Origin of the sequence: Streptomyces toxytricini (genome assembly GCF_014649915.1) — a bacterium.
In the GTDB taxonomy this organism is placed as follows: Bacteria; Actinomycetota; Actinomycetes; order Streptomycetales; family Streptomycetaceae; genus Streptomyces; species Streptomyces toxytricini.
This window is the reverse complement of sequence record NZ_BMTY01000020.1, coordinates 17063-73018: the sequence shown is the minus strand read 5'-3', so window position 1 is coordinate 73018 and position 55956 is coordinate 17063. Positions and strand designations below refer to the sequence as shown.

Annotated in this window: 51 protein-coding genes (1 of these 51 running past the window's edge); 14 read left to right on the top strand and 37 right to left on the bottom strand. The window is 74.3% G+C overall.

Annotation, left to right across the window (positions count from 1 at the left end; translation table 11 throughout):
* The 6 genes from cobT to IE170_RS24005 form a co-directional block, all read right to left on the bottom strand.
* On the bottom strand, nt 1-2668 hold the 5' portion of the coding sequence (cobT, locus tag IE170_RS24030; protein ID WP_189811532.1) for a nicotinate-nucleotide--dimethylbenzimidazole phosphoribosyltransferase. The gene continues 671 nt to the left of window position 1, outside the view; 2668 of the gene's 3339 nt are visible here — the first part of the coding sequence; it begins with the start codon at nt 2666-2668; the stop codon falls past the left edge of the window.
* A gap of 252 nt (nt 2669-2920) precedes the next feature.
* Complete coding sequence (cbiE, locus tag IE170_RS24025) at nt 2921-4123, bottom strand: precorrin-6y C5,15-methyltransferase (decarboxylating) subunit CbiE (RefSeq protein WP_189811531.1); 1203 nt, start codon at nt 4121-4123, stop codon at nt 2921-2923.
* Nucleotides 4124-4206: 83 nt separating this feature from the next.
* Nucleotides 4207-4881: a GNAT family N-acetyltransferase gene (locus IE170_RS24020; RefSeq protein ID WP_189811530.1), complete on the bottom strand. Its 675-nt coding sequence runs from the start codon at nt 4879-4881 to the stop codon at nt 4207-4209.
* A 220-nt stretch (nt 4882-5101) separates the two neighbouring features.
* The gene (locus IE170_RS24015; protein ID WP_189811529.1) at nt 5102-5962 is read right to left on the bottom strand and encodes a MetQ/NlpA family ABC transporter substrate-binding protein; all 861 of its coding nucleotides are present in this window, start codon (nt 5960-5962) and stop codon (nt 5102-5104) included.
* Nucleotides 5963-6092: 130 nt separating this feature from the next.
* Nucleotides 6093-6761, bottom strand: coding sequence for a methionine ABC transporter permease (locus tag IE170_RS24010; protein WP_189811528.1), 669 nt, complete (start codon nt 6759-6761; stop codon nt 6093-6095).
* Nucleotides 6758-7816 carry a methionine ABC transporter ATP-binding protein gene (locus IE170_RS24005; protein ID WP_189811527.1) on the bottom strand — a complete coding sequence of 353 codons (1059 nt, stop codon included), beginning with the start codon at nt 7814-7816 and terminating at the stop codon, nt 6758-6760. The genes IE170_RS24010 and IE170_RS24005 overlap by 4 nt, the downstream gene beginning before the upstream one ends.
* 494 nt (nt 7817-8310) lie before the next feature.
* Here IE170_RS24005 and IE170_RS24000 point away from each other — a divergent pair, with 494 nt between their 5' ends.
* Nucleotides 8311-8679, top strand: a complete 369-nt coding sequence (locus IE170_RS24000; protein WP_189811526.1) for a hypothetical protein — start codon at nt 8311-8313, stop codon at nt 8677-8679.
* Entirely contained in the window at nt 8672-9130 is a 459-nt protein-coding gene (locus IE170_RS23995; RefSeq protein WP_373299047.1) for a hypothetical protein, read from the top strand. Before IE170_RS24000 ends, IE170_RS23995 begins: the two co-directional genes overlap by 8 nt.
* Nucleotides 9131-9133: 3 nt before the next feature.
* Here the strand turns inward: IE170_RS23995 and IE170_RS23990 are convergent, their stop codons facing one another.
* The 3 genes from IE170_RS23990 to IE170_RS23985 all read right to left on the bottom strand — a co-directional run bounded on the left by IE170_RS23990 (nt 9134) and on the right by IE170_RS23985 (nt 11492).
* Nucleotides 9134-9646: a GNAT family N-acetyltransferase gene (locus tag IE170_RS23990; RefSeq protein WP_125543844.1), complete on the bottom strand. Its 513-nt coding sequence runs from the start codon at nt 9644-9646 to the stop codon at nt 9134-9136.
* A gap of 38 nt (nt 9647-9684) precedes the next feature.
* Entirely contained in the window at nt 9685-10200 is a 516-nt protein-coding gene (locus IE170_RS32855; RefSeq protein WP_223856896.1) for an RNA polymerase sigma factor, read from the bottom strand.
* A gap of 110 nt (nt 10201-10310) precedes the next feature.
* Nucleotides 10311-11492: a glycerophosphodiester phosphodiesterase gene (locus tag IE170_RS23985; protein WP_189811525.1), complete on the bottom strand. Its 1182-nt coding sequence runs from the start codon at nt 11490-11492 to the stop codon at nt 10311-10313.
* 302 nt (nt 11493-11794) lie between these two features.
* Between IE170_RS23985 and IE170_RS23980 the strand changes: the two genes are divergently transcribed.
* A complete protein-coding gene (locus tag IE170_RS23980; RefSeq protein ID WP_223856904.1) occupies nt 11795-12424 on the top strand; it encodes a lysophospholipid acyltransferase family protein in 630 nt (209 codons plus the stop codon).
* Between the two features lie 20 nt (nt 12425-12444).
* Here the strand turns inward: IE170_RS23980 and IE170_RS23975 are convergent, their stop codons facing one another.
* From IE170_RS23975 to IE170_RS23965, 3 genes are all read right to left on the bottom strand, one after another.
* Nucleotides 12445-13923 carry a membrane-associated oxidoreductase gene (locus IE170_RS23975; RefSeq protein WP_189811523.1) on the bottom strand — a complete coding sequence of 493 codons (1479 nt, stop codon included), beginning with the start codon at nt 13921-13923 and terminating at the stop codon, nt 12445-12447.
* A 68-nt stretch (nt 13924-13991) separates the two neighbouring features.
* Complete coding sequence (locus IE170_RS23970) at nt 13992-15554, bottom strand: MFS transporter (protein WP_189811522.1); 1563 nt, start codon at nt 15552-15554, stop codon at nt 13992-13994.
* 3 nt (nt 15555-15557) lie between these two features.
* A complete protein-coding gene (locus IE170_RS23965; RefSeq protein WP_189811521.1) occupies nt 15558-16103 on the bottom strand; it encodes a TetR/AcrR family transcriptional regulator in 546 nt (181 codons plus the stop codon).
* An 82-nt stretch (nt 16104-16185) separates the two neighbouring features.
* On the opposite strand from IE170_RS23965, the gene IE170_RS23960 reads away from it, so the two are divergent.
* Nucleotides 16186-16701 (top strand): HAD domain-containing protein, encoded by a 516-nt coding sequence (locus IE170_RS23960; RefSeq protein WP_189811520.1) that lies wholly within the window; start codon nt 16186-16188, stop codon nt 16699-16701.
* A gap of 101 nt (nt 16702-16802) precedes the next feature.
* A complete protein-coding gene (locus tag IE170_RS23955; RefSeq protein ID WP_189811519.1) occupies nt 16803-17990 on the top strand; it encodes a hypothetical protein in 1188 nt (395 codons plus the stop codon).
* Between the two features lie 171 nt (nt 17991-18161).
* On the opposite strand, the gene argH is transcribed toward IE170_RS23955, so the two are convergent.
* Both argH and IE170_RS23945 read right to left on the bottom strand, forming a co-directional pair.
* Nucleotides 18162-19592 (bottom strand): argininosuccinate lyase, encoded by a 1431-nt coding sequence (argH, locus tag IE170_RS23950; RefSeq protein WP_125543851.1) that lies wholly within the window; start codon nt 19590-19592, stop codon nt 18162-18164.
* Nucleotides 19593-19747: 155 nt separating this feature from the next.
* Nucleotides 19748-20941 carry an argininosuccinate synthase gene (locus IE170_RS23945; protein WP_114056822.1) on the bottom strand — a complete coding sequence of 398 codons (1194 nt, stop codon included), beginning with the start codon at nt 20939-20941 and terminating at the stop codon, nt 19748-19750.
* Nucleotides 20942-21150: 209 nt separating this feature from the next.
* Between IE170_RS23945 and IE170_RS23940 the strand changes: the two genes are divergently transcribed.
* The 4 genes from IE170_RS23940 to IE170_RS23930 all read left to right on the top strand — a co-directional run bounded on the left by IE170_RS23940 (nt 21151) and on the right by IE170_RS23930 (nt 25440).
* Nucleotides 21151-22656 (top strand): HEAT repeat domain-containing protein, encoded by a 1506-nt coding sequence (locus IE170_RS23940; RefSeq protein WP_189811518.1) that lies wholly within the window; start codon nt 21151-21153, stop codon nt 22654-22656.
* A 554-nt stretch (nt 22657-23210) separates the two neighbouring features.
* Nucleotides 23211-23588 carry a maleylpyruvate isomerase N-terminal domain-containing protein gene (locus tag IE170_RS32850; protein ID WP_229885119.1) on the top strand — a complete coding sequence of 126 codons (378 nt, stop codon included), beginning with the start codon at nt 23211-23213 and terminating at the stop codon, nt 23586-23588.
* Nucleotides 23509-23826 carry a hypothetical protein gene (locus IE170_RS32845; RefSeq protein WP_223857218.1) on the top strand — a complete coding sequence of 106 codons (318 nt, stop codon included), beginning with the start codon at nt 23509-23511 and terminating at the stop codon, nt 23824-23826. Before IE170_RS32850 ends, IE170_RS32845 begins: the two co-directional genes overlap by 80 nt.
* A 903-nt stretch (nt 23827-24729) precedes the next feature.
* On the top strand, nt 24730-25440 hold the full coding sequence (locus IE170_RS23930) for a L,D-transpeptidase family protein (RefSeq protein ID WP_189811606.1): 711 nt from the start codon (nt 24730-24732) through the stop codon (nt 25438-25440).
* An 81-nt stretch (nt 25441-25521) separates the two neighbouring features.
* Here the strand turns inward: IE170_RS23930 and IE170_RS23925 are convergent, their stop codons facing one another.
* The 5 genes from IE170_RS23925 to argC form a co-directional block, all read right to left on the bottom strand.
* Entirely contained in the window at nt 25522-26085 is a 564-nt protein-coding gene (locus tag IE170_RS23925) for an arginine repressor (RefSeq protein WP_189811517.1), read from the bottom strand.
* Nucleotides 26086-26092: 7 nt separating this feature from the next.
* Complete coding sequence (locus IE170_RS23920) at nt 26093-27298, bottom strand: acetylornithine transaminase (RefSeq protein ID WP_189811516.1); 1206 nt, start codon at nt 27296-27298, stop codon at nt 26093-26095.
* Nucleotides 27295-28248: an acetylglutamate kinase gene (gene argB / locus IE170_RS23915; protein WP_189811515.1), complete on the bottom strand. Its 954-nt coding sequence runs from the start codon at nt 28246-28248 to the stop codon at nt 27295-27297. The genes IE170_RS23920 and argB overlap by 4 nt, the downstream gene beginning before the upstream one ends.
* Nucleotides 28245-29402, bottom strand: coding sequence for a bifunctional glutamate N-acetyltransferase/amino-acid acetyltransferase ArgJ (gene argJ / locus IE170_RS23910; RefSeq protein WP_189811514.1), 1158 nt, complete (start codon nt 29400-29402; stop codon nt 28245-28247). Before argJ ends, argB begins: the two co-directional genes overlap by 4 nt.
* An 82-nt stretch (nt 29403-29484) precedes the next feature.
* Complete coding sequence (gene argC, locus IE170_RS23905) at nt 29485-30513, bottom strand: N-acetyl-gamma-glutamyl-phosphate reductase (protein ID WP_189811513.1); 1029 nt, start codon at nt 30511-30513, stop codon at nt 29485-29487.
* Between the two features lie 204 nt (nt 30514-30717).
* Between argC and IE170_RS23900 the strand changes: the two genes are divergently transcribed.
* Nucleotides 30718-32088: an SMI1/KNR4 family protein gene (locus IE170_RS23900; RefSeq protein WP_189811512.1), complete on the top strand. Its 1371-nt coding sequence runs from the start codon at nt 30718-30720 to the stop codon at nt 32086-32088.
* A 35-nt stretch (nt 32089-32123) separates the two neighbouring features.
* Here the strand turns inward: IE170_RS23900 and IE170_RS23895 are convergent, their stop codons facing one another.
* The 5 genes from IE170_RS23895 to IE170_RS23875 all read right to left on the bottom strand — a co-directional run bounded on the left by IE170_RS23895 (nt 32124) and on the right by IE170_RS23875 (nt 38085).
* Nucleotides 32124-32900, bottom strand: a complete 777-nt coding sequence (locus IE170_RS23895) for a hypothetical protein (RefSeq protein ID WP_229885117.1) — start codon at nt 32898-32900, stop codon at nt 32124-32126.
* A gap of 112 nt (nt 32901-33012) precedes the next feature.
* Entirely contained in the window at nt 33013-34383 is a 1371-nt protein-coding gene (locus IE170_RS23890) for a pyridoxal phosphate-dependent decarboxylase family protein (protein WP_189811510.1), read from the bottom strand.
* A gap of 837 nt (nt 34384-35220) precedes the next feature.
* Entirely contained in the window at nt 35221-35970 is a 750-nt protein-coding gene (locus tag IE170_RS23885; protein WP_189811509.1) for an N-acetyltransferase, read from the bottom strand.
* Nucleotides 35971-36026: 56 nt separating this feature from the next.
* A complete protein-coding gene (locus IE170_RS23880; RefSeq protein ID WP_189811508.1) occupies nt 36027-36602 on the bottom strand; it encodes a histidine phosphatase family protein in 576 nt (191 codons plus the stop codon).
* Nucleotides 36603-36633: 31 nt separating this feature from the next.
* Nucleotides 36634-38085, bottom strand: a complete 1452-nt coding sequence (locus IE170_RS23875) for an aminotransferase-like domain-containing protein (RefSeq protein WP_189811507.1) — start codon at nt 38083-38085, stop codon at nt 36634-36636.
* Here IE170_RS23875 and IE170_RS23870 point away from each other — a divergent pair.
* The gene (locus tag IE170_RS23870; protein ID WP_189811506.1) at nt 38084-39049 is read left to right on the top strand and encodes a DMT family transporter; all 966 of its coding nucleotides are present in this window, start codon (nt 38084-38086) and stop codon (nt 39047-39049) included. The two genes, IE170_RS23875 and IE170_RS23870, sit on opposite strands and share 2 nt — an antisense overlap.
* 51 nt (nt 39050-39100) lie before the next feature.
* Nucleotides 39101-39298 (top strand): DUF1918 domain-containing protein, encoded by a 198-nt coding sequence (locus tag IE170_RS23865; protein WP_114056839.1) that lies wholly within the window; start codon nt 39101-39103, stop codon nt 39296-39298.
* Nucleotides 39299-39308: 10 nt separating this feature from the next.
* Here the strand turns inward: IE170_RS23865 and IE170_RS23860 are convergent, their stop codons facing one another.
* A complete protein-coding gene (locus tag IE170_RS23860; protein ID WP_189811505.1) occupies nt 39309-40622 on the bottom strand; it encodes a glycoside hydrolase family 10-like protein in 1314 nt (437 codons plus the stop codon).
* Nucleotides 40623-40774: 152 nt separating this feature from the next.
* On the opposite strand from IE170_RS23860, the gene IE170_RS23855 reads away from it, so the two are divergent.
* On the top strand, nt 40775-41665 hold the full coding sequence (locus IE170_RS23855) for a 3-hydroxybutyryl-CoA dehydrogenase (protein WP_189811504.1): 891 nt from the start codon (nt 40775-40777) through the stop codon (nt 41663-41665).
* A gap of 82 nt (nt 41666-41747) precedes the next feature.
* Here the strand turns inward: IE170_RS23855 and IE170_RS23850 are convergent, their stop codons facing one another.
* The 9 genes from IE170_RS23850 to infC form a co-directional block, all read right to left on the bottom strand.
* Nucleotides 41748-43088, bottom strand: a complete 1341-nt coding sequence (locus tag IE170_RS23850; RefSeq protein ID WP_189811503.1) for an NsdA family TPR-like regulatory protein — start codon at nt 43086-43088, stop codon at nt 41748-41750.
* 357 nt (nt 43089-43445) lie between these two features.
* Nucleotides 43446-44537, bottom strand: coding sequence for a PP2C family protein-serine/threonine phosphatase (locus IE170_RS23845; protein WP_189811502.1), 1092 nt, complete (start codon nt 44535-44537; stop codon nt 43446-43448).
* A gap of 173 nt (nt 44538-44710) precedes the next feature.
* A complete protein-coding gene (pheT, locus tag IE170_RS23840; protein ID WP_189811501.1) occupies nt 44711-47239 on the bottom strand; it encodes a phenylalanine--tRNA ligase subunit beta in 2529 nt (842 codons plus the stop codon).
* The gene (pheS, locus tag IE170_RS23835) at nt 47239-48369 is read right to left on the bottom strand and encodes a phenylalanine--tRNA ligase subunit alpha (protein ID WP_189811500.1); all 1131 of its coding nucleotides are present in this window, start codon (nt 48367-48369) and stop codon (nt 47239-47241) included. The genes pheT and pheS overlap by 1 nt, the downstream gene beginning before the upstream one ends.
* 145 nt (nt 48370-48514) lie before the next feature.
* On the bottom strand, nt 48515-49732 hold the full coding sequence (locus IE170_RS23830) for a sensor histidine kinase (protein ID WP_189811499.1): 1218 nt from the start codon (nt 49730-49732) through the stop codon (nt 48515-48517).
* Between the two features lie 56 nt (nt 49733-49788).
* On the bottom strand, nt 49789-50652 hold the full coding sequence (locus IE170_RS23825) for a TrmH family RNA methyltransferase (RefSeq protein ID WP_189811498.1): 864 nt from the start codon (nt 50650-50652) through the stop codon (nt 49789-49791).
* A gap of 137 nt (nt 50653-50789) precedes the next feature.
* A complete protein-coding gene (rplT, locus tag IE170_RS23820) occupies nt 50790-51182 on the bottom strand; it encodes a 50S ribosomal protein L20 (RefSeq protein ID WP_114056848.1) in 393 nt (130 codons plus the stop codon).
* Nucleotides 51183-51284: 102 nt separating this feature from the next.
* Nucleotides 51285-51479, bottom strand: coding sequence for a 50S ribosomal protein L35 (gene rpmI, locus IE170_RS23815; protein ID WP_114056849.1), 195 nt, complete (start codon nt 51477-51479; stop codon nt 51285-51287).
* Between the two features lie 110 nt (nt 51480-51589).
* Entirely contained in the window at nt 51590-52303 is a 714-nt protein-coding gene (infC, locus tag IE170_RS23810; protein ID WP_189811497.1) for a translation initiation factor IF-3, read from the bottom strand.
* A 352-nt stretch (nt 52304-52655) separates the two neighbouring features.
* Between infC and IE170_RS23805 the strand changes: the two genes are divergently transcribed.
* Nucleotides 52656-53033 (top strand): DUF1844 domain-containing protein, encoded by a 378-nt coding sequence (locus IE170_RS23805; RefSeq protein ID WP_189811496.1) that lies wholly within the window; start codon nt 52656-52658, stop codon nt 53031-53033.
* Nucleotides 53034-53186: 153 nt separating this feature from the next.
* On the opposite strand, the gene IE170_RS23800 is transcribed toward IE170_RS23805, so the two are convergent.
* From IE170_RS23800 to IE170_RS23790, 3 genes are read right to left on the bottom strand one after another with little or no spacing between them, the layout of a single operon-like run.
* The gene (locus IE170_RS23800) at nt 53187-53927 is read right to left on the bottom strand and encodes an SseB family protein (protein ID WP_189811495.1); all 741 of its coding nucleotides are present in this window, start codon (nt 53925-53927) and stop codon (nt 53187-53189) included.
* A gap of 2 nt (nt 53928-53929) precedes the next feature.
* Nucleotides 53930-55147 (bottom strand): type VII secretion-associated serine protease mycosin, encoded by a 1218-nt coding sequence (gene mycP, locus IE170_RS23795; protein ID WP_189811494.1) that lies wholly within the window; start codon nt 55145-55147, stop codon nt 53930-53932.
* Nucleotides 55144-55806 carry a hypothetical protein gene (locus IE170_RS23790; RefSeq protein WP_229885115.1) on the bottom strand — a complete coding sequence of 221 codons (663 nt, stop codon included), beginning with the start codon at nt 55804-55806 and terminating at the stop codon, nt 55144-55146. Before IE170_RS23790 ends, mycP begins: the two co-directional genes overlap by 4 nt.
* Nucleotides 55807-55956 lie beyond the last annotated feature (150 nt).

The following is a 55956-nucleotide window of genomic DNA, read 5'->3' as shown; positions in this document are numbered from 1 at the left end:
GCAGCAGGCCGGGGGTGGCCGGGAGGTCGCCGGCGACTCCCACGTCGATGACGCAGACCTCGGCGCCGACCTGGTTGGCGAAGGCGTTGCAGACGGCGCCGCCGCCGAGGAAGTTCGCCACCATCTGGGTGGTGACCTCCTGCGGCCAGGGGGTGACGCCCTGGGCGTGCACGCCGTGGTCGCCGGCGAAGATCGCGACCGCAGCGGGCTCGGGGATCGGCGGCGGGCAGACCCGGGACAGCCCGGCGAGCTGCGCGGAGATGATCTCCAGCATGCCGAGGGCGCCGGCGGGCTTGGTCATGCGCTTCTGCCGCTCCCAGGCCTCGCCGAGCGCCTTCGCGTCGAGCGGGCGGATGCTGGCGACGGTCTCGGAGAGCAGGTCGTGCGGCGCCTCGCCGGGCAGGGCGCGGCGGCCGTACGTCTCCTCGTGGACGACCCAGGCGAGCGGCCGGCGCTGCGACCAGCCGGCCTGCGCGAGCTCGGGCTCCTCGGGGAACTCGTCGACGTATCCGACGCACAGGTAGGCGACGACTTCGAGGTGTTCGGGCAGGCCGAGCTCGCGGACCATCTCGCGCTCGTCGAAGAAGCTGACCCAGCCGACGCCGAGGCCTTCGGCGCGCGCGGCGAGCCAGAGGTTCTCCACCGCGAGGGCGGAGGAGTACGGGGCCATCTGCGGCTGGGTGTGCCGGCCGAGGGTGTGGCGGCCGCCGCGGGTGGGGTCGGCGGTGACGACGATGTTGACGGGGGTGTCGAGGATGGCCTCGATCTTCAGTTCCTTGAACTGCTTGGCCCGGCCCTTGGGCAGGGACTTGGCGTAGGCCTCGCGCTGGCGCTGGGCGAGCTCGTGCATCGTGCGGCGGGTTTCGGCCGAGCGGATGACGACGAAGTCCCAGGGCTGGGAGTGGCCGACGCTGGGCGCGTGGTGCGCGGCCTCCAGGACGCGCAGCAGCACCTCGTGCGGGATGGGGTCGGTGCGGAAGCCGTTGCGGATGTCGCGGCGCTCGCGCATGACGCGCAGGACGGCCTCGCGCTCGGCGTCGGCGTAGCCGGGGGCGGGCTCGCCGGCGGGGGCGGCGGGCTCCCGCGGCGCGGCGGCTTCGGCGGGTGCCGGGTCGGCGGCTTCGGGGGCGGCGGGGGCCTCGGCCGGGGCTTCGGCCTGAGCGGCGGGCTCGGCGGCCGGGAAGGGCTCGGCGGCGGGCTGCTCCGGCGCCGCCGGGACCGGCTGGACGAGGGCTTCGGCGGGCTGCTCGGCGGCCTGGGACGCGTCGGGCGCCTGCTCGGCGGGGACCTGCGGGGCGGGCGGCTGCTCGGCGGCGGGGGCGGCGCCCTCGGCGGCCACCGCCTCCGGCTCGGCCGGGACGTCGGCCCGGACGGCCTCGGCCGGCTGCTCGGGGGCGGCGGCCTCGGCGGGTACGGCCTGCTCGGCGGGCGCGGCCTGCTCGGCGGGTACGGCCTCGGCGGGAGCCGCGGCGGCCTCCGGGGCCACCGGAACCGCCTGCGGGGCGGCCACCGGCTCGGCGGGAGCCTCGGCCACCGGTGCCTCCCCGGCGGGAGCCTCGACGGGCGCTTCGGCGGCGGGAGCCTCTGAGGCCTCCGGCTGAGCCACGGCCTCGGGCTGCGGGGCCTCCGGGGCGCCCGGAACGGCCTCGGGCGCGGGAACGGCCTCAGGGGCGGCCACGGCTTCGGGAGCCACGGCCTCCAGGGCACCCTCAGGCGCGGGGGCACCCTCAGGCGCGGCCGCGGTCTCCGGTGCAGGAACGCCCTCCGCCGCGGCGACGGGCTCGGCGACGGGTTCGGCGACGGCCTCGGGAGCCGCCTCGGTGGCCTCCGCCGCGGGGACGGACTGTACCTGCTGGTCGGGGTGCGGCTGTGCCTGCTCCGGCGCGGGCTGCGGCTGCTGCGGCTCCGCGGCGGGGAACGCCTGCACGGCGGCGGGCTGCGCGGCGGGCACCGGCTCGGCGCCCCAGGGCGCGCCGGCCTGCGGCGGGACCTCGCCGAGCTGCGGGGCCGCCTGCGCGGGGGCGTCCTGCCGCGGCACGTCCAGGTATTCGGGGCCGGTGGTCGGCGGGCCCGCCTGGCGCACGGGCATGGGCGGGACGGCGCCGCCCAGGGGCGCGGTCGGGGCGGGGGGCACGGGGGCGGCGGGGCCGCGGTCGGCGAGGGAGCGGACGACTCCGGTGGCCTCGGGCACGGCGGGGCCCATGTGCAGCGGCCGGACGGGCGGCGCGACGGGCGCTGCCTGCGCGGCGGCGTGCGGCGGCACCATCCCGCCGAGGTCCAGGGAGCCGGAGTCGCGGCCCCCGGCTTCGTGCACGCCGGCGCCGTACGAGGCGTCGGCGGGGTCGGGGAAGGCGGCCGGCGCGGGGTGGGCGGGCTCGGCGTAGGCGGCGTGCGGGTCGGCGTAGTCGGCGTACGGGGCGTCGCCGTAGGAGGTCTCGACGGGGTAGGCCGGCGCCGGCGGGACCACCTGCGGGTCGCTCCACGAGCCGTGGCCGTGGCCGCTCGGCATCAGCAGGAGTTCCTCGTCCTCGGCCTCGGCGGGGTTGTCCACGAGGTCCTGGAAGGCGTAGGCGCCCGGCTGCGGGACCTGAGCCGGAATGCCCTGCTGGTCCACCATGCCCGCGTTGTCCGGGAGTCCCTCGCCCGGTACCTGGCCGGTGTCGGTCATGCGTACCCCTCGCCCATCGTGTTGCCTCTTCGATCGCCCGGCGCCCACAAGACCAACGAGCGGGGTTGCCGTGCGACGCGTCGTCCGCGTACGCACCCTGCGACAACCAGTAAGCATTGTCGCGCCCGTTCGCCGCCGCGGCGGCCGAAACCGCCGCGGTCTGCTGTGGACTGCGCCACGTCGCGCGTCTTGTTGTGCCGCCGTCCCTGGGCGTACCAGGGCAGTACGACGATCGGCCAGCCTACCCCGGCCTCAGGCCCGGTGGTTCACCGGGCGCCGGGCTGCCAGGAGGAACACGACGGTACGGTCCTGTTCGTTCCAGGTGAGGGGGTCGAGCCCGACGGACTGCAGGAGGGCGCATTCGACGGCGTATCCGCCCTCGGCGAGGGCGCGGCCGATCGCCTCCGCCTCGTCGCGGGTGGAGGCGTGGCTGACGATCCGTTCGGGGCGGCGTTCGGCGACTGCCGCGACGACGTCGGCGCCGCCTCCGCCGACGCGGACGACGTCGGGTTCGGGGAGGTCCTCCAGGACGTGCGGGGCGCGACCGGCGAGGACCTGGAGCTGGACTCCGCGCGCGCGGGCGGCGGCGGCCGTGCGCTCGCAGGCCTGCGGGTCGGCGTCGACGGCGATGACGGCGGCCCCGAAGGCGGCGGCTTCGACGGCGAAGGCCCCGGAGCCGGCGCCGATGTCCCAGACGAGGTCGCCGGTGCGGGGGCCGAGCCGGGCCAGCTGGGCGGCGCGCAGGGTGGCCGACTCGCCTTCGCCGGTGCCGTCCTCCGGGCGGGCCCAGCCCCGTCCGGAGGTGCGGGCGGGGTTGTGTCCGAGGATCCAGGCGGGGTCGGCGGAGACGGTCTGGCCGCCGATGACGATGACGACGTTGGGGTTGCGCCAGGCGTGGTCGGCGGCCTTGTCGGAGGTGACGACGGTGACCTGTTCGCGGTCGGTGCCGAGTTCCTCGCAGATGACGAAGGTGCGGTGCACGGGCCCCAGCAGCAGGGCGAGTTCGGCGGGACCGGCTCCGGGCGAGGTGAGGACGGCGACCTTGCCGTGGGCGCGGCAGACGTTGACGGCGCGGCGCAGGGTGCGGGGGTGGGCGACGACGACCTGGGCGTCGTCCCAGGGCATGCCGGCGCGGGCGAAGGCGGCGGCGACGGAGGAGACGGCGGGGACCACCTCGACCTCCAGTCCGTGCTCGGGGGCGCGCAGGGTGCGGACGACGCCGAAGAAGCCGGGGTCGCCGTCGGCGAACACGACGGCACTGCCGCGGTGTCCGGCGATGCGGCGTGCGGCGAGGCCGAGGCTGCCGAGGCGGATGCGTTCGGCGGTGGGCGGCACCTCGGGGAGGGCGAGGTGGTGGGCGGCGCCGGCGACGAGGGTGGCGGCGGAGAGCGCGGAGCGGGCGGCCGCGGTCAGGGGGGAGCCGTCCCAGCCGATCACCGTGACCCGGTCGGCCATCGTCGTCTGTCTCCTGGGGTGGTGGGGGGTGGAGGGGTGGTCGTGGGCCGGGCGTGCCGTGGAGGGCCCGGCCGGGCGGGGCGTCAGTTCCAGTCGGCGCCGACGCGCAGGCCGCCGGTTTCGGCGGGGCGGGCGAGGGCGCTGCCGTAGCCGTCGGGGGCGCCGTATGCGTCGGTGTCTTCGAGGTCCTCGGGGAGGAGGCTCCAGACGATGAGGTCGGTGCGGGCGTGGCTCCAGCTGCCGTCGGCGTTCTGGATGCGGGCTATCCAGGCGTTGCGCAGAACGCCTTCGCTGATGCAGCCGATCTTCTGTGCGACCTGCTGGGAGGCGGTGTTGTCGGCGGCGGTGCGCATTTCGAGGCGTTCGAAGCCCTGGCCGCGGAAGAGCCACTGGGCGACGGCGAGGACGGACTCGCCGGCGTAGCCCTCGCCTCGGGCCCAGGGGGCGGTGATGTAGGCGGCCTCGGTGCTGCGGGTGCGCCAGTCGGTGTTCTTCAGGTGGACGGTGCCGACGAGGCGCTGGGTGAGGAACTCGGCGACGGCGAAGACGATGCCGCGGCCGCTGGTGCGTTCGGCGTGGGCGTGGCGGGTGGCCCAGCCGTGGGCGTCGGCGTGGGTGTAGGGGTGGGGTGCGGGGGTCCAGGCGGTGACGTGCTCGTCGTTCATCATCTCGGCGAGCGCGGTGACGTCCTCCACGTCGAAGGGGCGCAGCACCAGCCGGTCCGTGCTGATGGTGACGTCCGGGAAGGTGGTAGTCATGCGCAGCTCCATGCCTGAGAGGTGGGGCGACCGTGGTGCGGGACCGGGTGGGCGGGGGCGCCGTCGTGCGGGCCGTCCAGCCACAGCATGCAGCATCGAACGGCCTGTGTGCATGGCCGCCCCTGCCCGCTCGCGGGCAGGACGCGGCCCCGCACGCCCGGTGGGGTGTGCGGGGCCGTGTGCCCGGGGCGGCCGCGCCGGTGCGGGGCGCGGCGCGGGGTCAGGAGGCGGGGGTGCCGAAGGCCGGGGTGACGGAGCCCTGGTACTTCTCCTCGATGAACTTGCGGACCTCGTCGGAGTTGAGGAGCTTGGCGAGCTTCTCGACGCGCGGGTCCTTCTCGTTGCCGGCCTTGACCGCGAGGAAGTTGGCGTACGGGTTGCCCTCGGACTTCTCCAGGACGAGGGCGTCCTTGGCCGGGGAGAGCTTCGCCTCCAGGGCGTAGTTGCCGTTGATGACGGCGGCGTCGACGTCGCCGAGGGCGCGCGGGACGGTGGCGGCCTCCAGCTCCTTGAACTCCAGGCCCTTCTTGTCGGTGATGTCGGACAGCTTGGCGCTGGTGCCGACGCCTTCCTTGAGGGTGATCAGGTTGTTCGCGGCGAGCAGCTGGAGGGCTCGGCCCTCGTTGGTGGTGTCGTTGGGCACGGCGACGGTGTGGCCGGGCCCCAGGTCCGTGATCGCCTTGACCTTCTTGGAGTACAGGCCGAGGGGCTCCAGGTGCACGTTGACGACGGGCACGATGTGGGTGCCGTTCTTCTTGTTGAAGTCGTCGAGGTACGGCTTGTGCTGGAAGTAGTTGGCTCCGACCTGGCCCTGCTCGGTGGCGGTGTTGGGCAGGACGTAGTCGGTGAACTCCTTGACCTCCAGCTTGAGGCCCTCCTTGGCGGCGAGCTTGTCCTTGACGAAGTTCAGGACGTCGGCGTGCGGGCTCGGGGAGGCCGCGACGACGAGGGGCTTGCTCTCGTCCGCGGCGCCGCCGGACGCGGCGGAGGAGGGGTCCGAGGCGCTGCCGCAGGCGGTGAGGCCGAGGGCGAGGGCGGCGGTCGCAGCGGCGAGGACGGTGGGCTTGGTGTTCTTACGCACGAAGAGTGCCTTTCATTGCGGTGCAAGTGCGCGGGTCGTGCGCGGGTCTTGCAGGTGGTGGCCCAAGCACGACGAGTGCGGGCTCTTGGGGGGTGGGTGGTTCGGGGGCCGCCGGGTGGGCGGGGCCGGGTCAGGCGGTGCGGCCGCGGCGGGCGAGGAGGCGTACGGCGCCGTCGCCGATGAGCTGGATCACGGTGACGAGGGCGATGAGGATGGCGACGGTGGCGAGCATGAAGCCGGTCTCGAAGCGCTGGAAGCCGTAGGTGACGGCCTTGGAGCCGAGGCCTTCGCCGCCGACGGCGCCCGCCATCGCGGAGTAGCCGACGAGGGTGATCAGGGTGGTGGTGACGGCGGCGACGAGCGAGGGCAGGGCCTGGGGCAGGAGCACCTTGCCGACGATGGTCGGGACTCCCCCGCCCATGGACTCGACGGCTTCGACGAGCCCGTGGTCCACCTCTCGGACGGCGGTCTCGACGAGGCGGGCGAAGAAGGGGATGGCGCCGATGGCCAGGGGGACGATCATGGCGGTGGGGCCGATGAAGGTGCCGACGACGGCGGTGGTGACCGGGATGAGGGCGATCAGCAGGATGATGAACGGCAGCGAGCGGCCGATGTTCACGACCACGCCGAGGGCCTTGTTGAGCGGCCGGTTCTGCAGGAGGCCGCCCTTGTCGGTCAGGACGAGGAGGATGCCGACGGGCAGGCCGCCCAGCACGGTGACGAGGGTGGACCACAGCACCATGTAGAGGGTGTCGTACGTGCCCTGGGTGAGCAGGGGCTGCATCTCGGACCAGGTCACTTGGCACCTTCCTTGACGAGTTCGGCGATCTCGGTGTCGAGGTCGGGGCCGGCGGCGTCGACGGGCTCGACCTGGAGGCCCTGTTCGCGGAGGAAGCCGACGGGCACGACGTTGTCCTCGTAGCGGCCGGGCAGCTCGATGCGCATGCGGCCGACCTGGCGTCCGCCGACGGTGTCCATGGCGGCGCCGAGGATCGAGATGTCGATGTTGTAGGTCCGGGACAGCTGGGAGATGACCGGCCGGGTGGCGGCGTCGCCGTGGAAGGTGACGTCGACGACCGTGCGGTCGGGGCCTCCGGCGGCGCCGGTGAGGGGGAACAGCTCTTCGGCGAGCTCGGAGCCGGGGGTGGCGAGGAGCTCGGCGACGGTGCCGGACTCGACGATCCGGCCCCGCTTCATGAGGGCGGCGGAGTCGCAGACGGTCTTGACGACGTCCATCTCGTGCGTGATGAGCAGGACGGTCAGGCCGAGGCGCTGGTTGAGGTCGCGCAGCAGCTGGAGGATGGAGCGGGTGGTCTCGGGGTCCAGGGCGCTGGTGGCCTCGTCGGAGAGGAGGACCTTGGGGTCGCCGGCGAGGGCGCGGGCGATGCCGACGCGCTGCTTCTGGCCGCCGGAGAGCTGGCCCGGGTAGGCCTTGGCCTTGTCGGCGAGGCCGACGAGGTCGAGGAGTTCGAGGGCCTTGCGGGAGCGCTCGCGGGCGGGGGTGCCCAGGATCTCCAGGGGGAGCTCGACATTGGCTTGGACGGTCCGCGAGGAGAGCAGGTTGAAGTGCTGGAAGACCATGCCGATGCGGCTGCGGGCCTCGCGGAGCTCCTTGCCGGCGCGGCGGCCCCGGCCGGCGAGGGCGGTGAGGTCGACGCCGTCGACGGTCACGGTGCCGGAGGTGGGACGCTCCAGCAGGTTGACGCAGCGGATGAGGGAGGACTTGCCGGCGCCGCTCTGGCCGATGACGCCGAAGACCTCGCCTTCGCGGACGTGGAGGTCGACGCCGTCCAGGGCGGTGACCTCGCGGCCACGGGACTGGTAGACCTTCGTGAGGCCCGATGTGGTGATCACAGGATTTCCGTCGCTGTCGAGTGCGCGGCGCAGCGGTGTGTGCTGGGCGCCGTGCACGGGGCAAACATCTGGGGCGCGATACGGGTCAAACCGGATTGATACGGCGGTTTCCACGTAGGCGCGGGGCAGGAGCGGTCCGGTCCGTTCTGCGGGGCAGGGACGGGGCGGACGGGCTCGGCCGGTCTCGCTTCGGGGCGCGGGACGGGTGGAGAGGGGCCCTCAGAAAGCGCACATTCGACACATACAACGAGCACCGGGCGTCATCGTCGCCTCGGTCGCAAGGGTGCGGCTGCTCGTCGTGGTCATGGGCCCCAGTAAACCAGACATATCCCTTGACCGATCAATTATGTCCGAATAGCGGACGATCATGAGTCGGATACCGGACACAATCGGTCTTCCCCCGGCCACCCGTTACCGGGGTCCGGGGGGCATTTCGCCGCTGCCCGCACAGGGGCGGGCGCAGCCGCTCCCCCGGCCCGTAATACGCTCGCTGCATGCTCGACGCCCTGACGGTCGCCATCGGCGCGGCCGCCCTCGCACTCGCCGCCTGGTGCGGTTTCGCCGCCCTGCGGAACCAGCCGACCAAGGACTGGCACTTCATCGGCATGGGCGTGGTGACCCTGCTGGTCCTCGCCCAGCTGGTGGTCGGCATCGTGATGCTGGCCCGCGGCCAGCGGCCCGACGAGGGCTCGGTGATCTTCCTGGCGTACCTGGTGGGGGCGTTCGCCGCGGTCCCGGCCGCCGGGCTGCTCTCGCTGAGCGAGCGCACCAAGTGGGGATCGGTGACGGTGGCCGCCGGCGCGGTGGTCCTCGCGGTCCTGGAAGTACGGCTCTACGACATCTGGGGGACCCCCGGTGCCTGACACGGACCACACCCCGGCAGCGGCAGGGAGCGCCGGCGCCGCCCCGGACGCCCCGGCGGCCCCCGGCGGGCGGCGGCTCGTCTCCGGCCCGGGGCTGCTGCTCGTCTGGCTGTACGGCGTGATCACGGTCGGCGCGGTCTCGCGCTCCGTCTACCAGATCTCGACCGAATTCGACCGGGCGCCGCTGCCGTACACGCTGACCGGCGCGGCCGCCCTCGTGTACTGCTTCATCACGTATTCACTGGTGCGCGGCGGCGAGCGGGCCCGCAGGGCGGCGCGGCTGTGCTGCGCCGCCGAACTGGCCGGCGTCCTCGTCGTCGGCACCTGGACCCTGCTGCGCCCGGAGGCCTTCCCGGACGCCACCGTGTGGTCGCAGTTCGGGATGGGCTACCTGTTCATCCCGGTGATCCTGCCGATCACCGGGATGCTCTGGCTGCGCGTCAGGCGCTGACCTTCAGGCGCTGACCGCGAAGTCGGCGGCGCCCGCCGCCCGCTCCTTCTCCAGGACCACCAGGCGCACGCCGTCGGAGGCGGTGCGCCCGCCGACCTGCACGTAGCCCGCCTTGCGGTACAGCCGCAGGTTCGACTCGCTCTTGTGGCCGGTGTGCAGGCGGAAGCGGGTGGGGGCGGACTCGCGGCCGCCGAGCGCCTCCTCGACGGCGCGCAGCAGGCGGGCGCCGAGGCCGTGGCCCTGGAGGCGGGGGTGTACGCACAGCTTGGCGATGCTGCCGGCGCCGTCCTCGTCGATGCGGCCGCGCACGGTGCCCACCACTTCCTCGCCGAGCCGCGCGACGAGCACCGTGTCGGAGGCGAGCTCCGCCTTCAGGGAGTCCAGCGTCTGGGTGAGCGGCTGGATGCGGTAGTTGCCGTACAGCTCGGCCTCGCGCTGGAACGCCAGGTACTGGAGTTTGAGGATCTGCTCGGTGTCCTCGGCAACCGCCGCCGAAATGGTCACGCTCATGCCCATGTGCGCACGCCTCCTGCTCACCTGGTGGCCCGTTGGTTCTACCGCTCCCTTCCCCGAAGGCCAGGAGCCCCAACCTCTGACGCGAGCATTCTGCGCAGACATCCCAGGCAACGGGAACGGACGGGCCCCAAACTTCCTTGTGAGATACCCAACTCTCCTGCGATTTCACGGTAAGTCAGGTCTCTGGGCGACAGAAGTGCCCGCATCAGCTCGGGGCAGCGCCCGGGCAGTCGGGCGACCGCCGAACGGAGGGCCCGGTGCTCCTCCCCGTGCAGGGCGGCTTCCTCGGGCGCGGCGCCCGCGTTCCCGGGGCGGCTCCCGTACGGGACCTCCCGGCGGGCGCGGCGCCGGGCGCGGCGGGCCTCGGCCCGTACGGCCCGGCGCAGCCAGCGGGCGGGCTCGGCGGGGGCGGGGCCGGCCTCCAGCAGCCTGACCCAGACGGCCTGTTCCAGGTCGGCGGCCTCCATACCGGCACCGGCGGCCTCCGCGGCCGCCTCGGCGGAGAGCAGCGGGCCGAGTCGGTCGAGTACCCCGGGGTCCTTCAGCAGGTCCATGCCGGGCGGGACGCGCGGGCGGGGCCCCGCGGTTTCCCGTCCCGGCACGACCCACCCGAAGGCGGTGCTCCGCTTCCTGGTTGACGTGCGTCGGGCGGCGGCCGGGGCCCTCAGGGGCGGCCGCGGCCGGGCCGGAAGTCCTCGGCGGCGAGGAGCCCCGTGTCCGGCTGGTCGGTGAAGATGCCGTCGATGCCCTGTGCGAAGTAGGCCCGGAGCGCGCCGAAGGCGTCCCCGTAGGCGGCCGGGTCGGTGCCCCTGCGGAACTCGGCCGGCAGGAAGGCGTTCTCGTTGCGTGCGGTGTAGGGGTGCAGGACCAGCCGCCGGGCGTGGGCGTCGCGGACGAGGCTGGTGGGGGTGCCCAGCCGGCCGTCCGCGGTGCGGGGGATGACGAGGTCGAGGGTGGGGCCGATTCCCTGGGCGAACGAGGCGATCCACTTCAGGCCCTCGGGCGTGACGAGGTCCGCGACGGTGCGCCGGTCGCCGGCCAGGACGAAGTCCCAGGGGCGGCTGCGGGCGTCGGAGAGCAGCACGACCCGCGGCGCGTCGACCAGCCGGGCGAGCCGCTGGATGCTGGACGGCTCGAAGGACTGGAGGAAGACGGGGGCGTCGCGCCCGTCGCGGCCGTGGCGGCGCAGCAGCCGGGCGAGGGGCTCCTCCAGTCCGAGGCCCAGGGAGCGGAAGTGGCTGGGGTGCTTGGTCTCGACGTGCAGCCAGACCGGGCGCCCGCGCCGCCTGCCCTCGCGGTCGGCCCAGCTCAGCACCTCTTCGAAGGTGGGGACGTCCCAGCGCCCGTCGTAGAGGGTGTTGCGCTGGCGCACGGCGGGGATGCGCTCCTTGGCGCGCAGGGTCTTCAGTTCGGCGAGGGTGAAGTCCTCGGTGAACCAGCCGGTCACGGCGGTCCCGTCGATGGTCTTGGTGGTGCGGCGGGAGGCGAACTCCGGGTGGTCGGCGACGTCGGTGGTGCCGCCGATCTCGTTCTCGTGCCGGCACACCAGGTGCCCGTCGCGGGTCGGCACGAGGTCCTGCTCGACGACGTCGGCGCCGAGGTCGAGGGCGAGCGCGTACGAGCCGAGGGTGTGCTCGGGCCGGTGTCCGGAGGCGCCCCGGTGGCCGATGACCAGCGGCACGGGCAGCCCGCGGTACCCGCCGCGCCGGTCCCCGCCGGCCCGCCGCTCCTGCCCGGGCTCCGCGGCGGCCGCGGAGCCCGCGCCGAGTCCGGCCGTGCCGGCGGCGCCCGCCGCGAGGACGGCCGCCCCGAGGACCGTGCGCCGTGCTGCCCCACCCTGCGTCATGAATGGCACTCCCTGCTGGTCGGGGGCCGCGGCGGGACCGGTGCGCCGGCGCCCGCGGCGGCCCGGATCGGCGAGCCGATGGTAGGCACCGGCGGGTGGCCCGGAGGGGGTCGCCGGCCGAACTTGGCGCAAACGCGCGTCAACAATGCGTTTCGAACCGGTGAACCCGATGTGCGATCAGACCTGACCCGCGAGTATCGTCCTCACCTGCACGGCCTCCGCGCCGTGCACAGCCGCTTTTGGATGCCGGAGGGCTCACGTTGTTCCGTACCGCGCTCATCAAGGCCACCGTCGGACCGGTCATGCGCATGATGTTCCGCACCCGCGTGGAGGGCATCGAGAACATCCCCGGATCCGGGCCGGTGATCCTGGCGGGCAACCACCTCACGTTCATCGACTCGATGATCCTGCCGCTGGTCTGCGACCGGACCGTCCACTTCATCGGCAAGGACGAGTACGTGACGGGCAAGGGCCTCAAGGGCCGCGCCATGGCCTGGTTCTTCACCGGCTCCGGCATGATCCCCGTCGACCGGGACGGCGCCAACGGCGGCGTCGCCGCGCTGATGACGGGCCGCCGCATCCTGGAGGAGGGCAAGATCTTCGGGATCTACCCCGAGGGCACCCGCTCCCCCGACGGCCGCCTCTACCGCGGCCGCACCGGCATCGCCCGGCTCACCCTGATGACCGGTGCCCCCGTCGTCCCGTTCGCGGTGATCGGCACGGACAAGCTCCAGCCCGGCGGCAAGGGCATGCCCCGCCCCGGCCGCGTCACCGTCCGCTTCGGCGAGCCGATGGAGTTCTCCCGCTACGACGGCATGGACCGCGACCGCTACGTGCTGCGCGCCGTCACCGACTCCGTGATGGCCGAGGTCATGCGGCTGTCGGGCCAGGAATACGTGGACATGTACGCCACCAAGGCGAAGGCCGCCTGACCCGGGCCCGCGCCGCACGCCTACTGCCGGCGCAGCGACCGGCTGATGCCCGCCGCGGTCGTCGTGGCGAGGACCCAGCCGGTCACGATCAGCAGGTACGACAGCCACTGCGCCCAGCCGCGCGGTGCGAAGGCCTGCTCCTGCCCGAAACCGATGATCGGCAGCATCAGGTCGAGGGTGTAGAAGACGGGGTTGAACTCGGGTGCCTCGTCCGGCTTGAGCGGCGGCGGGGGCCGCATCCCGTACGCGACCGAGCCGGTCAGCAGCAGTGCCAGCAGCCAGAGCGCCGCGCGCAGCGGCCGGAACCCGTAGCCGACGGTGGTGTCCTGGAGGAGCCCCCACAGCCGGGCGTGCCGGGGCAGGGTGCGGCGGTGGCGGCGGAGCTTGGCGAGCTGCACGGTCCGCGCGGCGGCCTCGTCGCCGGTGGTGAGGTAGGCGGCGGCGAGCTGCTCGTACGCGTACGGGAGGTAGCCGGACTCCTCGCGTTCCAGTGCGGGCAGCCGCTCCTCGGCGGGCAGGTGCGGGGCGAGGGTCCGGTAGGTCAGGCCGTCGATGCGGATGCGGTCGGGCCAGGCGTTCGGCGGGACGTGTAACAGGTCGAAGCTGGAGCGCCGCAGGTTGACCGACCCCTGGAGGGTGGGGCACTCCCGCAGCCACAGCTCCCCGGCCGTGCAGCTGGAGGCGCGCAGGGCGACCCCGCCCGGGTTGGCGAAGGCGGCGTAGGCGAGGTTCAGCTGGCCCGGTATGCGGGAGCCGGTGAGGTTGACGCGGCCGCGCGCCTGCATGCGCATGGCCCGCAGGTCGGTGCCGACGGTCAGGGTCTCGGCGTGCAGGGCGGTGCCGCCGGGGGCGAGGAGGCGGGCGCCGTCGAGGTTGACCTGGCCGCCGACGGTGGCGCCGTTGATCCGCGTCTGGCCGTGGACGGTCAGACCCGCCGCGATCACGTCGGTGCCGATGTGGGCGTGGTTGAACTGCAGCGGCGGCTCCTCCCCCTCCCGGCCTGCGGTGTCCGGGTCGCCGATGACCGCCTTCTGGAGGAAGAAGCCGCCGCCTATCCGGGCCCCGGCGAGCCGGACGGGGCCGGTGATCCGGCAGCAGGCGAGGCGGAGGGCGAGGTCGACGGTGAGGGTCGAGGCGGTCAGGCCCGGCAGCACCGAGTCGGTGAGCGACAGCGCCCGCAGCCGGGCCCCGTACAGGACCGGCTTGCGCTCGAAGAGGCAGGCGCGCAGCCGGATCGCGTGGTCGATGTCCGCGTACTTGAGGACGAGCTTGCCGGTGATGCGGGCTCCGCGGACGTTCAGGCCGGCGACCTGCCCGTCCGCGGTGGGCCCGGTGAGGAGGAGCGCGGCCAGCGCCTCGGCGCGCAGGGTGCGCTCGGGCCCCCAGGACGACCCGTCGGCCGGGTCCTCGCCGGGGTCCTCCCGGAAGTCGACGCCTTCGCCGCGGGGGAAGGCGTCCCAGACGCGGCGCTCCGCGGGGGTCAGCTCGATGATCTCCACCGGCGGGATGGTGTCCCGACGGCCGACGGACTGTCAACCGCCTGCCGGGGGAGGCGCCTTGAAGGCGGTCAGGGGTGCGCCGGGGCGCCGTCCTGGAGCTTCTGCCCCTTGAGCAGGAACCACGCGGCGACCGCGGTGGCCAGCAGGACGAGCGCGCTGACCCCGGAGGCGAGCCGCAGGCCCTCCACGAAGGTGTCCTGGGCGGCGGTGACCAGGGTGTGCGCGGTCTGCGGGTCCAGCGAGGACGCGGCTTCGACGGCGCCGCCGAGCGAGTCGTGCGCCGCCTCCGCGACGGCCGGTGGGACCTGCGCCGGGGCGGTGAAGCCCTGGTAGACGCCGGTGACGATGGAGCCGAGGAGGGCGATGCCGAGGGCCGCGCCCAGCTCGTACGCGGTCTCGGAGACGGCCGAGGCGGCGCCGGCCTGCTCCTTGGGGACGCTGGAGAGGATCACGTCGGCGGTGACGGTGAAGGAGAAGCCCGCACCGATGCCGACGACGAGCAGGGACGCGCCGAGCAGCGGGTAGCCGCTGGTCCGCTCGACCATGGTGAGCGCGGCGAGTGCCAGGCCGATGGCGCCGAGTCCGCCCGCGACGACGGCCCGGACCGAGAAGCGGCGGGCCCAGGCGCCGGCCAGGAGGCCGGTGGCGACGGCGCCGATGGCGGCGGGCAGTTCGGCCAGGCCGGCCTCCAGGGGCTCGCGGCCCTGGACCAGCTGGAGGAACTGGGAGAGGAAGAACAGCAGCCCGGAGAGGCCGAACACGGTCAGCAGGTCGGCGACGACGGCGCCGGAGAAGCCGCGGTCCTTGAAGAGCCGCACGTCGAGGAGCGGCGCGTCGAGGGTGAACTGGCGCCGGACGAAGGCGTACAGGGCGGCCGCACCGCCGAGCGCGGCCGCGGCGACCTCGGGGGTCGGGCCGTGCGTGGCGGCTTCCTTGACGGCGTAGACGACGCCGATGACGCCGACGAGGGACAGGGCGACGCTGAGGAGGTCCCAGGGGCCGGCGACCGGGTTCTTCGACTCGGGCAGCAGCTTCACGCCGACGACGACCAGGACGGCCATGACGGGCAGGTTGATGAGGAAGACCGAGCCCCAGTAGAAGTGTTGGAGCAGCGCCCCGCCGACGACGGGCCCGACGGCCGCTCCCGCGGAGGCGGTGGCGCCCCAGATGCCGATGGCGAGGCTGCGCTCGCGCGGGTCGGTGAAGATGTTGCGGATCAGTGCCAGTGTGGACGGCATGAGGGTCGCGCCGGCGACACCGAGGAGGGCCCGGGCGACGATCATCATCTCGGGGCTGGTGGCGCAGGCGGTGAGCACGGAGACGGCGCCGAACGCGGTGGCGCCGGTCAGGAGCAGCTTCTTGCGCCCGATCCGGTCGCCGAGGGAGCCCATGGAGACGAGCAGGCCGGCGATGACGAAGGAGTAGATGTCGCCGATCCACAGCAGCTGCGTGCCGGACGGCTTCAGGTCTTCCGAGAGGGACGGGGTGGCGAGGCCGAGGACGGTGGCGTCGACGGCGACGAGGAGGACGGCGAGGACCAGGACGGCGAGCGCGAGCCAGCGCCCGCGGCTGCCGCCGCCACTGGTGCCCTCCGCCCCGCCCAGGGGCTTCAGCTGCTCGGTGCGGGTCATGTCCTATCGCTTTCGTTGTGCTCCGCCGAGCAACAGCTCGGTGATCATGTGGTGGAAGTCCTTGGCGGCGACCCTGCCGTCCATGACGGCCCAGGCGCAGGTGCCGATGAGGCCGTAGAGCGCCTCGGTGAGCCAGGCGGGGCTGAGGTCGATGCGGATGTCGCCCTCGGCCTGGCCGCGCCGGAAGAGGGCGCTGACGCGGGCGTCGAGCCGGGCCCAGCCCTCGTTGACCTGGTCGCCCTCGAAGAGCTGGTTCTCGGTGACGAGGAAGGCCAGCAGCTGCGCGTTCGCCTCGCTCTCGGCGACGAGCCGGCGCAGCGCCTGGACGGCGGTGTCCTCGCCGAGCCGGGCCCGGTCCAGGGCCTGCTCGAACTCGCGGATGCCGAGGTCCTCCAGCGCCCGTACCAGGGCGTCGCGGCCTGCGAAGTGCCGGTGGAGGGTCGCCCGGCCGATGCCTGCGGCGCGGGCGACCTCGTCCATCGTGGCGGTCGACTTGCGGGAGAGCAGGGCTGCGGCGGCGCGGAGCACCTGGTCACGATCCATGGCCATGAGACAACGGTACACCAAATGAGACGTCGATGTCTCATTTTAATGTGATGCCCTCGCCGACCCCGACCGGAAGACTGCCGAAATGACGAAGAAACCACTGCTCCTGATCGACGTGGACGGGCCCCTGAACCCGTACGCCGCCCAGGCCGAGCGCCGCCCCGCGGGCTACACCACCCATCGGATGCGCCCGAGCGGCTGGACCGGGGCCGACAGCGGGAAGCCGCTGCGCGTGTGGCTGAACCCGTCCCACGGAGCGGAGCTCCTCGCGCTGGCGGACGCGTACGAGCTGGTGTGGGCGACCACCTGGAAGGACGAGGCGAACGACTGGATAGGCCCGCACCTCGGGCTGCCGCGGCTGCCGTACGTCGACTGGCCGCAGATGCACGGGCGGGCGCCGGCCGGGACGTTCTGGAAGACGCAGTACGTCCTGGAGTACGCGCGGGGTCGGGAGTTCGCCTGGGTCGACGACGACATCACCGACGCGGACCGCGAGTACGCCGACCGCCACCACCTGCAGCGGGCGCTGCTGATGCGGATCGACGAGCGGATCGGGCTGCTCCGGGCGGACTTCGACGCGCTGGCGCAGTGGGCGGCGTGAGGGCGCGCCGGATTTTGATCACGGGTGCGCGGCGCACCTAGCATGCCCATGCCACCCCCGCCGCTTCCCTCCACGTCCCGCCACGCCGACGAAAGCGACCCATGCGCATCCAGCGGATCCTCGCCACGACCGCCGCCCTCACCTGCCTGACCGCCCTCGCCGGGTGCAAGGAGGGCGGCGACCGGAGCTCGCCGCCGGCCGGCGCCTCCGCCGCCTCCCCCGCCGGCACCGCCGCCGCTGAGGGCACCCTCGCCGCGGCGCAGGCCCAGCTGCGGAAGTTCGCCTCCTGCGAGGACCTCGCCACCAAGCCCGACGACCCGCGGCTCCCGGCCCGCGACTTCCCCAAGGCCGGCCAGTGGTCGGTCGAGGAGGTCGGCGTCTGCAGCGACACCTCCGAGACGGGCGCGATCGTGATCGCCGTCCCCAAGGACATGAAGGCCTTCCAGGAGGGCTACAAGAAGTACGTCCTGGACAGGATGGCCGCAGGCGACGGCGCGTACGGGCTGTTCGACCAGGTCCTGGTCGGCAAGGGCTTCGTCGCCTTCCCGACCCGCACGCCGACGTCCGTGAAGCTCGTCCGCTCCGACCTGCGCGTCCTCGTCTGCAACCCGGGCGGGCGTGTGCCCGAGGGGTACAAGCGGGAGAAGCCCCTCGTCGAGGGCTGCTCCCTCACCGACTTCGTCTCCTCCGAGGACGGCTCGGGCAGCCCGAACTTCGAGATCCCGCAGAACCCGGACAACGGCGGCGAGGCCAAGCCCGGCCAGCCGAAGAACGGCAGCCTCGGCCTCCCCCGCGCCGGCAGCCTCGCCGAGCTGCGCAAGCTCGTCGGCAACAGCCTCGCCTGCGAGAAGAACTACTCGACCGACCCCGAGACCGTGGCCGTCTCCTCGATCGACTACGCGCCGGTGGTCACGGGCAACGCGCTCGACTGGGGGGTGACGGGCCGCGCCCTGTGCGGGCAGCCGGCCGGCGAGCGCCGCGCCCACGACCTGAGCTGGCTGAGCACCGTCGGGGACATGAAGAAGCTCCAGGCGAAGGCCAAGGCCGCCCAGCAGGCCGACCTGAAGGACGACGGCCGGCTCAAGGCCACCACGAGCCTGCTTCTCGTCGGCGAGAACGTCGCGGTCGAGACGAACAGCCCCTCGTCCCGGTTCGGCCTGTACCAGTTGCAGTTCCTCTACCTGAACTGCAAGCCCGGATTCACCGCGCCGGCCGGGTACCGGCTGGAGAAGGCCCAGGTCGACGGCTGCGTCCTGACCAACTACGAGCCGGACCACCCGGTCGGCTGACCCGCACGCGAACGCGGCGGAGGGGCGGCCGGGGCACAGGGCTCCGGCCGCCCCTCCGGGCGTGCCGCGGCGTGCGGACCGGCATGCCCCGCGCCCGGGGGCGTACGGGGGTGCCGGGCCGCAGGGCCGCGGGGTCTCGGGGGCGGCGGCGGTGGCAGCCGCCGCGAGCGGCTACTGCTTGTGCTGCGCCCAGGCGTGCTGGATGACCAGGTCCGCCTTCAGCTCGGTCAGCTGGAGCGCCACCGCGGACGGGGCCGTGCCGCCGCGGCCGTTGCGGGAGGCCAGCGCGCCGGGCACGTTCAGGACGGTCCGCACCTCCGGGGTGAGGTGCTCGGAGATCTTCGCGAACTGCTCGTCGGTGAGCCCGTCGAGCTCGATGCCGAGCGCCTCGCACTCCTTGACGCACTCGCCCGCCACTTCGTGCGCCACCCGGAACGGCACGCCCTGCTTCACCAGCCACTCGGCGATGTCCGTGGCGAGGGAGAACCCGGCCGGGGCCAGCTCCTCCATGCGCTCCCGGTTCACGGTGAGCGTGGCCATCATCCCGGTGAAGGCGGGCAGCAGCACCTCCAGCGTGTCGCAGGAGTCGAAGACGGGCTCCTTGTCCTCCTGCAGGTCGCGGTTGTACGCGAGCGGCAGCGCCTTGAGGGTGGCGAGCAGGCCCGTCAGGTTGCCGATGAGCCGGCCGGACTTGCCGCGCGCCAGCTCCGCGATGTCCGGGTTCTTCTTCTGCGGCATGATCGACGAGCCGGTGGAGAAGGCGTCGTGCAGGGTCACGAAGGAGAACTCCTTCGTGTTCCAGATGATGACCTCCTCCGCGATCCTCGACAGGTTGACGCCGATCATCGCCGTGATGAACGCGAACTCGGCGACGAAGTCCCGGGAGGCCGTCCCGTCGATCGAGTTCCCGACCGAGCCCCGCTCGAATCCGAGGTCGGCGGCGACCGCCTCCGGGTCCAGGCCGAGGGACGACCCGGCCAGCGCGCCCGAGCCGTACGGGGAGACCGCGGTCCGCGTGTCCCACTGGCGCAGCCGCTCGGCGTCCCGGGACAGGGACTGCACGTGCGCGAGGACGTGGTGGGCGAAGAGCACCGGCTGCGCGTGCTGGAGGTGGGTCCTGCCCGGCATGGCCACGTCCGGGTGCGCCTCGGCCAGGCCGATCAGCGCGTCCTGGAGGTCGGCGATCAGCCCGCCGATGATCCGGGCGTGGTCGCGCAGGTACATCCGGAAGAGCGTGGCCACCTGGTCGTTGCGGGACCGGCCGGCGCGCAGCTTGCCGCCGAGCTCCGGGCCGAGCCGCTCCAGCAGGCCCCGCTCCAGGGCGGTGTGGACGTCCTCGTCGGCGATGGTCCCGGTGAAGGAGCCGTCGGCGACGTCCGCCTCCAGCCGGTCCAGGCCCTCCAGCATGCGGTCGAGCTCGTCCGCGGTGAGCAGGCCGGCCTTGGCGAGGACGCGGGCGTGGGCGCGGGAGCCGGCGATGTCGTACGGGGCGAGGCGCCAGTCGAAGTGGACGGACGCGGACAGCTTGGCGAGGGCCTCGGCGGGGCCGTCGGCGAACCGGCCGCCCCAGAGCCGGACGTCGCCACCGTTGTTGCTGCTCACTGCTGCTGCTCCTCAAGGCTGCTGCGACTGCTGCGATTGCTGCGGCTGCTGCATCTGCTGCGGCTGCTGCGTGTTGGTGTGCGACGGCCTCCCCGCCGCGGAGTACGGGGAGGCCGTCCGGGTGCTGCGTGGCGCGCTTGGCGCCGGGCCTCGCCTCAGGCGAGGTCGCGCTTCGCGGCGATCTTCGCGGAGAGGGCGAAGATGTCGATGAAGCCCTGCGCCTTGGACTGGTCGAAGGTGTCGCCGGTGTCGTAGGTGGCGAGGTTGAAGTCGTAGAGGGACTCCTCGGACTTCCGGCCGGTGACGACGGCCCGGCCGCCGTGCAGGGTCATCCGGATGTCGCCGGTGACGTGCTGGTTGGCCTCGTTGATGAAGCCGTCCAGGGCCCGCTTGAGCGGGGAGAACCACAGGCCGTCGTAGACGAGCTCGCCCCAGCGCTGCTCGACCTGCCGCTTGTAGCGGGCCAGCTCGCGCTCGACGGTGACGTTCTCCAGCTCCTGGTGGGCGGTGATCAGCGCGATGGCGCCCGGAGCCTCGTACACCTCACGGGACTTGATGCCCACGAGGCGGTCCTCGACCATGTCGATCCGGCCGATGCCCTGGGCGCCGGCACGCTCGTTGAGCTGCTGGATGGCCTGGAGGACGGTGACGGGCCTGCCGTCGATGGCGACCGGGACGCCCTCCTTGAAGGAGATGACGACCTCGTCGGGCTCCCGCGGGGTGGCCGGGTTAGAGGTGTACTCGTAGATGTCCTCGATCGGCGCGTTCCAGATGTCCTCCAGGAAGCCCGTCTCGACGGCCCGCCCGAAGACGTTCTGGTCGATGGAGTACGGGGACTTCTTGGTGGTGGCGATCGGCAGGTTCTTCGCCTCGCAGAAGGCGATGGCCTTGTCCCGGGTCATCGCGTAGTCCCGGACCGGGGCGATGCACTTGAGGTCGGGGCCGAGGGCCTGGATGCCGGCCTCGAAGCGGACCTGGTCGTTGCCCTTGCCGGTGCAGCCGTGGGCGACGATGCCGGCGCCGTGCTTCTTCGCGGCCGCGACCAGGTGCTTGACGATGGTGGGGCGGGAGAGCGCCGAGACCAGCGGGTAGCGGTCCATGTAGAGGGCGTTCGCCTTGATGGCCGGGAGGCAGTACTCGTCGGCGAACTCGTCCTTGGCATCCGCGACCTCGGCCTCGACGGCACCGCAGGCGAGCGCGCGCTTGCGGATGACGTCCAGGTCCTCGCCGCCCTGGCCGACGTCCACGGCGACGGCGATGACCTCGGCGCCCGTCTCCTCGGCGATCCAACCGATGGCGACGGAGGTGTCCAGGCCGCCCGAGTAGGCGAGTACGACGCGCTCGGTCACGGGTTTCTCCTTACGGTGCATTCAACGACAGGCATAACTATGCACTACTCCGTATGTTTCGTCAATCAGGGTGGGTGTCGGGGCCGTGACCTGGGGTTTCGTGGGGATATTCGGGTGGGGGACGTGCGGGGGCGGGGGTAGGGTCGGCGTTCCGCGGCCGGGGCGGAAGGCTGCGGAGGGCTCGTCGACACAGCGGAGGGGACGGACACGTGGACGCACGGAGCCGGGAGGCCGGGAAGGGGCGCGCAGCCGCCCGCGCACTGCTGCGGGGCACGCCCCCCTCCACCGGTGGGCTGCTGCAGTCGGCCGGGCCCGACACCTGGATCGCCTTCGACGAGGAGATCCGCCGCCACGGCCCCCTCCCCGAAGCCGCCTCGGCCACCTTCCGGGCACGCCTCTCCGCCCGCCTGGGCCTCCTCCGGCCGGAAACCCCCGTCGAGGTGCTCCTGTGCCACCCCGACGGCAGGGTCCGCGAAGCCGCCCTCGGCACGCCGCAGCCCCCGCCGGAGCTGGTGGTGATCCGCTGCGCCGACTGGGCCGCCGCCGTACGGGAACCGGCCCGCCGCCTGCTCGCCGGGACCCTCGCCGACGCCCCCGCCGCCACCCTGCTCGCCCTCACCCCGCTCGTCCTGCGTCTCGCCGGACGCGAGCAGGGCGCCTGGGCACTCGCCCTCTTCGAAGCCGCCCTCCGCACCGACCCCCCGCTGCCTGCCGCCACGGCCCCGCGGGACCCTGCCACCGAGCCCGCTCCGCCCGCCGACCACCCGAGCACGGTGCTCGCCCGCCTGAGCGGCAGCGCCGACCTGCCCACGCGGCGCTACGCGACCCGCCTCACCCTCGGCACCCCGCTCCTGCGCGACCGGCTGACCGTACGGGACCTCGCCCGCCTCGCCGCCGCAGAACGCGACCCGGCGAACGCGGCCGTGTGGACGGACGCGACCCTGGCGGCGCTGGCCGAGGCTCGGCCGGACAGCAGCGGCGACGATGCGGGCGGGCGGGACGGGGCGGCGGAGGGGGCGGCGGAGAGGGACGGGGCGGCCGCGCGGGACGAGGCCGTGGACCTTCTCATCGGCAGCCCGCTGCCGTCGGTCCGGGCCGCCGGCATCACCGCCCTGCGCCGGGCCGGCCGCACCGCTGAGGGCGTGTCCCACCTGGCCGACCCCTCCCCGCTCGTACGGGCCTGCGCGCGCTGGCTCACCGCCCGGGACGGCGGCGACCCGCACGAGCACTACCGCCGCCTGGCCGCCGACCCGTCCGGGTGCTCCGCGCACGCAGTGGCCGGCCTCGCCGAAGGCGGTCGCACCGAGGACGTCCCGCTCCTGCGGAGCCTCGTCGACCACCCCTCCGGTGCCGTGCGTGCCGCCGCGGTGGCCGGTCTCCGCCGCCTGGGCGCCGACCCCGACCGCACCGCGCTGCTCGCCCTCCTGGACGACCCCTCGCCCGCCGTGGCCCGCGAAGCCACCCGCAGCCTCCGCACGGTGGCGGAGGACCTGGACACCGGGCACCTGCTGTCCCGCTGCACGCCGAAACAGCCGCTCCACACCCGCCGCGCGGCATTCCGGCTGCTCCAGGTCCAGGGCGGCACGGCCGCAAGGCAGGCGGCGGAATCCCTGTCGTCCGACTGGAACCCGGCCCTACGCCGCGCGGCCCTCGCTGCGTCCCGCTTCTACGCGTCGGCAGAACGCACCGGGCGGCGGGGGTGGTTGCGGGGGTAGGGGGTGGGCAATGCGGGGGGGGTGCGGCGGTGTCGGGGGTTGGTCGGGGTCGGGGGTTGACCGGCATCAGGGCCGTGGCTGGTGGTGGGCCGCCAGTCCAGTGTCAGCGCGGGCCGGGGCGGGCCGTCAAGGGCGCTCCCTTCGGTCGCGTCGCTTCGCGATGGCCCTTCGGGCCACCCTTGACCGCCCACCCCGTCCCGCACCGACAGAAGACTGTCGCCCCACCCCCAGCAGCAACAACGCCCAGGGGAACCCATACCGGGAGGGCCCCCGCCGCCCAGCGCCGACCCAGGCTCCGCCCCGCCCCTTTCGTCCCGGCAGCATCAGGTAGCTCATCAACCACCCCGCGGCGCCGCGGATCGCTACACGCCTCCGTGGACCAAGCGGCCGCCGCCCCGCCGTTGCTTGCGGAGGCGCCTCAGATCGCTACACGGTTCCGGCAGGTAGGCGGCTCCAGCTCGTTCGAGCACCCGTCAGCGAGCGCGCCGGGCAAGTGACTTGACCGGCCGGTAAACGGGGTGCGATCGGCAGAGGTGGGGTGATAGCGAGGCGATGTGACAGAAAGTCGCCGCCGTCGGCCGCCATCTGGTCGGGCGGGCCCTGCCGGGGCTCCGCCGGCGAAGGATGCCGCGGAAGCGCCGCGCGAGCTGGGGGCGCTGCTGGCCTGGTTCGAGGAGTCGAACAACCTGCTGCTGCGTACGCTGCGCGAGGCCGGCCCGGACCGCGAGTGCTGGACGTGGTGGAGCGCCGGCGTGTCGCCGGCGAATGCCCGGGGCGTTGCCCGGCGAAGGGTGCACGAGGTGCCGGTGCACACCTACGACGCCCAGCTCGCAGCTCGGCTCCGTAAAGCCGATGCCGGTGGACCTCGCGATCGACGGCGTGGCCGAGTTCCTCGACACCTGCAACTCCACCCCGGCGGCCTGGGCCCATGAGGCCGCCACCATCCACTACCACGCAACCGAGGGCCGCTCCTGGCTCCTCACACTGGACGGCACCGGCGCCTGGCCCGCGCCCCTCCCGCACGACGCCCCGCCCCCTTCGGCTTCGGCCACGGGCACCGCCGAGCAACTGCTCCTCTTCGTCTGGGGCCGCCGCACGCTGGGAGACCTGAAGATCGAGGGCGACCAGCAGGTATTCGAGCGGCTGATCGCCTGGGAACCCGAGGAGTAGAAGCCCTCAATTCGCCTCGTGGCATGGCAGCGGTTGGTGCGTGCCCGGGGCGTACTTCATGCGCCAAAACGATGTCCAGGACGTCGTTTACCCGCACCAGGTCCCCTCGCCGCCCCAACAGATCGCTTCATCCACACCACCAACCCCCACCCGTCCCAGCTGTGTCGCACTCGCCGACGCACGGACGCACGTAGCGATCCGAGGCGCCCTCCCAGCCCCGAACAGGTCGCAGCCGCCCACCCGGCCCAGCCCCGCAGCGATCTCACGCGCCTCCGCAACCACCAGCGGACCGCAGCCGCCCACCTGCCGGAAGCGTGAACCGATCGGACGCGCCTCCGCAACCACCAGCGGCCCGCAGCCGCTTAGTCCACGGGGGCGTGTAGCGATCTGAGGCGCCTGGGGGGCTCGTGAAGCGCTTGATGCTGCCGGGAGGGAAACGGGCGGGGCGGAGCCGGGGTCGGCGCTAGGCGGCGGGAGCCCGTAGGGACTGGGTCCCCCTGGGCGTTGTTCCGGCTGGGGGTGGGGCGACAGTCTTCTGTCGGTGCGGGACGGGGTGGGCGGTCAAGGGTGGCCCGAAGGGCCATCGCGAAGCGACGCGACCGAAGGGAGCGCCCTTGACGGCCCGCCCCGGCCCGCGCTGACACTGGACTGACGGCCCACCACCAGCCACCACCCCGACCCCGACCAACCCCCGACACCGCCACAACCACCACCCCCGCCGCCTCGCGCCACCGCCACAACCACCACCCCCGCCGCCTCGCGCCACCGCCTGACACCGCCACACGCCCCAACCCCCCGCACCTCCCACCCCCGCCCCACCCCGCATCCGGGTGACCTCCCACGCCGCCCGCGCCGCCTGCGCCACCCGCACCCCCTCCCCCACGTACCGTCTGTCCCGTGCTGCTGCGTATCGCCCTCGTCACCGGCTCGCTGATCGTCACCGGCCTGCTCGCGCACGGCTCCCCCGCGCATCCGTGGCCCCTGCCGCCGCCGCTGCCCGCGCGGCTCGCCGACACCGGGGGCGGCAGTCAGCTGATCACCGCGGTGGCGCCTGCGCCCGGGTCCACCACCGGGCGGGTGGCGTGGTGGGACCGGTGGGGTGGGCGCTGGTACGAGCGGGGCAGTGCCGAGGCGCGGTTCGGCGCGAATGGCCTGACGGAGGGCGCGACCCGCACCCAGGGCACGAACACCACGCCGACGGGCCTGTACGAACTGCCGTACGCGTTCGGGATCCGCCGGGCCCCGGCGGGCACGGAGCTCGCGTACCGGCCGGTCACGGATGCGTCGTGGTGGTGCCAGGACAACGCGTCGGGCAGTTACAACCGCTGGGTGGAGCCGCTGCCCGCGGACTGCGCCCCGGGCGAGGCGGAGCACCTGGTCGCGTACGGGCAGCAGTACGCGCATGCGTTGGTGATCGGCTTCAACTACAAGAAGCCGGTGCGCGGGCGCGGCGCGGGCATCTTCCTGCACGTGAACGGCAAGGGTGCGACGGCCGGTTGCGTGTCCGTGCCGGAGGGCGCGATGCGGGCGATCCTGCGCTGGGCGGACCCGGCGCGCGACCCCCACATCGCGATCGGTACGGAATTGGGGGAGTTGGCGGTCACCCGCTACTGACCGGCCCGCCCCACCGGTCCCGAAGACCCGCCCGGGAATCAGGCGGGCCGAGTCCCGCCCGGGTATCGGGCGGGCGGCCCCTCACCCCTCCTTCTGCGCCAGCCTCAGCATGTGGTCGGCCAGCGCCTGCCCTCCGGCCGGGTCGCGGCTGATGAGCATGAGGGTGTCGTCGCCGGCGATGGTGCCGAGGACGGCGTGGAGTTCGGCCTGGTCGATCGCCGAGGCGAGGAACTGGGCCGCGCCGGGCGGGGTGCGCAGGACGACGAGGTTCGCGGAGGCCTCCGCGGAGATCAGCAGTTCGCCGGAGAGGCGGCGCATGCGCTCCTCCTTGGCGGACTCGCCGAGCGGGGCCTGAGGGGTGCGGAAGCCGCCCTCGCTGGGGACCGCGTAGATCAGCTCGCCGCCGGTGTTGCGGATCTTCACGGCGCCGAGTTCGTCGAGGTCGCGGGAGAGCGTCGCCTGGGTGACGCTCAGCCCGTCGTCCGCGAGCAGTTTGGCCAGTTGGCTCTGCGACCGGACCGGCTGCCGGTTGAGGATGTCCACGATCCGGCGGTGGCGGGCGGTGCGGGTCTGCGGGACGGCCGGGCCTCCCGCGGGTTCCGGCCGGGGGGACGCCCACTGCTCGTTGTCCTGCGCCTGGCTCATCGTCGTCTCATTCCCCGGTTCGTCCGTCCCCGTTGGCTGCGTCGAGGATGCCGGGCAGGGCCCGGACGAACGCGTCCGCCTCGTCCTCGGTGAGCACGTACGGCGGCATGAGCCGTACGACGTCGGGGGCGGGCGCGTTGACCAGGAAGCCGGCGTCCTGGGCCGCCTGCTGCACCTGCGGTGCGTACGGCCCGGTCAGCACGATACCCAGGAGGAGGCCCTCGCCACGGACGTGGGAGACCAGCGGGTGGCCGGCGGCTTCGATTCCGGAGCGGAGCTGTTCGCCGCGGGCCTTGACCCGGTCGAGGAGGCCGTCGGCGGCGATGGTGTCGAGGACGGCGAGTCCGGCGGCGCAGGCGACGGGGTTCCCGCCGAAGGTGGTGCCGTGGTGGCCGGGTCGCAGGAGGTCGGCGGCGGGGCCGAAGGCGGCGACGGCGCCGATGGGGAGGCCCCCGCCGAGGCCCTTCGCGAGTGTGACGAGATCGGGGTCGACGCCTTCGTGGGCCTGGTGGGCGAACCAGTGGCCGCAGCGGCCGGTGCCGGTCTGGACCTCGTCGAGGACGAGGAGGGTGCCGGTGGCGCGCGTGATGTCGCGGGCGGCCTTGAGGTAGCCGGCGGGCGGGACGACGACGCCGTTCTCGCCCTGGATGGGTTCGATGACGACGAGGGCCGTCTCCTCGGTGACGGCCGCGCGCAGGGCCTCGGTGTCGCCGTACGGGACGTGGGTGACGTCGCCGGGCAGGGGCCGGAAGGGGTCTTGCTTCTTGGGCTGGCCGGTCAGGGCGAGGGCGCCCATGGTGCGGCCGTGGAAGCCGCCGTCGGTGGCGACCATGCGGGTCCGCCCGGTCAGCCGGCCGATCTTGAAGGCGGCTTCGATGGCTTCGGCGCCGGAGTTGCAGAAGAAAATCCGGCCTGGGCGGCCGAAGAGCTGGAGGAGCCGTTCGCCGAGGGCGATGACGGGCTCGGAGGCGTACAGGTTGGAGACGTGCCCGAGGGTGGAGATCTGGCGGGTGACGGCGCCGACGACGGCGGGGTGGGCGTGGCCGAGGGCGTTGACTGCGATGCCGCCGACGAAGTCGGTGTACTGCCTGCCGTCGGCGTCCCAGACCTGCGCTCCGGCGCCGCGGACGAGGGCGACGGCGGGGGTGCCGTAGTTGTCGGTGAGCGAGGCCTGCCAGCGGGCCGCGTACTCCTGGTTGCTGCTTGCGGTCACTGCTGCTCCCCTCCCTGTGCGTGTGCTGCCCGGTCGTCGGGCACGACCATGGTGCCGATGCCCTCGTCGGTGAAGATCTCCAGCAGGATCGAGTGCGGGACCCGTCCGTCGATGACGCGTGCGGTGCCGACGCCGCCGCGGACGGCGTGCAGGCAGCCCTCCATCTTGGGGACCATGCCGCTGGACAGCTCGGGCAGGAGCTTCTCCAGCTCGCCGACGGTGAGCCGGCTGATGACCTCGTCGCTGTTCGGCCAGTCGGCGTACAGCCCTTCGACGTCGGTGAGGACCATCAGCGTCTCCGCGCCGAGGGCGGCGGCGAGGGCCGCGGCCGCGGTGTCGGCGTTGACGTTGTAGACGTGTCCGTCGTCGGCGCTGCGCGCGATGGAGGAGATGACGGGGATCCGGCCGTCGGCGAGGAGGGCCTCGATGGCACCGGTGTCGATGGCGGTGATCTCGCCGACGCGCCCGATGTCGACGGTTTCGCCGTCGATCCGCGGGGTGTGCTTGGTCGCGGTGATGGTGTGGGCGTCCTCGCCGGTCAGGCCGACGGCGAGCGGGCCGTGCTGGTTGAGCAGGCCGACGAGTTCGCGCTGGACCTGCCCGGCGAGGACCATGCGGACGACGTCCATGGCCTCGGGGGTGGTGACGCGCAGGCCGGCCTTGAACTCGCTGACGAGGCCCTGCTTGTCGAGCTGGGCGTTGATCTGGGGGCCGCCGCCGTGCACGACGACGGGCTTCAGGCCGGCGTGGCGCAGGAAGACGACGTCCTGGGCGAAGGCCGCCTTGAGGTCGTCGTCGACCATGGCGTTGCCGCCGAACTTGATGACGACGACCTTGCCGTTGTGGCGGGTGAGCCAGGGCAGGGCCTCGATGAGGATCTGCGCCTTGGGCAGGGCGGTGTGCTTGCGGGCGGTGGTGCCGGGCCGGCCGGCCTTGTCGCTGTCGGTCATGACGAGTAGGCGCTGTTCTCGTGGACGTAGTCGGCGGTGAGGTCGTTGGTCCAGATGACGGCGGAGGCATTGCCGGTGGCGAGGTCGGCGGTGATGCGGACTTCGCGGTCCTTCATGGAGACGAGGTCGCGGTCCTCCCCGACGGAGCCGTTCTTGCAGACCCAGACGCCGTTGATGGCGACGTTCAGCCGGTCCGGGTCGAACGCGGCGGAGGTGGTGCCGATGGCGGAGAGCACCCGGCCCCAGTTGGGGTCCTCGCCGTGGATGGCGCACTTGAGGAGGTTGTTGCGGGCGATGGACCGGCCGACCTCGACGGCGTCGTCCTCGTCGGCCGCGCCGACGACCTCGATGCGGATGTCCTTGGAGGCGCCTTCGGCGTCGCCGATGAGCTGACGGGCGAGGTCGTCGCAGACGGTGCGGACGGCTTCGGCGAAGGACTCGTAGGCGGGCGTCTCGCCGGAGGCGCCGGAGGCGAGCAGCAGCACGGTGTCGTTGGTGGACATGCAGCCGTCGGAGTCGACGCGGTCGAAGGTGGTGCGGGTGGCGGCGCGCAGCGCCCGGTCGAGGGTGGCGCTGTCGAGGTCGGCGTCGGTGGTGAGGACGACGAGCATGGTGGCGAGGCCGGGGGCGAGCATGCCGGCGCCCTTGGCCATGCCGCCGACGGTCCAGCCGTCCTGGGTGACGGAGGCGGTCTTGTGGACGGTGTCGGTGGTCTTGATGGCGACGGCGGCGGCCTCGCCGCCGTCGGTGGAGAGCGCGGCGACGGCGGTGTCGATGCCCGGCAGGAGCTTGTCCATGGGGAGGAGGACGCCGATGAGGCCGGTGGAGGCGACGGCGACCTCGCCGGCGTTGTGCTCGCCGCCGAGGGCCTCGGCGGCCTTCTCGGCGGTGGCGTGGGTGTCCTGGAAGCCCTTGGGGCCGGTGCAGGCGTTCGCGCCGCCGGAGTTGAGGACGACGGCGCTGACTGCGCCGCCGCGCAGGACCTGCTCGGTCCACTGCACGGGGGCTGCCTTGACGCGGTTGGAGGTGAAGACGCCGGCCGCGGCCAGTCGGGGCCCGTTGTTGACCACGAGGGCCAGGTCCGGGTTTCCGTTGTCCTTGATTCCCGCGGCGATGCCCGCCGCGGTGAATCCCTGTGCTGCCGTGACGCTCACTGCGTCGTCTCCTTCTGTTCGTCGTCCGCGCGCGGCGGGCCGGCGCGGTCTTCGGGGCGTACGGGGTCAGGGGCCCGGTGGCTTACGGGGCGATCCCGGTGAGGGGCAGGCCCAGCGTCTCGGGGAGGCCGAGGGCGATGTTCATGCTCTGGACGGCGGCGCCGGCGGTGCCCTTGGTGAGGTTGTCGACGGCGCTGATCGCGACGATCCGCCCGGCGGCGGAGTCGAGGGCGATCTGCACCTGGACGGTGTTCGAGCCGAGGACGGAGGCGGTCGCGGGCCACTGTCCCCCGGGGAGCAGCTGAACGAACGGCTCGTCGGCGTACGCCTTCTCGTAGGCGGCGCGCAGCGTCTCGGCGGTGGTCCCGGGGAGGGCCTTGGCGGAGCAGGTGGCGAGGATGCCGCGGGACATGGGGGCGAGGACGGGCGTGAACGAGACGGAGACGCGCTGCCCGGCGACGGGGCTGAGGTTCTGCACCATCTCGGGGGTGTGGCGGTGGACGCCGCCGACGCCGTAGGGGCTGGCGGAGCCCATGACCTCGGAGCCGAGCAGGTGCGTCTTGAGGGCCTTGCCGGCGCCGGAGGTGCCGGTGGCGGCGACGATGACGGCCTCGGGCTCGGCGAGCTGGGCGGCGTAGGCGGGGAAGAGCGCGAGGGAGACGGCGGTGGGGAAGCACCCGGGGACCGCGACGCGCTTGGACCCCTCCAGCGCGGCGCGGCCGCCGGGCAGCTCGGGCAGCCCGTAGGGCCAGGTGCCGGCGTGGGGGGCGCCGTAGAAGGCGTCCCAGTCGGCGGAGTCCTTCAGCCGGTGGTCGGCGCCCATGTCGACGACGAGGACGTCGGGCCCGAGCTCGGCGGCCACGGCGGCGGACTGCCCGTGGGGCAGCGCGAGGAAGACGACGTCGTGCCCGGCGAGCACCTCGGCCGTGGTGGCCTCCAGGGTCCGCCCGGCGAGCGGCCCGAGGTGCGGCTGGAGGCCGCCGAAGGCCTGGCCGGCGTTGGAGTTCCCGGTGAGGGCGCCGATCTCGACCGCGGGGTGCGCGAGGAGCAGCCGCAGGAGCTCACCGCCCGCATACCCGCTCGCCCCGGCCACTGCTGCACGTACCACCATCGGAACCTCCTCCTCGATGGCATGACTATACGTACCTATGCACTTTTATGCAAAGCCCTGGGCAAAGCCGACCCGTGCGTGGTTGACATGACCCGGCGGGCTCCGGGGAGCACAGACCTGAGATCGCAGCGGCAGTGCTACACCCCTCTCGGGACAGAAGGCACCCGTGAGGGCGCTGTCATTGGCGCCGTCTACGGTCTGCTCATGGATGATCAGACCCCCTTGTCGCCGCTGCGCGACTTCGCGGTCTGGGAGCCCGCGCTGCGGCTCCTGCTGGGCGCCGACACGGACAGGCGTGCCGGCCGTCCCGCCCGGGTGGAGGGCCGCGTCGGCCCTCATGGGTGGAGATCGGCCCTGCCGGAGGGCCTGTCGCCGTCGGAGCCGGGCATCGTGGACCTGTGGAGGGCGTTCAACCGTGGCGGACTCGGGGAGACGCTGTTCTCCGCGGAGGTCCGTCCCGACGGCCCTACCACGCTGGATCTGGCGTGGACCAGCCTCGTCATGCCCCGCGGGTACCCGAACGTGGCGGTGCTCACCCTGGTCGACGGAGTCCTTCCCGAGCCGTGGCGCCGCCTGCCCGATTCGGTGCCCGGGTCGGTGCCGGCCTCCTCGGCGGACCTGGAGTTGCTGGAGCGGACCCTTCGCGAGCGGTTGCCCGACGCCGTTGGCGCGACGGAGGAGGAGATCGCCGCCGCCGAGGCACGCCTGGGCGTCACGCTGTCCGACGAGCTCAAGGTGCTCTACCGGGTCACTCGGGCCCGATGGGACTGGGAGGACTTCCACGACGATTACGAGGAAGCGGACCGTGTGAACGCGGCGGTCGGCTGCGAGCTCGGCTCCTTGGAGGAGCTGTACAGCGTCGACGCGGCGGCCCGTCACTCCAGCTGGACCTACGGGGCGACCGACGCTGTCCACACCCCGCCCGGCGCTGCGGTGCAGGGCCTGGCCGGCTCACCCGGCTGGATCGTCTTCGGAAGCAACGGAGGGGACGAGCTGGCCGTCGACCTGACGCCCGGACCGGGCGGCCATGCCGGGCAGGTCATCCTGGTCAGCCATGAGGCGAACCTCGGCGCCGACCTCATCGCAGACTCCCTCACCGACTTCGTCCTGGACCGGACCAGGGAAGAACGCTGCCGCCAGGGCCAGTTCCCGGCCGTGGCCAGGGTCCGCACCGGTAGCCTCCCGAGCATCGAAGCCGCAGCCCACCCCGACCTGGAAGTCCTGTCCGTCGGCAGGTCCGACGGTGCGCCGTTCAGCCTCGCCCCCCTCACCGGGCTGCCGCGCCTGCGCACCCTCACCGCCTTCCCCGGCACGCTCTCCGACCCGCTGGAGATCACCGGGCTTACCGGCTTGGAGTACCTGGCGCTCGGCGCGCAGGAATGGCGCGTCCTCCTGGACGCCGGAGCCGTCCCCCGCACCCTTTCGGCCGCGGCCATCAAGGTCCGCCAGGACGAGGACCACCTCTCCGTCGCGGCCCTCGCCGACGAGATCCTGGCGCTCTGGGACCGGAGCCGGACCATCCGGACACTCATCGAAGGAAACCTCGGACCTGCCGGAAGCCGAGCCACGCGGTAGGCCGGACGGGCCGGCCACACCACCCCGGCGATGGGTCAGGAACGGGCCGCCCGGGTGGAGCGCGGTTGGGCGCGCAGTGCGCGGAGCCGAGCCTGGTGGTCTGATCCGGAGAGGCTCTCGCCAAGCGCCAGCAGGGAAAGGAGCCGCACAGTCCGGCCGGCCGCGGCGGCGGCCTCCAGTTTGTGGTGGCCGTCGAGGAGGAAGTGGGTCAGGCCCCAGTGCTCGGAGGGGTCGTCTCCGAAGGCGATGGCCGGCTGGCACACGTCCAGCGTGGAGATCGCCACTGCCGTGGGGGCCGTTCCCTGCTCCATGAGCGCGAGGTATTCCTCGACGCGCTCTCTCTCGTTCCACGCCGGCGGGACCATGGGCACAACGAACTCGTAGAGATGGGCGTTCGCGTCCACCGCGGTCTCGAAGGTCCGGTAGTACGGGGTGTGCGGGTACTCGGGGAGGCCCCAGAACTGGTTGACCCCCCACGTCGCGACCTGTTCGCCGCTGAAGTAGTCACCGTCCTTCCCCGGGATGACCAGCCGGGGCTGGACGCTGAGGAGCAGCGGAAGGTACTCGTCCTTCGGCAGCAGCGCACCGAACGCGTCGATCACACCGGCGTCGTCCGGATCTTCCAGTGTGACGGTGAGCTGCTCCTGCATGCTCTCCAGGGCCAACTTCTCTCTCGCGCCTTCCAGTCGGCGGAACAGGAGCGGGCACGTTCCGCAGTAGAAGCTGAGCTCGAAGGCCGGCTCGTCGTCGACGAAGAGCAAGCGGCGTCGCGGCCCGCCGCCGAGTTCCTGCAGTTCCGTGTCGAAGTGCAACCGTGCGTCTGAGGAGGGAACGCCGAGAGTGCGGGGGTCGGCCGTTTTGATGATCACGTCCGACCGTACGGGACGACGCGGACCGGCTCCACCGAGTACTGGACGGTGGAGGTCAGGGGGCCGCGGCGGCGCGGCGGATGGCGGCCAGCGTGTGGGTGACGTCCTCCGGGGTCGTCGACCAGTTGCTCACCGAGATGCGCATCACGCGGCGGCCGCGCCAGGTGGAGCCGCTGATCCAGGCCGTGCCCTCGTCCATGAGGCGGGCGAGGACGCGGTCGGTGCGGGCGTCGCTGCCGAAGGCGGCGCAGACCTGGGTGAAGACGACGTCGTTCAGGACGGTCGCGCCGTCGATCGCGGCGATGCCCTCGGCGAACGTACGGGCATGCCGGCACAGCCGGTCGACGAGGTCGGCGACGCCGGTCCGGCCGAGGGAGCGCAGGGCGGCCCACACGGTGAACGCGCGGCCGCGCCGGGAGAGTTCCGGGACCTTGTCGACGGGATCGCCCTGCTTGTCGTCCTGGATGAGGTACGCACCGTGCAGGCCCATGGCGGTGCGCAAGGCGGACGGGTCGCGGACGACGGCGAGGCCGCAGTCGTAGGGGACGTTCAGGGTTTTGTGCGCGTCGGTCGCCCAGGAGTCCGCTGCGGCACAGCCGGCCGTCAGGTGGACGAGGGACGGGGAAGCCGCGGCCCACAGGCCGAACGCGCCGTCGACGTGCACCCAGGCGCCGGCCCGGTGCGCGGCGCGGATCGCCGCCTCGAACGGGTCGAACGCGCCGGTGTGGATGTCGCCGGCCTGGAGGACCACGACGGTCGGGTCCGGCCCGGCGGCGTCCAGGGCGTGGCGCAGCGCCTCGGGCCGGATGCGGCCCTGGTCGTCGGCCTCGACGAGGGCGGGCGTGCCGAGGCCGAGGTAGCGCAGGGCGAGGTCGACGGCCATGTGGCGGTCCTCGCCGGCGAGGACGTGCACCGGGGGGCCGCCGGCGAGGCCGTCCCGGGCCGGGTTGCGGCCGGCCCGGGCGAGGACGGCGTCGCGGGCGGCGGCGAGGCAGGTGAAGTTCGCCATGGTGGCGCCGGTGGTGAAGCCCACGGCGCTGCCTGCGGGCAGGCCCAGCAGGTCGAGGAGCCAGGCGGTGGCGATGTCCTCGGCGGCCGTGTGAGCGGGCGAGACGGTGCGCATCACGCAGTTCTGGTCCCAGGCGCTGACGAGCCAGTCGGCGGCGAGCGCGGCCGGTTCGGTGCCGCCGACGACGAACCCGAAGAAGCGGCCGCCGGGGAAGGCGGTCAGGCCGGGTTCGCAGGCGTCAGCGAGGAGGTCTACGACGTCGGCGGGCGGGGTGGGGCCGTCGGGCAGGTCGGGGCCGAGCGCGCGCACCACGTCGTCGACCGTGGCGCGGGCGGGCACCCGGCGGTCGGGCAGGCTCGCGAGCCAGCGGACGGCATGCTCGTGGGCCCGCCGGAGCGCGGCCTCGCGCGCGTCCATACCTCGGACTATGGGACGGCGGCCCCGGACGCGCAAGCGGCGCCGCCCGTGCGCGAGCCGCGCACCTCCGGATCCGGGGCCGCGCAGCCCGGCGTGCACGCCGCGTCCGCCCGGCGCGCAGTCCCCGGAGACCGCACCGCGGGCGCCTGGCGCTCGGGCCGCGGAAACCGGACCGCGGGCGCCTGACACCGGGCCGCCGCGGAGGCCGGGCGCACGGGCCGCGGAGACCGGACCGCCGACGCCCGGGAGGCTCCACGTGCGAGCCCGGGAGCCCCCGGCCAACGGGGTGCGGCCGCCCGGCGCGAGGGCCGCGGGGGCTGGGTGCGGACGCCCGGGAGGCTCATGCGGGCCCTGAAGGCCACCGGCCCACGGGCCGCGGGCGCCCGGCGGCCTGGGGTCCGAGGCCGGCTCGCAGGCCCGGCAGCCCCGCGAGCACTGGGCGAGGGCGGGCTTGCAGGTTCTTGACGCTCGGCGTGCAAGCCGCGCGTGCCCGGGGACCGGACCGCGGCCGCAGGGGCACTCGGCTCGGGGCTGCGCCTCCCGAGGTGGCGCGCGGGCGGCCGGCGCCCGGCACCCCGGACCGGGGAGGCCCGGCGCTCGGGCCGCGGACATCCGGCACCGCCGCCGCGCGCGCTTGGCGAGCCCGCGCTCGAAGGCTTCGGAAGCTCGGCGCACAGACCGCGCAACCCCCGGCGACCGGACCGCGGCCCCAAGGGCACTCGGCCCGGGGCTGCGCCTCCCAGGTGGCGCGCGCTACCGGCGCCCCGCGGACGGGCCGCGGAGACCCGACACCCCCACGGCCGGGGGGCGCCGAAGGGACGCCCCGCGGGTGGCGTGTCAGGTCAGGGCGTGGCGGACCCATACGTTCGGCTCGACCAGGACCGCGTAGCCCTCCTGCGGGTGGCAGTGGACGGGGGCCAGGGCGCCGGGGACGTGGATCGGGCCGGGGGTGTCGAAGGGGAGGCCCGTCCACTCGCGCCAGTCCGCGGTCGGCGCGCTGATCGTCTGCGAGAGCGGTGCCACGGAGTCGATGATGGCTCCGGCGCGGACGTGGACGCGCAGCCAGGGGTCGTACGGGAGGCCGTCGTCGCGGGTGCGGTACGCGTACTCCGCCATCGGCGTGTCCGGCTCGGCGGCCTTGGCGCTGGGCCGGACCGGCGCCACGACCTCGGCGAAGCCGCGGGCGCGCGCGTTGTCCCGCATCGCGGCGAGGAGGGCCCCGGACAGGCCGCGGCCCTGCCGGGCGGTGTCGACGCTGATCTCGACCGCGCCGACCGTGTCCGTGGCCGTGCCGCGGCGCCGGTCGGAGAAGGCCCACATGAGGAGCTGGTCCCAGCCCCGGGCGGGCAGGGCGCCTGCGCGCCCGGGTGCGTGCTGGGCGAAGGGGACGCTGAAGCCGCGGGCCGCGATGTCGTCGCCCTCGGTGGCGACCAGGATGTACTCGGGGAACTCGGCCACCATGCGCGGGTAGAGCAGCCACGCGAGCGGGTCGTGCTCGGCGAAGGCGGGCCACGAGTCCTGCATGTCCCAGAGCCGCCCGGCGAGTTCGGGGCGCTCCGCAAGGGTGGTGATCTTGATCCCGGTCATGTGCGCAGGGTAGGGGCGGTCCCGGGCGGGGATCCACCCGGTTTTCGTACGGCCGTTCAGGCGCGGGCCTGGAGCGAGAGGTGCCAGTGCCCGGCGCTGCCGGTGAGGGTGACGGTGGACAGCGGGCGGACGTCCACGCTCCAGTACGTCTGCGGGGCGGCTCGCAGCGCGTAGACGAGGGCGGCGCGGACCGCGGACGGCTCGGCGACGGCGACGATGGCGCCGCCGTCCTCCGCGGGCCGGGAGTCGAGCCAGCCGCCGATCCGGGCGATGAAGGCGAGCAGGGATTCGCCGCCGTGCGGGGCGGCGTGCGGGTCGGCGAGCCAGCGCTCGACCGCTCCCGGCTCGCGGGCGGCGACCTCGGCGAGGGTCAGGCCGCGCCAGCGCCCCATGTCCCATTCGCGCAGGGCGACTTGGGCGAGCGGGGCGTAGCCGAGGGCCTGGCCGGTGGCGCGGCTGCGGGGGCCGGGCGAGCAGTACCGCAGTTCGACGGCGGCGAGCGGGACGAGCTCGGGGGCGGCGGATTCGAGGGCCCGCCAGCCCTCGCCGTCCGGGGGGCGGTCGTCGTCGAAGCGCTCGGCGAGCAGCGTGGAGGCGCGGGCTGCGGCGACGAGCGTGACCCGAACGTTCATGCGGTGATGGTGGGGCGCGTGCCGCCCGTGGTCAAGCGTCGTGCGGCACCGCATCCGCGCCGCCGCCGAGGGCGGTGCGCAGCCGGTGGACGGCTTCGCCGAGCTCGGCCGTGCCGGAGACCCCGGCGAAGCCGAGGCGGACGTACGGCCCGGGGGGCTCCGCGCAGAAGTACGGGCGCCCGGGCGCGACGGCGACGCCCGCGCGCAGGGCGGCCGCGGCGAACCCGGCGTCGTCCCCGGTGTCGGGGCGGACCCACAGCTGGTAGCCGCCGGCGGGCAGGTGGGCCAAGTGCAGGCCGGGCAGCGAGCGCCGCAGCGCCCCGGCGAGGACGTCGCGGCGGTGGCGGAGTTCGGCGGCGACGGTGCGCAGGTGGCGGGGCCAGGAGGGGGCGCCGACGAGTTCGAGGGCGGCTTCCTGGAGCGGGCGGGGGACGAAGAAGCTGTCGACGACCTGGATGGCGCGCAGCCGGTCCATGACGGGGCCGCGGGCGGCGAGGGCGCCGACGCGCAGGCTGGGCGAGGTGGCCTTCGTCAGGGACCGGACGTGGACGACGACGCCGTCGTGGTCCTCGGCGGCGAGCGGGGCGGGCAGCGGGCCGGCGTCCTCGTGGGCGAGGTGGCGGGCGTAGTCGTCCTCGACGACGAACGCGCCGGCGGCGCGGGCGGTCCGCAGCACCTCGGCGCGCCGCTCGGCGGCGAGGACGGCGCCGGTGGGGTTCTGGAACAGCGGCTGGCACACGAAGACCCGCGCACCGGTCGCTTCGAACGCGGCGGCCAGCAGCTCCGGCCGGACACCGTCGGCGTCGACGGGGACGGGCACGGGCCGGCAGCCGGAGGCGCGGGCGATGGACAGCAGGCCGGGGTAGGTCGGGGACTCGACGAGGACGGGCGCGCCGGGCGGGGCGAGGGCGCGCAGGGCGGTGGTGAGGGCGCTCTGTCCGCCGGCGGTGACGAGGACGTCGGCGGCGGTGGCGGACCCGCCGATCTCCCGGGCGAACCAGTCCCGCAGCTCGGGCAGGCCCTCGACGGGCGGGCGGCTCCAGGCGCCGGGGCGCCGCCCGGCCCGGGCGAGGGCGGCGGCCATGGCGCGCTCGGGCTGGAGGGAGGGGTGCAGGTAGCCGCCGCTCAGCTCGATGACCCCGGCGGGCGGGGCGGACAGCGAGTGGAGCACTCCGGAGGCGTCGACGGATCGCGGCACGACGTCGCCGGCGCCTTCGGCGCTCAGGGCGACCTCCTGCCAGGAGGTGTCGCCGGGCGCGGGGTCGGCCGTACGGGGTCGGGCGCGGTAGGCGCCGGCGCCGGGGCGGGTGACGACGAGGCCCTCCGCGGCGAGGAGGGCGAGGGCGCGAGAGACGGTGACGGGGCTGACGCGGTACCGCTCGACCAGGGCGCGGCTCGACGGCAGCTTTCCACCGACCGAGTAGCGGTCCAGTTCGGAACGCAGGGAAGCCGCCAGTTCCGCCACACTGCTACGCTCGTACATGAGGACACAGAATAGCGCTACCCGCTCCACGCCGATAGCGGTCGCCACGCCTCGGGCCGCGAACCGCCTCCCCGCGGCCTCCCCCGCCGCCCTGCGCGCCCGCAGCGCCCGCAGCGGCACCGCGCTCGCCTGCCTCGGCGTCGTCGCCTTCTCGCTCACCTTCCCCGCCACCGCCTGGGGCCTGGAGAGCTTCGGCCCCTGGTCCTTCGTCGCCGTCCGCAGCGTGCTCGCCGCCGCCATCGCCGGCGCGTTCCTGCTCGCCGCCCGCGCCCCGCTGCCCGCCCGGCGGCACTGGCCGGGCCTGGCCGTCGTGGCCGGCGGCGTCGTCGTCGGGTACCCGCTGCTCACCACGCTGGCGCTGACCACCGCGACCACCTCGCACGCCGCCGTCGTCGTCGGCCTGCTGCCGCTGACCACGGCGGCCCTGTCCGCGCTGCGGACCGGCGTGCGGCCCTCGCGCCGCTTCTGGGCCGCGGCCGTCGCCGGCGCCGCCGTCGTCCTCGGCTTCACCCTGGCGCAGAGCGGCGGCTCCCTGTCCGCCGGCGACGGCTACCTCTTCGCGGCGCTCCTCGCCTGCGCGGCCGGCTACACCGAGGGCGGACGGCTGGCCCGCGACCTGCCCGGCTGGCAGGTCATCGGCTGGGCGCTGGTCGCGTCCCTGCCCCTCAACCTGGCGGGAGCCGCGGTGGGGCTCGCGTACGAGCCGGTGCACCTCGGCGTCCACGGCGCGGCCGGCCTGCTGTGGGCGGCCGCCGGTTCCACCTTCCTCGGCCTGTACGTCTGGTACCGCGGGATGGCGGAGATCGGCGCCCCGCGCGCGAGCCAGCTCCAGCTCGCCCAGCCGCTGCTGACCCTGCTGTGGTCGGTGGCGCTGCTGGGCGAGGAGCTCTCCCCGGCAGCGCCCGCCGCGGCCTGCGCGGTGCTGGTCTGCATCGCCGTGACCCAGCGGGCTCAATCGGGATGAATCGCCGTAAACTGCTGTCACCGGATCCAGACCGCCTCGGAGGAGGTCAGCATGCGCGCGACCGAGGGCGACCAGCTCGTGCAACACGGCAGGATCGTGGGGCAGCACGACAAGGTCGGCGAGATCACTCAGGTGCTGGGCGAGAACGGCAACCCCCCTTACCGGGTCCGTTTCGCGGACGGTCACGAGGCCGTCATGTCCCCGGGCCCCGACTGCGTGGTGAAGCACCCAGCGGAACCCGGACACTGACCGGGGCGGTTCAGCGCGGCGGCACCGCCGTCGGGTAGTGGTCCGCGACGACCCGCGCCAACGCTCCCGTGGGGTCCGTGACCACCTGCTGCGCGGAGAAGTAGCAGTGGCCGCGGACCTCGGCGTACCGCTTGGCGAGCGCGACGTGCCGGGTCAGCTCCTCCGGGTCGCGCCACGCCGCCGTCGCGCTCTGCGGGTCGCAGCGGTAGAGCCCCTCCCCGACGTAGAGGTCGACGCCGGTGCCGGCGACGGTCTGCGCCCACCAGGGGACGATCTTCGCGTAGTCGGCCGTCGGGTGCCCGATGTGCCAGTACACCTGCGGGACGACGTAGTCGACCCAGCCCTCCCGCACCCACTTGCGGGTGTCCGCGTACAGGTCGTCGTACGTGCCCAGCGTCTGCGTGTCCGAGCCGAGGGGGTCCTTGTCCCGGTTGCGCCACACCGCGAACGGGCTGATGCCGAAGCGCGCCGAGGGGCGCACCGTGCGGACGCGCTCCGCCATTTCGCGGACCAGGGAGTCGGTGTTGTGGCGCCGCCAGTCGGCCCGCGAGGGGAAGCCGCCGCCGTGGCGGGCGTACGCGTCGTCGTCGTCGAAGGCCTCGCCGGCCACCGGGTAGGGGTAGAAGTAGTCGTCCCAGTGGACGCCGTCCACCGCGTAGCGGGACACCGCGTCGAGCATGGCCTCCTGGACGAAGGCCCGCACCTCGGGCAGTCCCGGGTTGTAGTACAGCTTGCCGCCGTACGCCACCGTCCAGCCGGGGTTGCGGCGCGCCGGGTGGGAGGCCGCGAGACGGGCCGGGTCGGCGTGGGTGTTGGCCACCCGGTACGGGTTGAACCAGGCGTGGAACTCCAGCCCGCGCGCGTGGGCTTCGGCGACGGCCGTGCCCAGCGGGTCCCAGCCCGGGTCGCCGCCCTGCACGCCGGTCAGCCACTGCGACCAGGGCTCGCGGGCCCCGGGCCACATCGCGTCGGCCGTGGGCCGGACCTGGAGCAGCACCGCGTTCAGGCGGCGCTCGACCGCGGTGTCGTAGAGGGCGGTCAGCTCGGCGCGCTGCCGCGCCGCCGACAGTCCGGTCCGCGAGGGCCAGTCGACGTTCTGCACCGAGGCGATCCACATCCCGCGGAACTCCGCGCCGCCGCCCCGCCCCCGGCCGGCCCCCTCCCGCTCCCCCGCCGTGCCCGGCGCCGGGGCCGCCGCCCGGCCCCGCTCCGCCGCCGCGCGGGGCCCGTCCTCCCGGGGCGCGGCCTGCGCCGGCCCCGCCGCGGCGGACGCCAGTGCCCCCGCGGCTCCGGCCAGCAGCCCCCGCCGTCCCATGTACGTCATGTGTTCGCTCCGCTCCTCAGCGTGACAACTCGTGCGTGGGCTCAGCATGCCCGCCCCGGCCCTCGGCCAAGGGCAGGGTCGGGGGTAACGTCGGGGTGCGTGGCGGGCGCCGCTAGCAGTCACCACTGCACGAACGGGGGACCCGCCCTCCGATGACCAGCGAAAGGCACGAAGTGACTGACCTCCCTTCCGACATCACCCGAGTCGGCGTAGTGGGCTGCGGCCAGATGGGCGCTGGTATCGCCGAGGTCTGCGCCCGCAGCGGACTGGACGTCAAGGTCGCCGAGACCACCGGCGAGGCCCTGGAGATCGGCCGTACCCGGCTGCAGAACTCCCTGTCCAAGGCCGCCGCCCGCGGCAAGATCAGCGAGGAGGAGCGGGACGCCACCCTGGCCCGCCTCTCCTTCACCACCGACCTCGGCGAGTTCGCCGACCGCGACCTGGTCATCGAGGCGGTCGTCGAGAACGAGCAGGTCAAGACGGAGATCTTCCAGGTCCTCGACCAGGTCACCCGCCCCGGTGCCATCCTCGCCTCGAACACCTCCTCGATCCCTCTGGTCAAGCTCGCCGTCGCGACCTCCCGCCCCGACCAGGTCATCGGCATCCACTTCTTCAACCCGGCGCCCGTGCAGAAGCTCGTCGAGCTGATCCCCGCCCTCACCACGAGCGAGGAGACCATCAAGCGGGCCGAGGCCCTGGTGCAGAACGTGCTCGACAAGCACGCCATCCGCGCCCAGGACCGGTCGGGCTTCGTCGTCAACGCCCTCCTCGTCCCGTACCTGCTCTCCGCGATCCGGATGTTCGAGTCGGGCATCGCCAGCCGCGAGGACATCGACAACGGCATGGAGTTCGGCTGCGCCCACCCGATGGGCCCGCTGAAGCTGTCCGACCTGATCGGCCTGGACACCGTGGCCTCGATCGCCGACTCGATGTACGCCGAGTTCAAGGAGCCGCTGTACGCCGCTCCCCCGCTGCTCCAGCGCATGGTCGACGCCGGCCGCCTCGGCCGCAAGACCGGTTCGGGCTTCTACCCGTACAACTGACCCCCGGCGCCCCCGGGAAGCAGCCCGGCCGCCCCGGCGGCGGCCGGGACCCCGCCCGACCGGCGGCGGCCGCCGGCGCGGGTCACAGCGGGACGCTCAGCGCCCCGTCGATCAGGCGGGCCGTCTCCTCCGCGCCCGAACACCCGCTGGACAGCAGCTGTTCGCGGACCGCGCGCAGCCGGTCGCGGAGCCGCTGCGACTCCATCCCCTTGGCCCGTTCGGCCATTTCGGCGGCCGCGGCGGCCGCCCGGTCCGCCTCGCCCTGGCGCAGCTGGATCTCGCACAGCATCGCGAGCCGGTGGACCCGGCCGCGGTCGTGCGCCGGGGTGCCGACCGCCGCGGCGGCCTGCTCGTGGGCGGCGTCGAGCTCCCCGAGGCTGAGCAGGGCCTCCGCCACCTGGACGTTGACGAGGCCGGGCTGGACGTAGCCGGTCTCGTCGGGCTCGCAGCCGGGGCGGATCCGCTCGGCGGCCGCCTCCGCGCGGCGGATGCACGTCAGCGCCGCGGCGGTGTCGCCGAGTCGGGCGTAGGCCTTCGCCTGCATGGCGTACAGGTCGGCGGCGAGCGCGGCGGTGGTGTGGCGGCCCGCGGCGCGCAGCGCGGTCTCGGCGAACGCGACGGCCTGGCGGTGGTCGCGCAGGTGGAGGGACTGGTTGACGAGCAGGGCGATGACGTAGGCGCCGAGTCCGCGGTCGCCGCCGGCCTTGGCGAGGCGCAGCGCCTGGTGGAAGTAGCGCTGGGCCAGGCCGTGCGCGTCGGAGTCGTACGCGCAGATCCCGGCGACGGCGACGAGGGAGCCGGCGGCCCGGTGCAGGCGGCGGCCGAGGTCGTCGGGGTAGCTGCCGCGGAGCAGCGGCGCGGTCTCGCTGCCGAGGAAGCGGACGATGCGGGCGCGGGTGGCGATGCCGCCGGCCCGCCGGTACATCAGCTCGTAGTGGGCGCGGGCCGCGCGGAGGACGTCGATGTGCTCGGGGCCGACGCGCAGGGGGCCGTCGCGCGAGACGTCGGCGTCCTCGGGCGGGTTCTCCCACTCCCAGACGGGGATGACGGCGGGGGTGCCGGTGAGGGCGGGCGCCGCGTGCAGGGGGAAGCGGCCCTGTTCGTCGGAGCGCCACAGGGCCGCGGCACGGTCGACGAAGCCGCTGAGGGGGGAAGCCTGCGGTCCGGCCTGCCGGCCGGGTACGCCGAAGCCGACGTCGTCGAGGGAGAGGGGGCGGCGGAGCCGGCCCCCGAGAACCTCGCAGATCAGGTCGGGGACCTGGCCGCGGGGGCGCTGGCCCTTCAACCACCGGTTGACGGCGGTGTGTTCGTAGCGCAGGGCGAGTCCGCGGGAGCGGCCCGCCTGGTTCACGTGCGCGGCGAGTCCTGCATGGGACATGCCCGCCTCGGCGAGGAGGGCGTCGAGCAGGGCGTTGGGCTGCATGGGCCCCTCCAAGGGCTCGTCGGGACCAGGCTAGTGGGTGCGGCGTTCACACGGGGTGTGAACCGAGTACGCGCATAAATGCGATGCGTACCCTGCCGCGGGGACCCCCGGGAGCGGTTCACTGAAGAGCCTCGCCAAGAGGCCGCACGGGTCGTCGGCTCCCCCTCGTACAGTGCGACGACCCGCCACCCGCGCCGCCCGCCCGCTGTCTGCCCGACACTCCACGGCCGGCGGGCGGCGCACCCCGGCTCCGCCGGCGCCCGGTTGGTCACCGGGCTCCGGCCCGGAGCCGGCGGGAACGCGCGCCGGGCCCTCCCACCGGGGCCCGGTGTGCGGTTCCCCGGCCCCGGCCGGGTGTCAGGCGCAGCGGTCGCTGCGGACCGCCAGCAGGGCGGCGTCGTCCGCGGGATGCCCGCCGGTGTGGCGCAGCAGGGCCGCGTGCACCCCGGCGACCAGACGCGCGGGGGTGACGGCCGGCTGCCGGGCGGCGATGCCGGCGAGGACGCGGGGCAGCGGGAAGAACCGGCCGGCCGCGTCGCGGGAGTCCTCGGCGCCGTCGGTGTGCAGGAACAGCAGGTCCCCGGGCCCCAGTCGGCCGCAGTCCCCAGCCTCCAGCCCGTCCGGTACGGGCACCACCCCGAGCGGCGGCAGGGGGTCGCCGCCGTCCAGGGCCCGTACGTCCGGCCAGGGCCCGGCGGGTGCGGGCACGGGGAGCGGGGGCGCCGGGGCGGGGTCGGCGGCGGTGCGGGCGGCCGCGGCGTGCGGCAGGGCCCCGCAGGGCCGGGGACCCGCCCGCGCGCGGAGCAGATAGGGCCAGGGGTGGCCGCAGTTGAGCGCGGTCAGCGTGCCGTCCTCGGCGATCTGGAGGAGGAGCACGGTCACGAACTCCTCGGCGGCGGACCCGGCCGCCGCGGCCCCGGCGGTGTGCGGCTCGGCCGCGGTGCGGTCGCGGACGTGCCGCCCCAGGGCGCGCTCCATCCCGCGCAGCACCCCCGCCAGCGAGGGTTCGTCGTACGCGGCTTCCCGGAACGCCCCGAGCACGGCGGCGGCCGCGGCCGCCGCGGGCAGCCCGTGGCCCCGTACGTCGCCGATGACGACGCGGACGCCGTGCGCGGTGGGCACGGCCCCGTAGAGGTCGCCGCCGATCGCGGCGCCGCGGGTCGCGGAGAGCTGGGCGCCGGCCAGGACCAGGCCGTCGATCCGCGGGGGCAGGGGCCGCAGCAGTGCCCGCTGGGCGGCTTCGGCGACCTCCCGGGAGCGGCGCAGCCGGGCGAGGAGGTCCCGGCGGACCCGGAGCGCGCAGCCGGCGGCGAGGAGCAGGAAGGCCGCGGTGCCGGCGAGGCTGTGCGCCCACCGGCCGGGGGCGGGCAGCTCCCGGTACGCCGTGGCGCCGCCCCCTGGGGGGACGCACGCCCGGCGCGGCTGGGGCGTCTCCCCGCGCGTGATCATCCCTTGGGACTCCTGTGTCTGCCCGCTGTGGGCACCCGGCGCAACGATTGTCCCGGTCCGTCACGCGAGAGGACACGGGTCACCGGGGTTTGCACCCGAACGAGTGAGGGGCGCCTCCGTGGTGGAGGCGCCCCTCACCGGGCGCACCGGTCGGCGGCGCGGGCCGCGGACGCTTACGCGCCGCGCAGCACCGCGCCGGTCCGCTCGGCCGCCAGCGCGACCGCGGCGTCGCGGGCCGCCGTGGACTCCTCGGCGGTCAGCGTGCGGTCGGCCGCGCGGAAGCGCAGCGCGTACGCCAGGGACTTCTTGCCCTCGCCGACCTGCTCGCCGGTGAAGACGTCGAACAGCCGCAGCGATTCGAGGAGTTCGCCCGCTCCCTTGCGCAGCGCCGCCTCGACGTCGGCCGCCGGTACGGACGCGTCGACGATCAGGGCGACGTCCTGGGTGGCCACCGGGAAGGAGGAGATCCGCGGCGACTCCACGGGCGTGCCGCCGGCCGCCGCGAGGCGGTCGAGGTCGAGCTCCATGGCGCTGGTGCGGGCGGGCAGGCCGAGGGCCTTGACGACCCGCGGGTGCAGCTCGCCGGCGTGGCCGATGACCTGCTCGACCCCGTCGATGGTGACGACGAGTTCGGCGCAGCGGCCCGGGTGCCACGGCCCGTACTGGCCCTGCCGCACGACGAGGTCCGTACCGGCCTCGGCGGCCAGCAGGCGCGCGGCCTGGACGGCGTCCGCCCACTCGGCCGGGCGGCCCTTGCCCCACCAGCCGGCCTGCTCCCGCGCCCCGGCCAGCACGACCGCGGCGTACCGCGGCTGCGCGGGGAGCGCCGCGTCGAGCGTGGCGATCTCCTCGTCCGAGGGGCGGCGGTCGACGGGCAGCCGCACGGCGACGCCCGGCTTCTCGCCGGCCCGGAAGACCAGGCCGGTCTCGAAGAGGGCCAGGTCGTGCGAGCCGCGGCTGTCGTTGCGGCGCAGCGCGCCCAGCAGGCCGGGCAGCAGCGTGGTGCGCAGCGCCGGCTCCTCGTCGGAGAGCGGGTTGACGAGGCGGACGACGTCGCGGGCGGCGTCGTGCGCGGGCAGCTGGAGCTGGTCGAAGACCTGCTCGCCGATGAACGGGTAGTTCAGCGCCTCGACGTAGCCGGCGCCGGCGAGGGCGCGGCCGACCCTGCGGTGCAGCTGCTGCCGGGCGGTCAGGCCGCGGCCGGAGGGCACCTGGGGCAGCGTGGAGGGCAGGTTGGCGTAGCCCTCCAGCCGGATGACCTCCTCGGCGAGGTCGTTCGGCTCGGCGAGGTCGGGCCGCCACGAGGGGACGGTGACCACGAGCTCGTCCTGGCCGTAGACGTCGCAGCCGACCTCCTGGAGGCGGCGGACGACCGTCTCCCGGCCGTACGCGACGCCCGCCACCCGGTCCGGGTGGTCGGCGCGCATCGCGACGGTCCGCGGGGCGCCCGGCGCGGTCAGCTCGGTGACGCCCGCCTCGGCGGTGCCGCCGGCGAGCAGCACCAGCAGGTCGACGGTGCGCTGCGCGGCGGCCGAGGCGGCCTGCGGGTCGACGCCGCGCTCGAAGCGCTTGGAGGCCTCCGAGGACAGCTTGTGCCGGCGGGCCGTGCGCGAGATCGCGATCGGGTCGAAGTGGGCGGCCTCGATGACGACGTCGGTGGTGCCGGCGGCCTGGCCGGTCTCCGGGTCGGCGACGGCGTCGGCGATCTCGGTGTTCGCGCCGCCCATGACGCCGGCGAGGCCGATCGGCCCGCTGTCGTCGGTGATGACGAGGTCCTCGGCGTCGAGGGTGCGCTTGACCCCGTCGAGGGTGGTGAGGACCTCGCCCTGCTCGGCGCGCCGGACGCCGATCGCGCCGTCGAGGCGGGCGCGGTCGTAGGCGTGCAGGGGCTGGCCGAGCTCCAGCATCACGTAGTTGGTGACGTCCACGGCGAGGGAGATCGGGCGCATGCCGGCCTTCTGCAGGCGGCGCTTGAGCCAGATCGGGGACTTCGCCTCGGGGTCGAGGCCCGTGACGGTGCGCGCGGTGAAGCGGTCGCAGCCGGCCGGGTCGGAGACCTTGACGAGGTAGCCGTAGGAGTTGGGGGCGGGCACGTCGAGGAGGGCCGGGTCGCGCAGCGGCAGGCCGTACGCGGTGGCGGTCTCGCGGGCGACGCCGCGCATCGACAGGCAGTAGCCGCGGTCGGGGGTGACGGCGATGTCGAGGACCTCGTCGCGCAGCTCCAGCAGCTCGACCGCGTCGGTGCCGGCCTCGTGCTCCGGGGGCAGCACGATGATGCCGTGCGTGCCGTCGTCGCCCATGCCGAGCTCGTCGCCGGAGCAGATCATGCCGCTGGAGGTCTTGCCGTACGTCTTGCGCGAGGCGATCGCGAAGTCGCCGGGCAGGACGGCGCCGGGCAGGGCCACGACGACCTTGTCGCCGACGGCGAAGTTCCGGGCGCCGCAGACGATCTCCTGGGGCTCGCCGGTGCCGTTGGCGGTGCCGACGTCGACGGTGCAGAAGCGGATCGGCTTCTTGAACTCGGTCAGCTCCTCGATCGTCAGCACCTGGCCGACGACGAGGGGGCCGGTGAGGTCGGCGCCGAGCTGCTCGACGGTCTCGACCTCCAGACCGGCGTCGATGAGCTTGGCCTGCACGTCACGACCGGTTTCGCCCGCAGGCAGGTCGACGTACTCCCGCAGCCACGAAAGCGGGACCCGCATCAGATCTCCATCCCGAACGGCCGGGTGAACCGGACGTCACCCTCGACCATGTCTCGCATGTCTTCCACGTTGTGCCGGAACATCAGCATCCGCTCGATGCCGAAGCCGAAGGCGAAGCCGCTGTACTTCTCCGGGTCCACGCCGCAGGCGGTGAGCACCTTGGGGTTGACCATGCCGCAGCCGCCGAGCTCGATCCAGCCCTCGCTGGAGCAGGTGCGGCAGGGGCGGTCGGGGTTGCCCACCGAGGCGCCGCGGCACACGTAGCACTGCATGTCCATCTCGGCGGACGGCTCGGTGAACGGGAAGAAGTTCGGGCGCAGGCGCGTGGTGACGTCGTCCCCGAAGAGCGACTTGACCATGTGGTCGATGGTGCCCTTGAGGTCGGCCATGGTCAGGCCCTCGTCGACGGCGAGCAGCTCGACCTGGTGGAAGACCGGGGTGTGCGTCGCGTCGAGCTCGTCGGTGCGGTACACGCGGCCCGGGCAGACGATGTAGACGGGCGGCTCGCGGCGCTCCAGGAGCGCGCGGGCCTGCACCGGCGAGGTGTGGGTGCGCAGGACGACACCGGACTCGTCGCCCTCGACGCCCTCGGGGCCGCGGACGAAGAAGGTGTCCTGCATCTGCCGCGCGGGGTGGTCGGGCGTGAAGTTGAGGGCGTCGAAGTTGAACCACTCCGCCTCGACCTCGGGGCCCTCCGCGACCTCGTAGCCCATGGCCGTGAAGATGTCCGCGATGCGGTCCATCAGCGTGGTCAGGGGGTGGCGGGCGCCGGCCGGCACGCGGTCGTACGGCAGGGTGACGTCGACCGCCTCCTCCACCAGTACGCGCTCGTCGCGCTCGGCCTCCAGCTGGGCGAGGCGCTCCGCGAACGCCTTGTTCACCGCGCCGCGGGCCTGGCCCACGCGCTTGCCCGCCTCGGCCTTGGCCTGCGGGGGCAGCGCGCCGATCTCGCGGTTGGCGAGGGCGAGCGGCGAGGTGCCGCCGGTGTGGGCGGTCTTCGCGTGCGCGAGTTCGTCGAGGTCGCCGGCGGCCGCGAAGGCGGCGAGCGCCTCGTCCCGCATGCGCTCGATCTCTTCCGGTTTCAGTGCCTCGACCTCGACAGGGTCGTACGACTTGTTCGGTGCCGACATCTCTTCCCGTGCTTCCGATGGGCTGGCTGGAGGTCCCCGCTCGACGACGAGCTCGACACAAGGACGCAAAGGTGCCAAAGGACGAGTCTACGGGCCGCGGGGGGCGGAGGAGCCCGTGGGCCGCCTGGCGAGACGCTCCGCAGGATTACTGCGTGAGGTAGGCCGGCGCGCCGACGGGCAGGATAAATCGGAACTCGGCGCCGCCGCCGGGTCCGCGGCCGACGGTGATCGTGCCGCCGTGCGCCTCGACGATGCCCTTGACGATGTACAGGCCCAGGCCGGTGCCGCCGCGCTTGCTGCCCCGCCAGAAGCGGGTGAAGACGCGGCCCATCGACTCCTCGGGGATGCCGGGGCCCTCATCGGTCACGGTGACGGCGGTTCCCTTCTCGGTCTTGCCCGCTGCGTTCGTCAGGCTGGTCGGCGACACGTCGATGGTGACGGTTCCCTCGCCGTGGCGCACCGCATTTTCGAGCAGGTTGCCGAGGATCTGGTCGATCTTGTCGGGGTCGGCCCACAGGTCGGGCAGGGAGCGGCTGACGCGGACCAGGAAGCGCTCGGGCGCCTGGCCGTTCGCGGTGAGGGCCTGGACGTGGCGGCCGACGGCGGTGGCGATGTCGACGGGCTGGCGGCGCACCTCGAGGCGGCCGGAGTCGATGCGGGAGATGTCGAGGAGTTCGGCGATCAGCCGGGTGACGCGGTTGGCGTCGGCGTCGACGGTCTCCAGCATGAGGCGCTTCTGGTCGTCGGTGAACCGCTCCCACTTGGCGAGGAGGGTAGCGGTGAAGCCCTTGACGGAGGTCAGCGGGGAGCGCAGCTCGTGGGCGACGGTGGCGATCAGCTCGGCGTGGCTGCGCTCGGTGCGCCGGCGGGCCTCGGTGCCGCGGAGGGTCACGACGAGGCGGCGGAGCGGGCCGGCGGGGCGGGAGCGGACGTAGCGGGCGGAGACGAGGACCTCGCGGCCGCCGGGCAGGAGGAGGTTGCGCTCGGGCTGGCCGCGGCGGGTGGCGAGCCCGCCGTAGGGGTCGGTCAGGGTCCACCAGCGGCGGCCGTCGAGGTCCTCCAGAGGCAGGGCCCGCTCGATGCGGGCGCCGAGCGCCTCGGCGGGGGCGAGGGCGGTGATGCGGGCGGCGGCGGAGTTGAAGCAGATCACCCGGCCGGTGGCGTCGGCGACGACGAGCCCGTCGGGCAGGTCGTCGGGGTCGATGCCGAGGGCGGCGAGGCCCGCCGGGTCGGCGGGGCCGGCCTGGCCGGGTGCGGCGGCCTCCGGGCCGGGCGGGCCCGGTGGCTGTGCGGGAACGGTCGCCAGGGACGGCGCCCCCGCCGCGTCCGCGGCCCCTGGCGAGCTGTTCGTACCGACGGTCATGTCCCCGTACCCCACATCTCCGAGTAGCGCAGTGGGCCCCCCGGGCCGCCACATTACTAGCTGGGGGTCACGGAGCGGCACCCTCCGGACGCCCGCTGTGCACGGGCGGAGGCGTAGAGGCACACGGCGGCGGCGGTCGCGAGGTTCAGGCTCTCGGCCTTGCCGTGGATCGGGACGCGTACGACGGCGTCCGCCAGGGCGCGGGTCTCCTCCGGCAGGCCCCACGCCTCGTTGCCGAAGACCCAGGCGGACGGGCCGCCCATGGTGCCGGCGTCGAGCTCGGCGTCGAGGTCGTGCTCGCCGGCCCCGTCGGCGGCGAGGATCCGCACGCCGGCCGCCCGCAGCCCGGAGACGGCCTGCTCGACGGGGACGCCGACGGCGACGGGGAGGTGGAAGAGGGAGCCGACGGAGGCCCGCACGGACTTGGGGTTGTACAGGTCGACCGAGGCGTCGGTCAGGACGACGGCGTCCGCCCCGGCGGCGTCGGCGCAGCGCAGGACGGTGCCGGCGTTGCCGGGGTCGCGGACGTGCGCCAGGACGGCGACGAGCCGGGGCCGGGCGCGCAGGATCTCCTCGAACGGCGAGTCGAGGAAGCGGCAGACGCCGACGAGCCCCTGCGGGGTGACGGTCTGCGAGACCTCGGCGAGGACCTCGTCGGAGGCGTGGTGGACGCGCGCGCCGGAGGCCCGGGCCTCGGCGACGATCTCCGGGTAGCGCTCGGCGGCCTCGGCGGTGGCGAACAGCTCGATCAGGGTCGGGCCGCCGGGGCCGCGGTGCCCGACGGCCTCGCGGACGGCCTGCGGGCCCTCGGCGAGGAAGCGGCGCTCCTTCGTGCGGAAGTTGCGCCGCGCGAGGCGCTTGGCGGCGGCCACCCGCGGGGATCGGGGGGAGATCGGCTCGGCGGGGGCGGGGGTACCCATGGGCGGTCGGCTCGCTTCCGTGCGTACTGCGGGTGTGACTGGTCGGGGCGGCGGCCACAACGCACGGACCCGCAGGCACGGGGCCTGCGGGTCCGGGCTGAAGCCTGTCGAGGGCTTGCTGCGCGAAAGCGTGTCGCTTAGGCGGCAGCGGCGGCCTTCGGGGCGTTCACGTCGGCCGGGAGCGCCTTCTGGGCGACCTCGACCAGCGCGGCGAACGCGTTGGCGTCGTTGACGGCCAGCTCCGCGAGGATCTTGCGGTCCACCTCGATGTTGGCGGCCTTCAGACCCTGGATGAGGCGGTTGTACGTCATGCCGTTCTGGCGGGCAGCGGCGTTGATGCGCTGGATCCACAGCTGACGGAAGTCGCCCTTGCGCTTCTTGCGGTCGTTGTAGTTGTAGACCAGCGAGTGGGTGACCTGCTCCTTGGCCTTGCGGTACAGGCGCGAACGCTGACCGCGGTAGCCGGAGGCCGCCTCGAGGATCGCCCGGCGCTTCTTGTGGGCGTTTACTGCCCGCTTGACGCGTGCCACTTCTTGACTCCTTGTAGCGGGGCCGCGGGTGTCTTCACACGGCCCGAAAGTTCGATGGGATCCCGGTCTCGGCGTCCCGCTCCCCGAGGGGGAGCGGCGACGTCAGATGCCGAGAAGCTTCTTGATCTTCGCGGCGTCGCCCGGGGCCATCTCGGCGTTGCCGGTGAGGCGACGCGTCAGCTTGGACGACTTGTGCTCGAGCAGGTGGCGCTTGCCGGCGCGCTCGCGGAGCACCTTGCCGGAGCCGGTGACCTTGAAGCGCTTCTTGGTACCGCTGTGCGTCTTGTTCTTCGGCATGGCGCCGTTATCTCCTCGTCGGTGGCGTCCCCACCGGTCCGGTACCGGACCGGCTTGCGGGAACGTCATGTGGTGTCGGTGATCCGGGACCGGGTGCCCCGGAATCAGGCCTAGGCCTGCGCCTCGGGAGAGGCGTCGCCGGCTTCGGCGGAGGCGTCGCCGGCTTCGGCGGAGGCGGCCTCGGTGTCCCCTGCGGGCGCTTCCTTGGCGGCAGCGTCCGCGGCGGCACCCTGGCGCTCGGCCTTGCGGGCGGCCTGGGCCTCGCGGGCTTCGGCCATCGCCTCGGTCTTCTTCTTGTGCGGACCGAGAACCATGATCATGTTTCGGCCGTCCTGCTTCGGGTTCGACTCGACGAAACCGAGGTCCTGGACGTCCTCCGCCAGACGCTGCAGCAGTCGGTAGCCGAGCTCCGGCCGGGACTGCTCGCGACCGCGGAACATGATCGTGATCTTGACCTTGTCGCCCTGCTTGAGGAACCGAACGACGTGACCCTTCTTGGTGTCATAGTCGTGCGGGTCGATCTTCGGCCGGAGCTTCATCTCCTTGATGACCGTGTGCGCCTGGTTCTTGCGCGCCTCACGGGCCTTCATCGCCGACTCGTACTTGAACTTGCCGTAGTCCATGAGCTTGCAGACCGGCGGGCGAGCAGACGCCGCGACCTCGACCAGGTCGAGGTCGTACTCCTGCGCGAGTTCAAGCGCCTTCGCAAGCGGGACGATGCCCACCTGCTCGCCGCTGGGACCGACGAGTCGCACCTCAGGGACACGAATCCGATCGTTGATGCGGGGCTCGGTGCTGATGGATCCTCCTCGGTAGCACCACACGGCTGTCAGGTCAGACAGCCGCTGACGTCTTGTGTCATGGGGACCAACCGCGGCCGGGCACGAAAAATGCCCCACCGTTCACAGGCGGGGGCTCCAAAACAACCGGAGCACCGCCGCGTGAACCGCGGGGCGCAACATCGGGCGGCTTTCCATCGTCCGTACGGAACGATGGATGCCGCCTGACCGGTGACCCGCCGCCCCGGAAGGCGGTCGGGTGGGAGAACGGAGCCTCCACTTGCGGGCCGGGGACATACGTCTCCGGCCGGTCGTCACACCAATATAGCAGTCCGTGCCGGTCGCGCTCGCCAGGAGCCGGGGCGGGCGCCTGCCGGGCCCGGCTTATCGTGGGGGCATGACTGACGCGACCCCCACCCCCGCCACCGAGGCCGACCCGGCCCCCGACTACGACGCCATGACGCGTGACATCGCGGACGTGCCCGCCGTCGAGGTGATCACCACGGTGGCCGTGCACCTGCTGAGCGCCGCGGCGGTCAACCTGGGCCTCGACAAGCCGGACTCCGAGCACAAGGACCTCGACGAGGCCCGCAAGCTGATCACCGCCCTCGCCGGGCTGGTCACCGCCAGCGCCACCGAGATCAGCTCCTTCCACGCCGCCCCGCTGCGCGACGGCCTGAAGTCCCTCCAGCTCGCCTTCCGCGAGGCGTCCGTCGTCCCGGACGAGCCGGGCCAGGGGCCGGGCGAGAAGTTCACGGGCCCGGTCTTCGGCTGACGGGCCGGGCTTGCGGGAACCAAGCGGAAGGGCCGGGGCGGCAGCGCCCCGGCCCTTCCGCGTACGTGCCTGCGGGTACCCGACGGCCGGCGCCGCGGCGGGCGGCCGCCGGGTCGGCGGGTCGGCGGGTCGGCGGGTCGGCGGGTCAGCGGGTCAGCGGGTGAAAAGTGGCTCGCCCGGCGGGGCCGGCGCCGACTCCGGCAGCAGCGCAAGGTCCAGCCCGCGCACCAGCCGGGCCCGCAGCGTCTCGTCCGCGGCGAGCGCCCCGGCCACGCTCCTGGCCGCGGCCGCGGGCTGCGCACCGGCGGCCAGCACGATCGCCAGCGTGCCGTCCGCGTCGGGCCCGCCGGGCCCGAGGTGGGCCCGCAGCACCGCGGGCTCCGCTGCCACCGCGGCCCGTACGGCCTCGTGCACGGCCGGGTCGGTCAGCGGATCGGTGTCGGTGCGTCCCTCGGCGAGCGCGAGCAGCGCCCGGCCGGTGAGCTCGTACGCGACCGGGCCGGCCAGGTCGAGGACGACCGTGTCGGCCTTCTCGTGCGCGGCGGCCGCCAGCGCCTGGTGCAGCGGGACCGCGACCGGGCGGGCCGCCGGGTCCCACAGCGCGAGCGAGGCGGTGGAGGTGAAGGCGGGCAGCGCCCGCCGGTCCCCCGCCTGGAGGGTGGGGACGGCCATGTCGCTGGTCTTCTCCCGCTTGAGACCGGTCTCCGGGTCGGTCTCGACCTCGCCGAGCACCGCGACCACCGGGACCAGGAGCCGGGCGCCCTTGAGCGCTGCCAGCACCTCCGGCTCCCTCGCCCGGTCCTCGGACCAGGCGGCCAGGGCCGCGCTCAGCCGGGGGTCGGCGGAGCCGTCGTCGTCGGAGTATCCGGGGTCGGGGATGTTCTTGTTCGCCACAGTTACCCGACCCTATCCCCCGCGCCGGCGCTCCCGCGCGGCGGCCGGGCGGCGCGGCCGGAGGGGCGCCGGGCCAGCACGGCCGCCAGCACCAGCAGCACCAGCCCCGCGCCCGCCGCCGCGGGCAGCGCCGGCCCGGCCCCGGCCGCGTCCGCCGCGGCGGGGGCCGGGCCCGGCCCGAAGTACGCGCTGCCCGCGGCCGCGGGCCGGGGCACGGCGGGCTCGGGGCGCAGGGCCTCCGCGGCCTGGAGGGCGGCGGCGGGATCGACCAGGCCGTGCCCGCGCGCGTCGTCCCGGCCGCCCGCGGGGGCGTCGGCGGCGGTGTCCTCCAGCAGCTTCTTGATCTGCGGCGGGGACAGTTCGGGGTGGGCGGCCCGGACGAGCGCCACCGCCCCGGAGACGAACGCGGCGGCCGCGCTCGTGCCCCAGCCCTCGTAGTAGGCGCGGTCGGGGTCGGCGATGACGATGTCGACGCCGGGCGCGCAGACGCTGGCGTACCAGCTGCGCGTCGAGAACGGCGCCTTCCTGCCGCGGCGGTCGACCGCCGCGACGGCGATCACCCCAGGGTAGGCGGCCGGGTAGGAGGCGTGGTCGCCGTCGCGGCCGCCGTTGCCCGCGGAGGCGACCACGACGACGCCCTTCGCCAGCGCGTACTGCACCGCCTCGTCCTCGGCGGCCTCGTGGTGCGCGGAGTCGCTGTCGTCGCCGAGCGACAGGTTGATGACGTCCGCTCCGTGGTCGGCGGCCCACCGGATCCCCTCGGCGAGCGCCCCGCCCTTGCTCTCCCGCGCCTTCGCCCGGCCCGGATCACCCTCCTCGAGGATCACGCGGACCGGCAGGATCCGCGCCTGCGGGGCCACCCCGAGGACACCGGCACGGCGGTGCCGGCCGTGCCCGTGCCCGGCGATGATCCCGGCCATGGCGGTGCCGTGCCGCGCCCACGCCCGGTCGCCGGGGCCCGCGCCCATGCCGACCAGGTCGGCGCCTTCGAGGACCTGCCCGGCGAGGTCCGGGTGGTTGGCGTCGACCCCCGTGTCGAGGACGGCGACGGTGACCCCGCCGCCCTGCGTGGTCCCCCACGCCTCCTCGGCGCGCAGCGCCGTCAGCCCCCACTGCCGGTCCCGTACGGCATCGGTGTCCGCGGCGGCGGGCGCGACGGGCACCCCGACCGCCAGGACGGCGCCGAGGACCAGGGCCGCACCGGCCCTGCCCCGCCTCACCGCGCGGACCCGGCAGGGACGGCGAGCGAGCGCAGCCCGCCCCGCACCAACTCCCCGACGGCCTTCGCCTCGTGGCCGAGCCCGGCCTGCGCGACGGCCCCGGCGGCATCGGCGCGCACGGCCTCCTCGGCGGGGACGGGCGCGTCGAGGACGCGGCCGTCGGCGAAGGCGGCAACGGTGTAGACGACGACGGGCCCCTCCGGCAGCACGGAGGCGGTCCAGGCGGCGCGCCGCTCGTCGGCGAACCCGAAGCCGGGCGGCGCGCCGAGCCGCCCCTGCAGCCCGGCCATGGCGGACGCCTCGCCGGGGGTGAACACCATGCCGACCGTGACGAGGGAGCTGCGGGTGGCATCGGTGTACGAGGCCCGGAGCACGCGCGTACACCCGGTCCCGGCCAACACCGCCCGCCACTCGGGAGCCAGCGCGTCCGCGCAGTCGGCGTCGGGGGCGACGGCCACGCGCGTCCAGGTCCGGTCGGCCCCGCCGGGCCCGGCACCGGGGCCGGCGAGCACGGGCGGGAAGAGGGCGTCGACGGGAGCGTCCCGCCACAGCGAACCGGCCTTGCGGTAGGCGGCGTCGGCGGACGGCACCCGCCCGGCGGCATGCTGCTCGGCCCACCCGGTGAGAGCGGTCCCGGCGAGCAGCCCCGTCCCGACCACGGCACACAGCGCGGCGACGAGCCTCTGCGACTGCCCCCGCCGCCCGGCCCCCCGAGCCGGAACCGACCCGGACTCGGCCAAAACCGCCTCATACGGCGCCGACGCACTCATCCGACGACTCCGCCCCCCGTTCCGTACGGCTGCCGCAGC

What these genes read in the sequence shown, in the direction of transcription:
- pheS (WP_189811500.1), bottom strand. Translation starts at nt 48,369, where the DNA reads ATGTCGGCACCGAACAAGTCGTACGACCCTGTCGAGGTCGAGGCACTG.
- IE170_RS32845 (WP_223857218.1), top strand. Translation starts at nt 23,509, where the DNA reads ATGCCGGTGGACCTCGCGATCGACGGCGTGGCCGAGTTCCTCGACACC.
- IE170_RS24000 (WP_189811526.1), top strand. Translation starts at nt 8,311, where the DNA reads ATGCTCGACGCCCTGACGGTCGCCATCGGCGCGGCCGCCCTCGCACTC.
- IE170_RS24020 (WP_189811530.1), bottom strand. Translation starts at nt 4,881, where the DNA reads ATGACTACCACCTTCCCGGACGTCACCATCAGCACGGACCGGCTGGTG.
- IE170_RS23900 (WP_189811512.1), top strand. Translation starts at nt 30,718, where the DNA reads ATGGATGATCAGACCCCCTTGTCGCCGCTGCGCGACTTCGCGGTCTGG.
- cbiE (WP_189811531.1), bottom strand. Translation starts at nt 4,123, where the DNA reads ATGGCCGACCGGGTCACGGTGATCGGCTGGGACGGCTCCCCCCTGACC.
- IE170_RS23980 (WP_223856904.1), top strand. Translation starts at nt 11,795, where the DNA reads ATGCGCATGATGTTCCGCACCCGCGTGGAGGGCATCGAGAACATCCCC.
- IE170_RS23885 (WP_189811509.1), bottom strand. Translation starts at nt 35,970, where the DNA reads ATGACCGGGATCAAGATCACCACCCTTGCGGAGCGCCCCGAACTCGCC.
- IE170_RS23955 (WP_189811519.1), top strand. Translation starts at nt 16,803, where the DNA reads ATGCGCATCCAGCGGATCCTCGCCACGACCGCCGCCCTCACCTGCCTG.
- IE170_RS23880 (WP_189811508.1), bottom strand. Translation starts at nt 36,602, where the DNA reads ATGAACGTTCGGGTCACGCTCGTCGCCGCAGCCCGCGCCTCCACGCTG.
- IE170_RS23845 (WP_189811502.1), bottom strand. Translation starts at nt 44,537, where the DNA reads ATGATCACGCGCGGGGAGACGCCCCAGCCGCGCCGGGCGTGCGTCCCC.
- IE170_RS23960 (WP_189811520.1), top strand. Translation starts at nt 16,186, where the DNA reads ATGACGAAGAAACCACTGCTCCTGATCGACGTGGACGGGCCCCTGAAC.
- IE170_RS23985 (WP_189811525.1), bottom strand. Translation starts at nt 11,492, where the DNA reads ATGACGCAGGGTGGGGCAGCACGGCGCACGGTCCTCGGGGCGGCCGTC.
- IE170_RS23865 (WP_114056839.1), top strand. Translation starts at nt 39,101, where the DNA reads ATGCGCGCGACCGAGGGCGACCAGCTCGTGCAACACGGCAGGATCGTG.
- IE170_RS23990 (WP_125543844.1), bottom strand. Translation starts at nt 9,646, where the DNA reads ATGGGCATGAGCGTGACCATTTCGGCGGCGGTTGCCGAGGACACCGAG.
- pheT (WP_189811501.1), bottom strand. Translation starts at nt 47,239, where the DNA reads ATGCGGGTCCCGCTTTCGTGGCTGCGGGAGTACGTCGACCTGCCTGCG.
- IE170_RS32855 (WP_223856896.1), bottom strand. Translation starts at nt 10,200, where the DNA reads ATGGACCTGCTGAAGGACCCCGGGGTACTCGACCGACTCGGCCCGCTG.
- IE170_RS23850 (WP_189811503.1), bottom strand. Translation starts at nt 43,088, where the DNA reads ATGCAGCCCAACGCCCTGCTCGACGCCCTCCTCGCCGAGGCGGGCATG.
- IE170_RS23805 (WP_189811496.1), top strand. Translation starts at nt 52,656, where the DNA reads ATGACTGACGCGACCCCCACCCCCGCCACCGAGGCCGACCCGGCCCCC.
- IE170_RS23870 (WP_189811506.1), top strand. Translation starts at nt 38,084, where the DNA reads ATGAGGACACAGAATAGCGCTACCCGCTCCACGCCGATAGCGGTCGCC.
- IE170_RS23860 (WP_189811505.1), bottom strand. Translation starts at nt 40,622, where the DNA reads ATGACGTACATGGGACGGCGGGGGCTGCTGGCCGGAGCCGCGGGGGCA.
- IE170_RS23890 (WP_189811510.1), bottom strand. Translation starts at nt 34,383, where the DNA reads ATGGACGCGCGCGAGGCCGCGCTCCGGCGGGCCCACGAGCATGCCGTC.
- argB (WP_189811515.1), bottom strand. Translation starts at nt 28,248, where the DNA reads ATGACCGACAGCGACAAGGCCGGCCGGCCCGGCACCACCGCCCGCAAG.
- IE170_RS23825 (WP_189811498.1), bottom strand. Translation starts at nt 50,652, where the DNA reads ATGGGTACCCCCGCCCCCGCCGAGCCGATCTCCCCCCGATCCCCGCGG.
- IE170_RS23925 (WP_189811517.1), bottom strand. Translation starts at nt 26,085, where the DNA reads ATGAGCCAGGCGCAGGACAACGAGCAGTGGGCGTCCCCCCGGCCGGAA.
- argC (WP_189811513.1), bottom strand. Translation starts at nt 30,513, where the DNA reads ATGGTGGTACGTGCAGCAGTGGCCGGGGCGAGCGGGTATGCGGGCGGT.
- rpmI (WP_114056849.1), bottom strand. Translation starts at nt 51,479, where the DNA reads ATGCCGAAGAACAAGACGCACAGCGGTACCAAGAAGCGCTTCAAGGTC.
- IE170_RS23970 (WP_189811522.1), bottom strand. Translation starts at nt 15,554, where the DNA reads ATGACCCGCACCGAGCAGCTGAAGCCCCTGGGCGGGGCGGAGGGCACC.
- IE170_RS23965 (WP_189811521.1), bottom strand. Translation starts at nt 16,103, where the DNA reads ATGGCCATGGATCGTGACCAGGTGCTCCGCGCCGCCGCAGCCCTGCTC.
- IE170_RS23875 (WP_189811507.1), bottom strand. Translation starts at nt 38,085, where the DNA reads ATGTACGAGCGTAGCAGTGTGGCGGAACTGGCGGCTTCCCTGCGTTCC.
- IE170_RS23855 (WP_189811504.1), top strand. Translation starts at nt 40,775, where the DNA reads ATGACCAGCGAAAGGCACGAAGTGACTGACCTCCCTTCCGACATCACC.
- IE170_RS23830 (WP_189811499.1), bottom strand. Translation starts at nt 49,732, where the DNA reads ATGACCGTCGGTACGAACAGCTCGCCAGGGGCCGCGGACGCGGCGGGG.